Origin of the sequence: Acidiluteibacter ferrifornacis (assembly GCF_009909615.1) — a bacterium.
In the GTDB taxonomy this organism is placed as follows: Bacteria; Bacteroidota; Bacteroidia; order Flavobacteriales_E; family Vicingaceae; genus Acidiluteibacter; species Acidiluteibacter ferrifornacis.
In genome coordinates this window covers 1-57,671 of record NZ_WWNE01000003.1, presented here as the reverse complement: position 1 = coordinate 57,671, position 57,671 = coordinate 1, and the positions used below count along the sequence as shown (strand labels likewise).

The window sequence follows — 57,671 nt, the reverse complement described above, 5'->3', positions numbered from 1 at the left end:
TTAGTTTTATATTTTTATTTTTGGCTAGCCAACCTTGAAATGCTGATATGATATCGATTTCGATTCCTGCTGGCCCATTTTTAACCTGAGAGTAGGCCATTGGAGAATTTTCAAAATAGGCAACCGTTATTTTTCCTTCCTTAGATTTTAAAGCATCCTCATAAGAGGATTGGGCATTGACTCCAAAATAGCTTAAAAGTAGAGCTGCGATTATTGTTTTAAACTTCATAATAAATTAGATTAGTGTAATTATTGTCCTCCAAGATAGTAATTTCTTTTATTGGTTAGAAATGGAATTATTCACTACTTTTCAAATTAATTTATAGTCAAATGGCAGTAGTAGAAGTCAAAAAAAATAGATGTGAATGGGTCACAGAAGATGATATATACATTCGTTACCACGATGAGGAGTGGGGAAGACCTGTGAAGGATAATCAAAAGTTATTTGAACTTTTTATACTTGAAGGATTTCAGGCCGGTTTAAGTTGGATAACCGTTTTGAAGAAACGCCATCACTTTAGGAAAGTTTTTGATGGATTTAATCCCGAAGTTATAGCCAATTACAGTAATGATAAAGTGGAAGAACTTTTGAAGGATCCTGGAATTATTAGAAATAGACTTAAAGTAAATGGAGCCATTATAAATGCTAAACTATTTCTGGAAATGGAACAAGAGTCAGTGAACTTTAGTCAGTTTGTTTGGAGTTTTGTGGGCCATTCTCCGAAGGTCAATCAGTTTAACTCAGTTAAAGAAATTCCTGCTCTAACACCAGAAGCTACCGCAATGAGTAAAGCACTTAAGAAAAGAGGGTTTAAGTTTTGTGGTCCTACCATTTGCTATGCATTTATGCAAGCTTCGGGCATGGTTAATGATCATACTTCTCAGTGCTTCTTATATCCTTACAGTAAAAAATGAATATAAAAATCCACTATTGGGGATAAGATTGATTTAAAAATGTGATTTTTTTCTACATATTCATGAAGTAAAAAAATATTATATAGATACAGTGTGTTGAAAATTAGTGGTTTGCTGTGCGTGTTGGGCTTGGCATAGTTTTCCTTTTATTAGATTAAATTTTTAAAACCTAGAATTATGAAAAAGTATGTATTCGGAGCTATTATTGTTGCTTTCACAATAGCGTGTAATCAAGAAGAAGTAGATAAACTGAACCAAGAAAATGCAAATTTAGAAAGTCAAACAATTTCTAAAGACTCTACAATAAATGAGATGATGGCAACTTTCAACATTATTCAAGAAAACTTAGATGAAATAAAGCGAAGAGAAAATCTAGTTGAGATTAATACCGATGGAGATGCCGAAAGAAGTTTGGGAAGAACAGAAAAAATAAATAGAGACCTTCAGCGAATTAATCAGTTGATGATTGAAAATAAGAATCTAATTGCGTCCTTGAATAAGAAGTCTAAAGCCTCTGGAGCCAAATTAAGTGAATTTGAAAGAATGATTGCCAACTTGAATAAGAGAGTGAAAGATAAGGATGGTGAAATTTCTCGATTGAAAGAAGAATTAGAAGGAATGAATTTTAAAGTGAAAGAATTGAACCAATCCATTGATGAGTTGGCATTGGAAAATATGAGAAAACAAAAAGAGTTGGAAGCAAATATTGATGAATTAAATACAGCTTATTTTGCATACGGTACATACGAAGAGCTAAACAGCAAGAATGTATTGACCAAAGAAGGTGGGTTTTTAGGCCTTGGAAAACAAGAAGCTTTGAAAGATGGCTTTAATACAGAGTATTTTAGTATCATTGATAAAACCAAAACAAAGTCCTTTTTAATTTATAGTAAAAAGGCAGAACTCGTGACTAATCACCCTAAAGGATCATATAAGTTTATTGGGGATGATAAAAGAATTGATAGTTTGGTTATTACAGATCCTGACTCGTTTTGGAAGGCATCAAAATACATGGTGGTATTGGTTGATTAGTCAGATTGTTTAAACTGATTGATTAAGGGCCGAAGTTAGCATTTGCGAGCTTCGGCTTTTTTATTCCGTCTTCAGCTGACAAATGGCCTGATACGCCATAAAGCCCATCCCAATTTCAAGCGCACTCTCGTCTATATCAAACTGTGGATGATGTACTTTTTGGGTAATACCTTTCTCTTTATTGCCAGTCCCTAAGCGATAAAAGCACCCTTTAGTGTGATGTGTATAATAGGAAAAGTCTTCTGCGGTCATCCTTAAGTCTAGATCTATCACATTTTCTGCACCTAAGTATTGTTGAGCTGCTGCGTATGTAATTTTAGTGGTACTTTCATCATTACACAAAAAAGGATATCCCTTATGGATCTCAAATTCGCATAATCCACCCATCCCTTCTGCAATACTTTCAGCTAATTTTTTCATTTTTTGGTGAGCATCTGCCCTCCAATCTTCATTCATTGTCCTGAAAGTTCCTTCAAGAAAAACCTCACTAGGTAAAACATTGGTAGCTCCGTTCCCTATAATTTTACCAAAACTTAATACCGTAGGTACTGTAGGTGGAGCATTTCTACTTACAATTTGTTGCAGGTTCACAATAATTGTAGAAGCCATCAGAACAGCATCAACTGTATGTTGAGGTAAAGCACCATGTCCGCCTTTCCCAATTACCTTGACGTGTAGTTCATCTGCACTTGCCATATACATTCCACTCCTCAAACCAACCTTGCCCACTTCTAACTCGGGGTATACATGTTGCCCAATAATGGACTCTACATTAGGGTTTTTCAAAACTCCAGCACTTATCATTAATGAAGCTCCGCCGGGTAATTTCTCTTCTCCAGGTTGAAAAATAAGCTTGATTGTTCCCTCAAACTCCTTTTGGAGACTATTTAAGATTTTGGCGGCTCCTAAAAGGCAAGCCGTATGAACATCATGTCCACAAGCATGCATCACTCCATTATTTTTTGATTTGTATGGAACTTCGTTTTTTTCTTCTATGGGTAATGCATCTAAATCGGCGCGGAGAGCTATGACCTTTTTACTTGGATTATTACCTTTTATTAGGGCTATTATACCATGTCCGGCAACGTTTTTTTGATAAGAAATACCGTACTCATCCAATTTTTTTTGAACAAATGAGGCAGTGTTTTCCTCTTCAAAAGAGAGTTCAGGGAACTGATGCAAATGATGACGAATGGCTTGTACCTCTCTAAAATTAGCCTTTGCTTTATTTTTAATATCGTTTATTATATCCACCTGATGTTTTATTAAATATCCATGCTCAATGATAAATAGAAAATAGATTTATCGTTAACAACTCCATTTTCGATTCCCCAGGCCCAATCTGCTCGAACAAAATAGCCCAATAACATGGTTCTTAATCCAAACCCGTATCCACCAACTATCGGATCATTGAGATTAAAAACGTCAATTTCAAATGGTTTTTGATAAATGTTTTCGGTATTGGATGGGTTTTTGTCATCAAATGGACTAGAACCAGTCCATGCTGTTCCTGCATCTGCAAATCCAATTAATTGGAAGTTTTTTATAAACTCTGATTGTATAGGCTTTCTTATGAAATAGGAAAATACAGGGAAACGCAGTTCGCTGTTAAAGACCATGAAATTATTTCCATTTCTTATATTTTGAAGGTGACCACGCATATTAGTGGCGATCGTTTGAAAGCGATAATTTTGTGTTTCATCTATTTTAGTATCATCAAAGTTATTGGAGGTTTTCCACCAATCATCAACTCCTCCCATGTAATAAATGAGTTTATCTTTACCAAATGACGAGCTCCCCGCTAGTCGCGTTACAAAAATTAGTTGTCGACTAATTTTTTGATAGTTTCTAATATCAAAACCTACAACATATAGGTTTCCATCCGTATTGTCATTATTTTCATCAAATACCTTTTGGTAATACTCTCCAAAAACTTTTAATCGAGTTCCATACTTAATATTTAGGGCAATGTTTCTGGTATTATCAAAGACATAGGCCATCTTTAAACTTCCCCAGGCCTCGTTTCGGATTGGTGTTTCAAGCGAATTCGCACTAACAGATAAAGGCACAATACGGTCGTTTCTGGCGGTAACAGTACCCCTTAAGCTGGCAACTTCACTGAATGGATAGATAAGAGAGTAAGTTCCTTGTAGGGTGAAAATGTCGGCAGGTGTATTCCCAATTTCTGAATTAGTTTTTATTCGGCTTAAAATGTACTCTTTATCTAATCGTTTTTTTAAATCTTGAAAACCTAATAAATATTCTTGACTATTGCCTGAATATCTGAAGCCTCCGTATACTCTGTAATCCTCCATTAAGTCAACAACTCCTAGTCTCATTGTAGCTCCCAGCCCCGGGTTATTATAAGGTCTTCCAGTGAATACTTGGTATTGACCATTTAAAAAGGTATTGTTCAATTGAATATCAGAATTGTCAATCTTGAAATTCAAGTTGTAATTTCTTTGGTTTGTGAGTGCGAATGCTTTTTCCTCTTGTTTAACAGGAGCGTCCTGATCAATTGTGGTGATGGGTATTACTGTTCTTTTTGCTTTTTTCTGATTTTCAAATTGGTAATTATTAATATCAAAATTTTCATCTCCTTTTAGTGTTGATTTGGGTTTTGATATTAAAACAATGGTTCGTTCATTGTCGTTATCTTTCCTTCTAGCTTCTTCGGATTTAGACGATTTTTTATTGCGAATTTTCTTCGGCTCTTCTTCCGTTTTTGATTTGGAATTAAAGTCTTCAACAGTCAGCAAATACTTGTCATTATCAAATACAATTTCCGAATAATTAGAGCCTGATAGGGAGCTGCTCTGCTCTGAAATGTTTCTACTATAGGTTGTCGAGTTTTCTTTCGTGTAAAAATAATTGTAGTGAATAGTAGTATCTATTCGGCTAACTGCGCTATCAAACTTGGCGATATGTCTTCCATAGGTTGCATCCTCTATACCCAAATAGGCTATTGAACCGTTGAAATTAATGGGCATTTTCTCCGTTAAGTTTGCTGTGCTATTTACCCGAACTAATCTAGGCTCTTTTGATTTGTAATCGATTACAAAAATATCTCGTTTGTAATCCAAGTCTTTAATCAGAATTGATGTGGGGTTTAAACTGTCGGTAATTCTATTACTAGCAAATGCTATAGCATGTCCTCCCTCTACAAAGGAAGGATGTAAATCGTCAAAAATATCATCCGTTATTTTTTTCTGTGTATTTCCGCCTATATTGTAGAGGTATAAGTCGGTTTGTCCATTAAATACAGCTGATAGAACCATTTGTTTACCGTCTGGAGAATAATCAAAACTGAGTATCTTCTCTAGATTAAATATGGGTTTCTGATACAATTGTTCTTCTTCTAGGTTATACGTACATAGTAAAACTTGTCCTTTTTCCTCTCTGAAAAAAGAAAGTAATTTACCCGTTGGATGCCATTTTAAAACTGGATATGAATAATCTACAATTCGATCTAATTTATGTTCATCTTTAAATATTCGAGTGCGTTTATCGGCAACACGGTCATAGATAAATACCTTATATTGTCCTCTTTGATTGGTGCTATATGCTACCTTATTGCCGTCAGATGACACTTTTAGTTGTTGGTAGGCTCTGTTTTTTCGAGTTTTAAAATCCAATTGAGCATTGGTTTTAGTGTATTCTGGAGCACCATTATTCATGTAATTGTTCTGATAAAACTTAATCCAACTATTTTTAAGATCATCAAAGCCAGTACCGATTACATAAATAAACCCATCTTCAACATCACGAGTAACTCTTGTCATGTATAAAATGTTGCTAATGGTAGATGGTCCGTATTTGTCTGCAATGTAGCTCCACATAGCATGACTTGCCACCGTAGCTTCTTTTGGGTTTAAACGATTAAATTTATCATACTTTTCATTCGTGATTCCATCTTTAATTCGATTGATAACTTCTGGATCGTCTCCTTTAGTTAAATAGGAAATTAATCCATTAACATACCACTGAGGCAAAGTAAGTAAAGCTGAGTTTTTGATAACATCTTTCCAGTTTCCACCATACATCATCTGATAAATTAAAACTTCTATTATTCCAGAATTTATCTGTTGATTTAATCGCTCGTAATCACCCTCAAAATACAAAAAGACCTTTGAGCCTACAATTCTGGTCACTCCACCTATGCTGTAGGTCTCATCTGAACTTAGTCCTATGTTGCTTTGTTTGAAATCAGAGTGTTTGTTATAAATGACAAATTGAATTTTCTCATCTAATACGTAATCAAAAAAAGCTTCTTGCTTTTTTATCTGATGATGGGCATATTCAGCAGTATACTCTGCTAATTCTTTTCCACCAGTATAAAAATAGGTCTCATATTTTTCAAAACGATAGAACTTCCATTCAAAGTTCTCATATTGCACCCTATTTTTACCAAAATCCATGTTGCTTCCATTATAAAACTGGGCATCAACAGTTAAGCTAACCAACAGAAGAAGGGTTAGCGTAATACCTCTTCTTAAAAGATGAGATGGAAAAAAGTGAAGGGTTTGTTTCATATTATAGTGGCATAAAATTAATTAAAATCTACGTTAACCATTATATTTGTTGTCGCTAAAAACAATCGCTATATGTTAAAGATTAAAATATTTACATTCAATCCCTTTCAAGAGAATACTTATTTACTATTTGATGACACCAAAAAGGGGGTAATTGTTGATTGCGGTTGTTCCAACTCTTCAGAAGAAAAGGAGATTTCTAATTTTATAGCTGACAATAATATTGAAATCGTTCATATTTTAAACACCCATTGCCATATCGATCACGTTATTGGGTTGGACTTTGCTTGTTCGAAGTATCAATTGCCTGTTCAATTTCATAGAGCTGACTTGCCTGTGTTAGAGGCAGTGCCAAGCTATGCCTCTATGTATGGATTTTCAATTCCAGCTTTTGGAGGAGAAATGAAATTTATTGAAGAAGGTGAGGTTATTCAGTTTGGAAACACTCAGTTGGAGGTTATTTTTGCGCCTGGTCATGCACCGGGTCATGTTGTTTTTGTTGCAAAAAAGGAAAAGTTGATAATTGGTGGCGATGTTTTATTCTACAGCAGTATTGGTAGGACAGATTTGCCTGGTGGTGACTATGATACTTTAATTGAGTCTATTAAAACGAAGTTATTTCCAATAGGAGACGATTTTACAGTATACCCTGGACACGGTCAAAAAACAACAATCGGTTTTGAACGAAAGAATAATCCTTTTTTAACTCAATAGTTTACATTCCGTAATCTGGGCCATTGTAGGTAGGAGAGCTACAGTTGACAGGGTCGTCTCGCAAAAAGTAAAACTGAACACTTACCAATAGTGGACGATAATTGTTATTGAAATAGCTTAAAGTAGACTTCCCGTTTTCAAAAGGTTGTATAGATAAAATTGGAGTTTCTAAACTAGGAACAATTAAAAGTTTCTTGAATGCACGAAAACCGATTCCTATTTTATAATGCAATTGAACGGTTAACTCATCTGGAGTGGTTGGGTTAAGTGAAGGTTGGTCTCCTGAATATTCACGATCTTCTATAAGAATGTAATCTCCATTAAAACCAATAGAATTACTTAAAAACGTGTTTTGACTGAGGTGGGTTGAATGTGTAGCATTAAAGTATAGTCCTAAATTATGGTCACTAAATGAATAAGTGTTCATTAAATCGGGCTGTGCAGTTCCATTTTTTACTGTAGATTGTGTTTCTTCTGTTTCTCCTCTAAAAAGCTTGTAGCTTATCCCAAAGTCAATGAAATGAATCAATGAGGGGTTTTCGAAACTGTGAAACCAGCCTGCATGAATAAAACCTCCAATTTTTCCTTTGGCATTGGCTTCGTAAGTAGTCTTTAGTGTGTCATTTTCAATTAAAGTTCCGTTGGTTTTCGGAGCAAAAGTGTAAGTGAGGCCTGGAGCCACCATAAATCCACCATTTCGCAATTCTCTGTCTAGTGGAAATATGGCGCCGCGTTCTTTTCTCATTTGCGCAATACTTCCTATAGATAGAAAGAATAAAATAATTACAAGAATATTCTTCATACTAGATTAAACTTAAAATCTCCTGTTCTATTTCATTGCTGTCCCAAATAGTTTCAATTTCTGGTTTAGCCATGATTTGATCCATTATTGCTTCTTGCTTTTTACCTTGCTTTAAAGCAGTGGAATAAGGGGTGTGGCTAAATGTAACTTGTGAATATAAAGGCATCCACTTGTCTGGGTATTTAGAATATAATTTTTTTTCAATTTTCTTTCGCAAAAGGAAACTTTCATCAGCAACCTTGTCTCGCATTTCTATAAAATTCTGAATAGCCAAATCTGCGATGGCATCACCATTTGGTTTACGCTCTCTGGCAAAGTCAGCAAATAGTTTTGTCCAGTCTCCATCGAAATCTGCCGACATTTCTTCGAATACTGAACAGTCTTCAAATCCACTATTCATACCTTGTCCGTAAAAAGGAACGATGGCGTGAGAGGCATCTCCCATTAAAATGATTTTGTCTTCATAATTCCATGGTTCACATTTCACAGTGACAAGCGGAGAGGTTGGATTTTCGAAATAATCATTTACTAAATCAGGCATTAAACCTACTGCATCTGGAAATGTTTCATTGAAAAAGTGGAGAACATCTTCTTTCGATTGAAGCGATGCAAAGGAGTTTTTCCCTTCAAATGGAAAAAATAAGGTGCAGGTAAAACTGCCATCCATGTTAGGCAATGCAATCATCATAAATTCGCCTCTTGGCCAAATATGAAGAGCATTCTTATCTATTTTATGTGTTCCATCTTCATTCGGAGGAATACTTAATTCTTTATATCCGTGCTTTAAATAAGTTTGGGAAAAATCAAATCTAGGAGTTTTTTGTAGTCTCAATCTTACAGCGGAAAATGCGCCATCCGTACCAAAAATTCGGTCGGCTTTAAACTTATTCGTTTGGTTTGTTTCAGAGTCTGTGAATTGAAGTTCGTTGGTGTTTAAATCAATGTCTTCACAAGTTTTATTGAAATGAAAATTAACATTTTCATATTGGTCAGCAATGTTCATCAGGGTTTGATTTAATCCACCTCTGCTCACAGAATAAATGGCTTGGGCATCTTTACCATAGGGCTGACTCGTTAAAGTTCCATCCACGGCATGCATTATTCTTCCGTACATAGGAATGGCCGTTTCTTTTATTTTTTCATCTACACCGGCCATCTTTAGAGCTTTCCATCCTCTATCGGAAAGTGCTAAGTTTATTGACCTACCAGCGCTTAATTCTACGAACCGCATATCAGGACGACGTTCAAAAACCTCTACTTGATAACCTTTTTTCGCTAATAAAATGGCCTCTAAAGACCCTACTAATCCTGCTCCGACAATTGCAATCTTTTCCATACTCTTTGTTCTTATTTGTTTAATCCTGCTTCCAATAATTGTCCAAACTGATATACATCTTCGAATGAATTATATAAAGGAACAGGCGCCATTCTTATTACATTGGGCTCTCTCCAATCTGCGATTACTCCTTTTTCTGTGATAAAATCAAATAACTCCTTTCCAGTTCCATGTGTTAAAATAGAAATTTGAGAACCCCGCTCACTGACTTTTTTAGGGGTAATTATTTCAAAATTTGCAGCAGGATTTCGATTAGAAATATCATTAATAATGTATTCTAAATATCCTGTTAACGCATCTCTTTTTGCAAACAAATTCTGCATTCCTGCTTCTTCAAATAGATCCAAAGAAACTTTATGAGCGGCCATAGCTAATACCGGCGCATTGCTTAGTTGCCATCCGTCAGCCCCAACTGCTGGTTCAAATCCTTTCGCCATTTTAAATCTTCCTTCAGATGGTGTTCCCCACCAACCTGCAAAACGTTTGAGCTCTTTGTTTTGTTCATGTCGTTGATGTACGAAAACACCGGAAACGCTTCCTGGCCCCGAATTTAAGTACTTATAGGAGCACCATGCGGCGAAATCAACGCCCCATTCGTGAAGCTTCAATTCAATGTTTCCTGCTCCGTGAGCTAAATCAAATCCGACAATAGCTCCTGCTTGATGACCTTTTTCAGTAATCGATTTCATATCGAATACTTGACCTGTATAGTAATTGACTCCGCCGATCATGACTAATGCAATTTGGTCACCGTGAATTTTTAATGCATCGTAAATGTCATCATGATTGATGGTGTGTTCTCCAATCCTAGGTGGAATTTCTATAATGGCATCTTCTGGATCAAATCCATGAAATTTAACCTGACTTTCTAAAGCGTATTGGTCTGATGGAAAAGCTTTTGCCTCACATAATATTTTATATCTCTTGCCTTTCGGCTGATAGAATGAGGCCATTAAAAGGTGTAAGTTGGTCGTTAGTCCATTCATTACGGTAACTTCACTTTCTTTGGCTCCAGCAATCATAGCTGCTCCTTTTTTAAAGTTTTCGTGATAGGAAAACCAAGGGTTTTTAGCATGAAAGTGTCCTTCAACGCCAAATCTTGCCCAATCATCTAGCTCCTGTTCAATGGCTTCTTTTGCTCTTTTCGGCATCAGCCCTAAGCTGTTTCCAGTGAAATAGTAACAACCGTTTGGATTAAAGTTTGGGAAATGAAATTCAGATCTAAATCGTTTTAACGGATCTTTCTGGTCTTGTTCCTTTGCGAAATCAAGTGAGTTGATATAGTTCATGTGATTTTCTTTTGCTTCAAAGATACAAACCTGAAGAATGTTTTATGCCATTCAAAAAACTTTCGATAAAAAAAGATGAATCAAAAATGGAAAAAGCAGTATGCTTTCAATGACCCCTGAGTAGTAATACTCCTTTTTGTGTGGATTGATTGCAAGAATGAGGGGGATTGCTAAAAGAGAACTTATGGCATAAGATTGGACAATGATTTGGGTAGAAAGTTCATGAAAACTAATGAGGTAAAACGTGATTGATAAAGTGAGGAAGCCAGTTGCAGAAAGGAGTTTGCTTTTTTTAACTCCAAGTCTTTGAGCTAATGTTTTAATCTTTAATTCGGTGTCGTAATCAATGTCTCTAATATCAAAAGGAATGGTTTGGAGTATCACATAAAATGTGATGGAAAGGAATAAAATGGCGTAATTTTTAGAACAATAAAGGGAGTTGGAGATCATAAGTGGCAAACCGAAAGTACTCAAAGACCAAGTTATTCCAATGACAAAAAGTTTTATGAAAGGAATGCTTCTTATAGCGGGAATTGATTTAAGGTCAACAACATACCAAAATGAAATAAATCCAATTGGAATTAGAATGACGAGGACTTTCATTGGAAGCAGAATCAAGCAGTAAAACGCGAGGCCTGACAACAAGAAGTTCATAAGAAGGAGGTGGTTTTTATGTTTTTTAATCCAGTTTAACCTCGCAGAGCTAGGTGTAGAGTTAGTTTTTCTTATTCTAAATAATCGTTGAAAATTATAGGCAACATTTGTTGCGCAAAAAATAAATAGACTAAGATGAAAAGCGAATTGATCGACTCCGAAAAACAAACAATTGAGGTAGGTTAGACTTGCAGCGCATAGAGAAACAAATACATTTCCATAGAATAGAAAATTGCTGAAATGTATGATTGTAGCCTTCAAATTTAGTGGTGGTATATGAGAGATGTAAAGTTAGAACCAGAGCGATATAAAATCAATTTTATTCGAGGTTTATTGAATCATTAAAAACACTTTTTGTAAATGGCTGTTTTGATTTGTAGAAATGTGGAAAGTCAATCTATTTTAACTATTTAATTGTTAGTATTTAAAAGCTTTTTTTATTGTTTTGTTTTAATCAGGTTTGTGCCATTCAAAATAAGCTAAAAATTAGCAAAGAAACATTTCGATATGAGTATATTTGTCCACTAATTTTTTAACTTAAATACCAGATTACAGATGACAACCGCTGAGTTTAAATCAAGACATATTGGTCCACGCGATAGTGAAATCCAACAAATGTTGGACGTGATAGGAGTGAGTTCAATTGAAGAATTAATCAACAAAACCGTTCCTTCAAATATCCGACTTGACAGAGAGTTGAATGTTCCTAAAGCGATGAGTGAGTTCCAATTTATAAAACACCTAAAGGAGCTGGGCGGTAAGAATAAATTATACAAATCATATCTTGGGTTGGGTTATCATGGAACAAAGTTGCCGGGAGTAATTCAAAGGAATATTTTGGAGAATCCAGGCTGGTATACAGCCTATACTCCCTACCAGGCTGAAATTGCTCAAGGTAGATTGGAAGCATTGCTTAATTTTCAAACTATGGTTACTGACTTGACCGGAATGGAAATCGCAAATGCATCGTTGTTGGACGAATCTACTGCAGCAGCAGAAGCTATGGCAATGTTCTACAGCAGCAGGAGTAAGGATGCAAAGAAAAATGAAGCTAACCAGTTTTTTGTCTCTCAGGAAGTACTGCCACAAACTATATCATTGCTGCAGACCAGAGCGGAGCCTTTAGATATAGAATTGGTAATAGGAGACCACCAAACATTTGAGTTTACCAACAAGGTTTTTGGTGCAATTGTTCAGTATCCGGCAATGAATGGTGAGGTATATAATTACAAATCATTTGCTGAAAAAGTAAAGAATAATGATGCATTTTTAGTTGTAGCGGCAGATATCATGAGCTTAGCAATTTTGGAGGCTCCTGGTCAATGGGGAGCAGACGCAGTAGTTGGAACTACTCAGCGGTTTGGTATCCCAATGGGTTACGGTGGTCCTCACGCTGCTTACTTTGCAACAAAAGAAGAATACAAAAGAAATATACCCGGAAGAATTATTGGGGTTTCTGTAGATGCTAGTGGAAATAGAGCATTGAGAATGGCCTTGCAAACTAGAGAACAGCATATTAAACGAGATAGAGCTACTTCAAATATTTGTACAGCACAAGTATTGTTAGCGGTTATGTCAGGTATGTATGCTTGTTATCATGGTGCTGAAGGAATTAAAGCGATCTCAACCAATATTCATAGGTATGCCAATGCCCTTAGTGTAAAGTTGAGCGAGTTGGGGTTTAAAAACCTAAACACTGACTTTTTTGATACCATTCAAGTGGATACTGCAAAATATACTGCAGACCAAATAGTGGCTGCGGCTTTGATTGCAGAAATTAATATTAGAAAAGTTGATGAATCTACAGTTTCTATTAGTTTGGACGAAACAGTAGAGTTGGATGACTTAAATGAACTGTTACATGTTTTTGCTAAGTTAGTAGGGTCTGATATTACAATCAGTAGAGACGAAATTGGTCCTATCTCAATTCATGAATCAATTCAGAGAACCACTCCGTTTTTAACTCATGAGGTATTTAATCAGTATCATTCTGAAACTGATATGATGCGTTACATTAAGAGTTTAGAGAATAAGGATTTGTCGTTGACTCATTCCATGATTGCTTTAGGGTCATGCACAATGAAATTAAATGCAGCTAGTGAGCTGTTTGCACTTAGTTGGCCGGAGTTTAATAATTTGCACCCGTTCGTGCCAGTTGATCAGGCAGAAGGTTATACTATCATGTTGCACAATTTAGAGCGATACTTATCGGAAATTACTGGGTTTGCACAAACCTCTTTGCAACCCAATTCAGGTGCTCAGGGAGAGTATGCAGGGTTGATGGTTATACGTGCTTATCATATGGATAGGGGAGATCATCATAGGAATGTTGCTTTGATTCCTTCCTCTGCTCATGGAACAAATCCTGCTTCAGCAGTTATGGCGGGAATGAAAGTCGTTGTAGTGAAGTGCGATGAAAGAGGGAATATTGATGTTGCAGATTTGAAAGAAAAGGCTGAAAAATATTCTGATGAATTATCATGTTTAATGATTACCTATCCCTCTACTCATGGTGTGTTCGAAAGCTCAGTAAAAGATATTACTAAGATTATTCATGAGAATGGAGGCCAAGTATACATGGATGGTGCTAATATGAACGCTCAAGTTGGACTTACAAATCCAGCTGAGATTGGAGCTGATGTATGTCACTTGAATTTACATAAAACATTCGCTATCCCTCACGGTGGTGGTGGCCCAGGGATGGGGCCAATCGGAGTTGCAGCTCACTTAGCGCCCTTCTTACCAACCAACCCGGTTGTCTCAACAGGCGGAGATAAGGCAATTACAGCAATATCAGCGGCTCCATTTGGAAGTGCTCTAGTTTTGACTATCTCATATGCTTATATTAGAATGTTAGGTGCAGTTGGTTTGAGAAATAGCACTGAGTTTGCGATTTTAAATGCTAATTATATGCGTGTGTTACTTGAGGAAAAGTATGATGTTCTTTATAAAGGAGAGAATGGATTTGTAGCACACGAAATGATCTTGGACTGTAGAGGGTTTAAAGCTAAGTCGGGTATAGAGGTGGTTGATATCGCCAAACGATTAATGGATTATGGATACCATGCGCCTACTGTTTCATTTCCAGTGGGAGGAACATTAATGATAGAGCCTACAGAAAGTGAAAGTAAAAAGGAGTTGGATCAATTTATTAAAGCAATGTTATCTATTTATTCTGAAATAGAGTCTATAGAAAATGGAATTGCAGATAAACAGAATAATGTTTTGAAAAATGCACCTCATACACTAAATGAAGTGGTAAGTGAAAATTGGGATTATCCTTACACTAGAACTAGAGCTGTATTCCCATTGTCTTATATTCAGGTCAATAAATTTTGGCCATCAGTTAAAAGAGTTGATGATGCTTATGGGGATAGAAACTTGATTTGTAGTTGTGCCCCCATTCAAGATTATGAAGAGCCAGTCTTAAGCGAATAGAACCGTTTAAAACGTTAACATAAATTTAAACTTTTTGTAAAAATCTATTGATTTAATAAAAAAGTCTTAACTTTAGGGTTGATAAAAATTGTTTAACTAAAAACACACACAATGAAAAAGAATTACTTTTTAACAGGTGCACTTGTTTTAGCTTCTACCTTCGCTTTTGCTCAGCAAGAGAAAATGGTAGGTAAAGTGATGGATGAGAAATTAGTACCTGTAACTGCAGAAGATTTGAAGAATGCTTCTTCAACTGTAAATTTTAATAAAGCGGAAGGCGATACCTTATTTTATGAAGATTTTGGAACAGGATTTTCTACCAATGGCTGGGTTTCTAATGATATAAGCCAGAATGGTTTTGATTGGATTTATACTACTGCTGCTCCAGGTGGTCAGTATTCTTCAACAGTACCAGCAATCACTTCAACTACAGCAGCCAATGGTTTTGCTTCGTTGAGATCAGATTTTTATAACACTCCAACTCCTGGTGGTGGATTCATTAATATGGATTCTTATTTGACTTCTGGTCCTATTACTATTCCTGCTACAGGAAACGTGTTGTTAAGATGGCAACAAAATTATCGTTACTGCTGTAACCAATCAACCGATTTATTGGAAGTGGAAGTTAGTAGCGATAACGTAAACTGGACAACTTATTCAGCAAAGCCGGGGGTTACTCCAAACACCGTAGTTAATGCTCCAATTCAGGTGAATATTTCGACAGCAGCAGCAAACCAAACTACTATTTACATTAGATTCCATCAAACAGCTAGCCACTATTACTGGATGATTGATGATATCGCAATCGTAGAAGGAGCTTCTAATCAGTTAGAATTGACCAGAGGGTTAAGCTCTTTTGGAAATACGGACAGAGAAGGTTTTTATACTATGGTTCCATTTGCCATGACTCAACCTATTTCTTTCAGAGGAGAAATTAAAAATGATGGAGGTTCTAACGCAACCAACACTAAACTAAAAGTAAATATTACTAAGGGTAGTTCGGTAGTTTACAACGATTCTGTTTCAGCAGCAGCTACTTTAGCTCCTCAAACTTCTGATACAGTAGATATCGTAACGCCTTATGCAAATACAGATGGTACTGGAGATTATACCATCAACTACAGTGCAGTTGCAAGTGCAGCAAGTTCTGACATGGCTCGTACAATGACATCTATCGACTTTACAATTACTGATACTATTTTTGGTAAAGATTATAATGTTGCCAACGGTACTGTTGGGCCTGGTTCATATGTTGATGGAGATGCAGCTGGTTCAAGAGTAGCTGTTCGATACAACTTAAAGCAAGCGGCTAAATTAACTTCAGTTTCCTACTTTATTTCAACTTCTACATTGAATATTGGTGCTGAAATTAAATCTAAAGTATGGGGGTTTGATTCCTCTCAAGCTTCATTGAATGATGCAATGAATGTTCCTGGAGTTGTAGCTCAGAACCCAATTCCTTATATCATTCAATCAACTGATGTAGGAGCTTGGGTAACTTTCCCAATGATCCCAGCTGTTACATTACCTGCAGGAAATTATGCTGCTGCTGTAGAGCAAAGTAATGCAAATACTGCTACCGTTGATTTTACTTTAGGTAGAGCATTGAATTCTGAAGCCTTGCAGCCGAATAACGAAACACCAAACTACACAACCTATTTATATCCTGCGGGTGCTGCTGCACCATCATGGGGATGGATTACTCGTCAACCGATGATCAGAATGAACTTCGGTGAATTATTACCAATTGGTATTAATGAAACTAAAGAAGCAATTAACCGTTTCAACGTTTCTCCAAATCCAAGTAATGGACAGTTTAAAGTTCAAATCGATGCTGAGAACGCGAGATTTAACCTTTCTGTAAGAAATATGATTGGTCAAGTAGTTTACAACGAAGATATTTCTGTAAACAATACTTTGACTAAGAATATTGATTTATCAAACTTAGATAAAGGTATTTACTTTGTTTCTTTAGAGAATGGAGTGAATAGAGAAGTACAAAAAGTGATCATCAAGTAATTGATAAGATAACTAAAATTTATAGGAGCCTCCTTGAGTAATCAAGGAGGCTTTTTTTTGTTTATAGAAATTGGTTGCTGGAATTGAAATTAATTTTGGATTTGGATTGATGAATGCTAAAATGCTTATATTTAGGGAAACAAAAACTAAAACCTATGAAAGGATTCTCTCTTTTAATCGGACTCCAGCTGCTATTTATGACTGTAAGCTATGGCCAACAAGATAGCGTTAGGGACAATCTTTTGGATCTAATGCCAGCTGCTATTTCAGTAGATGAACTGAAGTATAAAATTTTGGCAACGCCCAACAAAGCACAGGGTGATACTTTATTTTATGAGGATTTCGGAAATGGATTTTCCACGAATAATTGGAGGACAACAGACACTTCAAATAAGGGATTTGATTGGATTTATACAACCTTGGCTCCAGGTGGCCAGTATTCTATTATTGCTACTCCAATTGCCTCTACTACTTCCGCTAACGGCTTTGCGTCATTACGATCAGACTTTTACAATACCCCGACTCCCACAAGCGGATTCATCAATATGGATAATTATTTGACTTCAGGTCCCATTGTCATTACTCCAACTAAAGTTGTAATACTTCAATGGCAGCAGTCCTTCCGTTATTGTTGTAATGCAGCTACTGAGCGTATGGAAGTTCAAGTAAGTACAGATAGCATAAATTGGATTACTTATGACGTAAAAGGAGGCAATACTCCCAATACCTTTGTTGATGAAAAGAAACAATTAAACATTACTTCAATTGCAAGCTATGAAGATACTATATATGTCCGATTTTATCAAAGTGCGAGTCATTATTTTTGGATGATAGATGATATAGTTATTCTAGAAGGAATTGATAACCAATTGGAGTTAGTAAAAGGATTGAGCTCTTTTGGTACTGTTGATAGAGAAGGATTTTATACCAAAATACCACTTCATTTATTACAACCATTACAATTTAGTGGCGAAATTAAGAATGTGGGGGCTGCTGTTTCCACTAATCCAAAGCTGAAGGTTAATGTTAAAAAAGGAGGGGTTATGGTATACAGTGATTCTGCTTCTAATAAAAACTCATTAAATCTTAATGAATCAGACACAGTTCGTTTATTACTGCCCTATTCCAATCATGATGGATTTGGAGATTACAGTATTAATTATTTTGCAGCTGCTGACTCAGTGAATACGATAGACTCTCTAACTTCACAGTCTATTTCTTTTTCAGTCACAGATACTGTGTTTGCGAAAGATTACGGAGTTTCTGGCGGTGCAATTGGACCAGGCGCCTACTTAGGAGGAGATGATGCTGGTTCAAGCATTGGAACTCGATATAGTTTTAGGTTTGGCACTATTGTTTCAACTATGTCTTTTTATGTATCTCCCTCTACTTTAAATGTTGGAGCAGTTGTCAGCGCAAAGATTTGGGGTTTTGATCCTTCACAGTCAACATTAAATGGAGCGTTTAGTGTTGGTGGGTTGAAGCAAAGTTCATTACCTTATACCATACAAGCGAGTGACCTAGGAACTTGGGTGACATTGAATGTTTGTAATAATAATATTCTTCCAGCAGGTATGTATGTGGCTGCGATTGAGCAGTTAAATAATAATACAACTTCAGTGGAATTGAGATTAGGACGTTCAATTAATTCAGAGTATTTACAGCCAAATGACCAAACCGTTGGCTATAGTAGTTTTGTATATACTGCTGGGTCAACCACACCAGAATGGAACTGGATAACAGCTTTACCAATGATAAGAATTAACACCACAATATATAATAGCTGTCGATTGGTATCAGTTAATAATGATGAGTTGGTTGGTAGTTATACAATTAATCCCAATCCAAGCGATGGTCATTTTAGATTGAAATTTAATGATCTTAACTTTAGAATCAATTTATCCATTAGAAATGTGATTGGTCAAGTAGTATACAACGAAGATATTTCTGTAAACAATACTTTGACTAAGAATATCGATCTTTCTAACTTAGATAAAGGTGTTTATTTTGTTTCTTTAGACAATGGAGTGAATAGAGAGGTGCAAAAAGTGATCATCAAGTAATTGATAAGATAAATAATGTTTATAGGAGCCTCCTTGAGTAATCAAGGAGGCTTTTTTTTGTTGTTATGAGCTTTTTTTAATTTTCCATTATGAACAATTATAACTGTTGTATGAAATGGAGAATAAGTATTAATTACAAAATCTGTAGAATTGATTAAATTTAAATATTGTACTTACTCAATGCATTTTGTTATGAAAAAGAAATATACTTTAGCTGTTGTATTTTTTATCATTTCCATTTTATCATTTGCTCAACAAGAGCAATTGATTGGAAATTGGGTTGATGAAATTCCAAGGCCAATATCAGGGAATGAGTTAAAAAATACTTTTACCACAAATTTTGCCAAATCCCCTGGAGATACTTTGTGGTACGAGGACTTTGGAAATGGATTTTCTAATAATGGGTGGATTGCGAGTAATAATGCGTCCAATGGATTTAATTGGATTTATACTACAATGGCTCCTGGTGGGCAATATTCTACTGTAATACCTCCTATAGCATCGACAACAGGAGCAAATGGTTTCGCATGCTTACCTTCAGATTTTTATAATACTCCAACTCCTGCTGGAGGATTTCTCAACATGGATTCATATTTAACCTCTGGACCTATTTCTATAGTTCCTAAATCGAGTATTAAGTTAAGGTGGCAGCAGTCTTATCGATATTGTTGTAATCAGGTAATTGACGAAATGTTAGTGCAAGTGAGTTCCGATGGTATTAATTGGACTTCATTTAATGCTAAGCCTGGAGTAAGCGCTAGTACCTCATTCATGGGTGATTTCGAAGTGGATATCTCTCAGGTTGCAAGAAATCAAAGCACAATTTATATTCGATTTTATCAAAATGCGAGTCATTATTATTGGATGATAGATGATATTGCTGTTGTAGAAGGGGTAACTGAGCAATTAGAATTGGAAAAATCATACCATTCGTTTGGCTCTATTTTTAGAGAAGGTTTTTTCTCAATTGTACCCGAGTCATTATCTCAGCCATTAGCATTTGGGGGAGAAATTAGAAATAGCGGGGGATTAACTGCAAATAATGTAAAATTAAAAGTTAGCGTATATAAAAACTCAACAATAGTATATGAAGATTCTTCCGGAATGGTTACTAGTCTAGCTCCTTTGTCCAAAGACACTTTTTATTTGAACAATTCATATCAGAATACAGATGGAGTTGGAGATTATACGATTAATTATTTGGCAGAAGGACTTTTGCCTAGCTATAACCCTTCATTGGAAAAAGATGCCATAACCTATAAAATAAGTGATACGATCTTTGCTAAAGATTACAATATTGCAAATGGTATCATCGGTCCTGGTTCATATGTTGATGGAGATGCTGCTGGTTCAATGATTGGTACTAGATTTAACATTGATAACACGGTTAACTTAACTTCTGTTTCTTATTTTATTGCTTCTTCCAATTTAAATGTTGGTGCTCAATTTAAGGTCAAGATCTACAAATTTGATACTTCTCAGAGTACCATTAATGGAGCCTTGGTATTAGCGGCGCAAAGTCAGAATGCCTACACTATTCAGGCTTCAGATTTGGGAACTTGGGTTACTATCCGAGTTGATACAATACTTGCTCCAGGGTTGTATGTTGCTGCGGCAGAGCAATCTTTAGCAAGTAGTGCTGCTATTAGTTTTTCACTAGGCAGGTCTAGAGCTACTGAGGATTTACAGCCAAATAATCAAACTTTGTTTTTAAGCAATTTTGTGTACACTGCAGGTTCTTTACAGCCCAATTGGGGATGGATAACCGCACAGCCTATGATTAGGATGAACTTTGGAGATTTATTACCTGTAGGTATTAAAGATTCGAAAGAAAGTGGTAACAATTTTAGAATTTCTCCAAATCCGAGTAATGGACAATTTAAATTAGATATTACAGCGGATCAAGGGAATTACGTTTTATCAGTGGCTAATGTTTTAGGACAAGAAGTATACGCTGAGAATGTTACCATTACTCATAGATACTCAAAAAGTATTGAGTTAACATCGTTAGATAAAGGTGTCTATTTTATTTCATTAAATAATGGCATCACCAGAAAAGTTGAAAAGATAATTATTCAATAATCTATTAATTCGAGTTAAAGCGTCCTTAAGAAAATTGAGGACGCTTTTTCTATTCTATAAGTCCTCTTTGGGTTGAAATAAATTTGTCTATAAATTATTAAACTTTTTTATCTAACTTTAGTAGATTGATTATCTTGACTTAATAAAATTAAACAACATGAAAACAGTTGCCTTTTTTTTGACAGTATTGTCGCTGTCACTATCCCCCCTGATGAGTCAAGTAAACTTAAAGCAATTCGAAGTTGCAACACATCAATTGGTAGCTGTTTCGGTGGATGAAATACGGAATAAGCCGATCATAAATTCTATCAATAAAGCACCCGGTGACACTTTATGGTATGAAGATTTTGGGAGTGGTTTCTCTACTAATCAATGGACTTCCACAGGTAATACTCCATGGATTTTTACAACACAGGGGCCAGGTGGTCAATACTCTACTAATGTAGGGCCGTTGACTTCAACTACCAATAACAATGGCTTTGCATCTCTTCCTTCCGATTTTTACAATACCCCAACACCTCCTGGAGCAAATTTTCAAACTATTAATTCATCTATAAGTTCCGGTTCAATTGGCATACCAGCTAAATCGTCCGTGCTAGTTCGGTTCCAACAAACTTTCAGGTATTGTTGTAATTCTAATACAGATATTTTTGAGTTTCAAGTGAGTACAGATAATATTAACTGGACAAGTTTTGATACAAAATTATCGGTATCGGCTAATAGTCATACATTCAATTTAATGGAAATCGACATTTCTTCAGTAGCTGCAAATCAAACAAGCATATACCTTAGGTTTTATCAACTGGCTACACATTATTATTGGATGGTTGATGATATTGCTATTGTTGAAGGGCAAGGAATTTCAAATAACGGAATTACTATGCCTGACACCTATTTATACAACTACCCTAGTCAAGGAGGGTCGTATAGTATGATGCCTTGTGGAGCGACTAACTCACTATATCCTGCTGCACGAGTGAAAAATGAAAGTGGTATAAATTCCAATAATGTTCAGTTGAAAGCTGCTGTTGTTTCAGGAGCAAATGTGTATTACTCTGGAATTTCTACCAGTTTGACTCAATTGCTTCCAAATTCTGACAGTGTTTTGATGATGCAAGGTGCTGTAAACAAACAATTGCCCCAAGGAGTCTATAACGTAGTCTATAAAACAAACTCATCCATACTTAGTCAAAATACAAATGCCGCCAACTATAGTTTTACAGTTACAGATTCAGTTTATGCACGTGATTACAATCAACCTACTGCGGAAGTAGGGCCTGGAAGCTTTGTTGGTGGGAATGTGAACGGTTCTTGTCTTGCATTAAGTTATGATTTGTTTCGTTCAGAGGCTTTAAGTTCTATTTCATTTTATGTCACTAACAATCCTTTAAATGTTGGTGCGGGTGTAAAAGTCAGTGTCAGGAGTTTTGATACTACTGCTGGCTCTTTGAATGCTGCTTTGAATACTGTCATTGCTCAAAGTGCGAATACTTACGTGGTCCAAACTTCTGACTTAGGGCAGTGGATTAGTATTCCTTTTATGAATCTAGTGACAGCTGCTCCTGGAAGGTATGTTGCAGTTGTAGAGCAGTCTGATGGGTTTCAAAATGGACGTGAGTTATACATGGGAAGAGATGTGAATGCAGAGAACTATCAGTCATTTGACAAGGATTTTATATCATTTCTTTATGCAAATGGTGGCTTTGTACCTAATTGGGGAGTTATTAATACCATGCCTATGATTCGGCTAAATGTAGCGACCCCTTTGACTGGAGTTTGTGCGCCAGTTAGTTTGAAGGAAGAACAAGAAAATTCTGAGGCTTTTCAAATTCAACCGAATCCTACAAAAGGGGTTTTTAACCTCATTTTACCTTTGTCTTCAGAGGTAAGCGAGATTATTATATACGGAATAGAAGGTAGGGTGGTTAAGCGTTTATCCATTTCAAATGGAAACTCTCCTTTCAGAATCGATATGACTGACCAACCTAAAGGACTGTACTTTATTCAATCCATTGCTCACGGAAGAATGATCACGCAAAAGGTGGTTGTTTACTAAATGATACCTATGAATTTTATCAGAAGTGGCTTATTTTTTTTGTTCATTAGTTTTAATCTTGGAATGATTGCCCAAGAAGCATTGCTAATTAAAGCTGAAGAAGTAATTGATGCAAAAATTAATCACAATACTAGATGGAATAAATCTGCGGGAGACACTTTGTGGTATGAAGATTTTGCGAATGGTTTCGTTCCAAATGGATGGATATCTACTGATCTAACAGGGAACGCTTTTGATTGGATTTATACGACAGTAGCGCCGGGAGGTCAATATTCTTCTAATGTACAAGCAATACACTCTACTACATCTCTAAATGGATTTGCATCTCTTCCATCTGATTATTACAATACTCCTACACCCGCAAATGGATTTCTATCAATGGACGCCTATTTAACCTCGGGCCCTATTGTAATTTCACCAAAAAGAAGTGTAAAAGTACGATGGCAACAGAGTTATAGGTATTGTTGTAATAGTGCGACGGATTCTATGGAGTTACAAGTGAGTAGCGACAAAGTAAATTGGGTGAGTTTTAATGCGAAATTAAGTTCAAGTCCTAATACTGTGGTAAATTCTGCTATAGAATTAGACATCACCTCAGTTGCCGCCAACCAGGATACAATTTATATCCGATTTTATCAGAACGCCTCACATTACTACTGGATGATAGACGATATTGCGATTGTTGAAGGGTATAATAATGCTGTGGTAATTGATAAGGTTGCTATTTCAAATGGTGATGGAAGGTTGGAGTATTATACTAAAGTGCCAGTAGGTATGGCTAGCCCAATTCAGCTAAAGACGCATGTTAGAAATGTTGGTGGAGAGCCTGCTAGCAATTTAAAGCTAGATATGAGGGTTCTAAAGGATAATGCTGTTGTTTATTCTACACCTTCTACTCGTATAGATACACTAAAAAGAGATTCATCATCTGTGCTATCAAGTGCTATTTATGCTAATCAAGATGGTATTGGAAAATACCAATTGATTTATTCACTTTCTTCAGATTCTGTCAATGAATTGTTTGATGAGGATACGATTCATTATGAAATTACGGATTCTATTTACGCTAAAGATTTGGATCAAAGCTTTGGGTCAGTAAGTTCAGGGTCATTTGGTTTTCCTTCAAACGATGGTGGAATTGTAGGGACTCGCTTTCACATTGATTCAACCAATTTATTAACGTCCATTTCATATCTGATTGGAGCGAGTACATGGAACGTAGGAGTTGGTGTTAAAGCTCAAGTTTGGGGTTTTGACACCTCTTATAATTCCATTACAGATATGATTATGATTCCCGGATTAAAGTACGAGGGTTTTGAATATTTTTTGGATAGTAATAATGTAGGGAGTTGGTTAGATTTTAAAGTTGATCCACCAATTCTTTTAGATTCGGGACAATATATTTTAGCATTGAAACAAACCTTTGGCGATTCGATTAACCGTGAGTTAACAGTTGGTCGTGCATTGAATGTTGAGAAGTTTCATCCTAATAACTATGAATTTGGGACTTACATCAATATAAATGGCTCTAATCCTTCATGGGGTTGGACTCCAAAACAACCAATGATGCGTATGCACTTTGGACAAAGTAATGTAGGGATAAAGAAACAGATTGACCATGATTTTCATTTAGAAGTTTTTCCGAATCCTACGAATGGGATAATTCAAGTGAATTTTATGGGGAATTCTCAGCCGAAACAACTAGAAGTAATGAATACGCTTGGTCAAACTGTATTTGTTGGCCATATCCCGTCTAATATATCCACAACTAATGTCGATTTGTCGCATTTAGATAAAGGGATTTATTTTATTGCCCTTAAAGGCGGACAGAAAAAAGGAGTGGAGAAGATAGTATTAAAGTAGTTAATTTTATTTGCTAGATCTAGCTAGTCGTTTCATTACACTAGAAGCGAATACGAAATCAGATAATTCTTGATTGTCAGTGGTTAGAATGGTTTCGCTATCACCTTCCCACCATTTTTTGCCTTTATGTATGAATATCACTTTTTCACCTATTTCCATAACTGAATTCATGTCATGGGTGACGATAATTGTAGTCATGTCATTTTCCTTCGTAATTTCACTAATCAATTGATCAATTACAATGGAAGTTTGAGGATCTAAGCCTGAGTTAGGCTCATCGCAAAAAAGGTATTTTGGCTTCATAGCTATGGCTCTAGCTAACGCTACTCTTTTCTGCATACCACCGCTTATTTCTGCAGGGTATTTGTGGTTTACTCCTTCAAGTTGAACTCGCTTTAAACAAAAGTCTACACGCTCTTTCATCTCTTCTGCATTCATTGAGGAGTGCATCTGAAGTGGAAACATTACATTCTGCTCAATGGTAAGTGAATCAAAAAGCGCATTGCCTTGAAACAACATTCCAATTTCAGTGCGAACTTCTTGGCGCTCTTGCGTATTTAATGAGGTAAATTCACGATCATCAAAAAAAACTTTTCCTGAATCGGGCTTTATTAGTCCAACCGTGCATTTGGTTAAAACAGACTTTCCTGAACCACTAGCTCCTATGATTAAGTTGGTTTTTCCTCTCTCATAGGTGATATTAATATTAGAAAGAATTTGTTCGCCATTAAAGGCCTTGCTGACATTTTCTATTTTTATCATTTATACCAGTAACAATTGAGTTAATATATAATTGATAATTAGAATGATGATGCTACTTGCAACAACGGCTTTAGTACTTGCTGCACCTACAGCTAATGAGCCACCTTTCGTAAAATATCCATAGTAGGAAGGCACTGCAGTAATTATAAATGCGAAAAATATCGTTTTTATAACTGCATAGTAGACGCTAAATACTTTAAAATCATATTCTAATCCGTAAATGTATTCAGAAGTAGGAATCATTCCTGTGCCCCATGAAACTAGGTATCCGCCTGCCATTCCGATAAACATACTAATGATGACTAAAAACGGATTAATCAACATTGCTGCGGTAATCTTGGGAAGAATCAAATAAGAGGCAGAATTGATACCCATGATTTCTAGAGCATCAATTTGCTCAGATACACGCATAGTGCCAATTTCTGAAGCGATGTTTGAACCTACTTTTCCAGCTAATATTAGTGCGATGATCGTCGGAGCAAACTCCAAAATCATAGACTGACGGACAGTAAATCCTACGGTGTATGCCGGGATTAATGCACTGTCAATATTAGATGCGGTTTGAATGGTAATTACTGCGCCCATAAAAAAGGAGATAATTGCAATAATACCCAAAGAACCAATACCCAATGAGTCAATTTCAAACATCAATTGCCGATAAAAAATTTTCATTTTTTCCGGTTTTTTAAATGTTCTAGCCATTAGGATAGAAAATTGCCCCATGTGAGAAAGTAAGTTCATTCTCTTTTTTTTACGAAAGTAGTGAATTGCTTTAGAAGTCTTGGTCTCAAAAGCATGCTAATATACCTGCTAAATTAACTAAAACTCTACCAAGCTATATCTAATTTATACTTTAAATTCCTATAATGCTCCTTTGATAATATCATCTACCACCTCAGGATTGAGTAGTGTACTGGTGTCACCTAAATTATTTATGTCGTTTCCAGCAATTTTTCTGAGTATTCGTCGCATTATTTTCCCTGATCTAGTTTTAGGAAGACCAGTTACAAATTGAATTTTGTCGAGCTTAGCTATAGGGCCAATGTGTTCGGTTATGATTTGATTGATCTCCTTTCTTAAGTTCTCGTGTACTCTGGATTCACCGGTTTCCTTTAGTGTAACAAAACCGTATAATGCATTACCTTTCACGTCGTGAGGGAATCCAACGATAGCTGATTCAGCAACTGCTGGATGCTCGTTAATTGAATCTTCAATTGGGGCAGTTCCTAAATTATGGCCGGAAACTATAATTACATCGTCAACTCGACCAGTAATTCTATAGTATCCAACTTCATCACGTAAAGCACCATCACCTGTAAAGTACATGTCCTTATAGGCAGTGAAATACGTTTCTTTATAACGCTGATGATCTCCCCAAATGGTTCTTGCTATCGAAGGCCATGGAAATTTAATACATAATCGACCATCTACTTGGTTGCCCTTTATTTCTACTCCATGTTCATCCATCAATGCGGGTTGAATTCCCGGAAATGGGAGGGTGGCGTAGGTCGGTTTTGTGGGGGTACAATAGGGGATTGGAGAAATCATAATTCCGCCTGTTTCTGTTTGCCACCAAGTGTCTACAATCGGGCTTTTCTTTTTCCCAACATTGTCATTGTACCAGTGCCATGCTTCTTCATTGATTGGTTCACCTACAGATCCCAATACTTTTAATGAAGACAGATCGTGGTTCTCAATGAAAGAAATATTTTCCTTTGCCAATGCACGAATCGCAGTTGGAGCGGTGTACAATTGATTGACTTTATGTTTTTCTACAATTTCCCAAAATCGACCAAAATCAGGATAAGAAGGTACGCCTTCAAACATAAGAGTAGTTGCTCCATTAGCTAATGGTCCATAAACGATATAGCTATGACCAGTAATCCATCCAATGTCAGCAGTACACCAATACACATCAGGGTCTTTATAGTTGAAAATATTTTTAAACGTATAGGCTGAGTAAATCATATAGCCTGCAGTACTATGAACCATACCTTTTGGTTTTCCTGTAGAACCTGAAGTATACAGAATAAATAAAGGGTCTTCTGCTTCCATAATTTCTGGTTCACAATGAGGTATTGCTTGATCCAGTAGCGGTTGTAGCCATAAGTCACGTCCCTTTTTCATTGTAATCTCACTGTTGATTCGCTTTACCACTAAAGCCGTTTCCACACACGGACATTTTTCTAATGCATCATCTACTATTCCTTTTAGGTCAATTGTTTTACTACCTCTATATGAACCATCAGAAGTAATGATAACCTTACATTCACTGTCGTTAATTCTTGATGATAATGCAGTTGAGGAAAAACCTGCAAAAACAACTGAATGAATCGCTCCGATTCTAGCACAAGCTAATAATGCTACGGCTAACTCAGGAATCATCGGTAAATAGATACAAACTCGATCTCCTTTTTTGACGCCTTTATCTTTAAGAACGTTACTCATTCGAGTCACTCTATCATGTAACTCTTTATATGAAATGTGTAAAGCTTCTTCATTGGGATTGTTCGGTTCAAAAATGATTGCTGTTTTGTCACCTTTCGTTCTTAAGTGCCTATCAATACAGTTTTCGGTGATGTTCAATTGTGCCCCACCAAACCACTTTATCTCTGGTTTTTTAAAATCCCATTTAAGTACTGAATTCCATCTTTTTCGCCATACAAAATGCTCTTCTGCAATTTCTTCCCAAAACAATTCAGGGTCTCTGATTGACTTGCGATATACTTGAAAATATTCCTCGAAATGCTTGATGCTATAGTTACTCATAGTAGATAATCTTAATAATAGAATCCTAAAAGTACTTTTTTAGGATTCTATTTGAAAATAAATTCAATGCTTATTTATCAATAATAAACTTTACTCCTCCTGCAATTAAGTTGGCTTTAAAACCGGAGTTCCGCTCGTAATAATTGTATTTTAAATGAATAGATTTTAACGCAAGTTTTCCAATCTTTTTTGAAGTGAGAATATCAGTGTATTCAATTCCGAAGCCATACTGATTAGCATTGTATTCGGATAAATCATAATCTGATGTATAGTATTTTTCTGTTGAAAGGTGTTGTTCATATCCAGCAAAATAATCGGCTGAACTTTGGAAGTAATAACGATAAGAAGGGTAAAGTGTAAATTTTTGACTGATTTTGACAGGCACTTCCAAGCTCGTAGTATGTGAATTTATTCCCCAATCATCTCTATAATATCTATAAAATGATCGAAGTACAATTCGTTCATTAACATAATAGTTTAATCGACCACCAATGGCTAATTTGAAACGTTGATCAGGTAATTGTTCATTGTTGTCGGCGAGTTGAAAGCCATCGATGTAACTATTGGCAACATCAGCAAAGTAAACACGCTGAAAGGGAGTGGACAATAATCCACTCTGGTAAACTACATCAGTGACAATTAATCCTTGAAGGCGTTTGGACAGAATCTGGGAAAAACTCGCACCGAAAGAATATGAGTTTCTATTTTCGCTATCAAAGGCTTTAAAGTCTGGTGCATAATTGACATTTCCTGAGATCTGATTTACAAGAAATAAGCTGCTATTTAATCCTGGACCTCCTGAGTCGAATGGTCTTAATTCATATGGGTAGATGGCGTTCCATTTATCAATGTATACGTTGCCGCTTAAGCTTAACTCTGTATTCTTTTGATTAAATAGTTGAGTATATGTTCCACCTAAACCTACTGAGAAATAGTCATACTCCGAGGCTACTGAGAGCTTTCCTGAATAGATTTTATTCCGATCATCGCTGCTGTGTGAATATGAGAGGACAACATTTGCCCATACATCTCCACTTGAGGCACCTGTTGAAGCTTGAAATGCATCAGGATTCTTGGAATCAAACGGATTAATGTTACTAGAAGAAGCGGATGTATAGGCAGAGATTCCTGCGTCTACAGTCAGCACATCGTCATCATTCAGCGGCATAGATACTATAATTGTGGGTGTGATATCTTGTAATTCTTCGGTGCCGATACCACCGGAAACAGCCGCATTTTTACCATCTTGGGTGTAATAACTCATCAAGAAATCTAATTCAGTGGTTTCCAATACTCGTTTTTTATAAACGACTAAAGAATCGGCTTGAGGAGGGTCTTGAGCAAAAAGGGTAAAGCTCAAGAATAAGGTGAAGATGAATAGTATATTTTTCATGATTTTTATTTTTAATTGCAACCGCATCCTCCACCAGTTTTGCCACCGTTTGCACCAGTAGCAGCTTCTCTGTAGGACTGGAAATTTGTTTCAAATCGATCCGACTTTTTGGTTGTTAATGCCATGTCTGGATCGTTTAAGTTGACTTTCTCATATTCCTTTACTACAGTACAACTGCTTAATAATGCGATTGCTATAATGAGTCCTAACCAATGTTTTTTCATTTGTTTTTAATTTTTATGTTAGTGGAAGTGAAAATTTTACCTTCGTCGTTGATAATAATGCATTCAATATTTGGTAGTTGATTTATTCGATCAATGCCGGCATTAACTCCCATTACAAAAATAGAAGTGGCTAATGCATCAGCTAATTCAGCTTTTGGGGCAAAAACTGTAGCACTAATAATTCCTGAAGTAGGATATCCTGTTCGAGGGTCGATAATGTGGGCGAATTTCTTTCCTTCTAGTTTGATGTACTTTTCATAATCTCCAGAAGTAACTACTGCACTATTGTTTAGCGGAAATATTGCTATTGCTTTATCTTTATTTAATGGATTGGTAATGGCTACTTTCCAATCTTCTCCATTGGTTTGTTTTCCCCAAGTATTCATATCTCCCGAAGCATTGATGATTCCGCCTTTTACTCCTTTCTCTATCAAAAGTGCTTTTGCTTTATCGGCGGCATACCCTTTTCCGATAGCCCCAAAGCCAATTTTCATTCCTTTTTCAGTTAAAAATACCGTCGTATCCGATGCATTGAGTTTTATTTTTTGGTATCCAACTTTTGAGACAGAATGTTTAATTTCTTCTGCAGATGGGATTATTGTCATGCTTCCGTCGAATTTCCAAATGCGGTCCATGGAGGCATAGCTAATATCAAAAGCGCCATCTGTCAAGTTGGAGATACCATTTGCACGCTCAATAAGTTGATACAATTCAAGATCTACTTTAACAGGCATTATCCCAGCTTGCCGATTGATTTCACTTGTTTGTGATTCTGGGTTCCAAGAAGAAATTAATCGTTCAATTCGAGTAATTTCTGCTACCGCTTCTTCAATGTATTGGTCGCCTAATTTTGTATTTTCAGCAATTACAGTAATTTCAAATCGACTACCCATTAATTTTAATGTCCGCTTAAAAGTGCTTTCAGCATTGACTGCTTGAAACACAAAAAATGTGCAGATGAATAGAATAGGTTTCATTTTCTTGACGTGAATTGATTGATTAGCTCGATATATTCCTGAGGAGTTATTTTTTTATAACCGGTTTCTCCCACTTTTTTCCCGCTTGCATCTATGATCACAACAAAAGGGAAATATCCGTTGAGGTTGTATTTTTCAGCAAGTTGGTTGTTTTGCTTCTGCACATCCTCAGATAAGGCATTTGCCTTTCTCCGTGGAAAGTCGGCTTTTACCATTACGTAATGTTTTTTAGCATAGGCTTTGAAGGTTTCTGAGCTCCATATTTCTTTGTCTAGCTTGATGCATGGAGCGCACCAATCTGATCCCTGAAAAACTAGAATTATAGGTTTGTTTTCTGCTTTTGCAATCGATTTCGCTTTTTCGAAATCGGTATTCCAGTCTTGTGCATTTACTCCACCAATTAGGCATAGTAATACGATTAATGTTGTGAGTGTTTTCATTCTGATTGATTTAAATTATTCTTTGTCTTTTATGATGGAATAAGCACCATCAATTAAATATTGATTTTCATTTTGCTCTAGTTGAATGAATGTGTAGGTAGCGTTAGACTCTATAACTTTAACTTCGGTTTTCTTGAAGGTAAATTGATCTTCATTTTTGTTGATTAACTCCAATACATAATAATGATCGTTTACTTCAGTGACCGCCGAAGCGGGTAAAGCTAATGCCTCCTTTTCTACAATATGGATTTGGGCATTGACATACATTCCCACCGCAAATAATTGATGCAGGCTGTCATTGATATGTGCATGAACTCTTACTGTTCGTTTATTGGCATCAATGGTATTAGACACCAAATGAACTTCTGCAGGAAATGCTGTATTTCCACTTTCAGGAATCGTGAAAGAAAGGTGTTGCCCTTTTTTGATTTTTAACGCATCTTTTTCAAATACCTCAAGCTCCAAATGCATGTGATCAGAGTTTGTGATTTCCAAAATAGGGTCAGTAGCTGAAACATAACTTCCTGTGGTGATATTTAATGCTGAAATGGTTCCACTGATGGGTGCAGTTATTCGAGCGGAAGAGCTGATGTTGTCCTCGGTCAGTGATGCAGTAGAAATTCCAATTAGTCCCAATGTTTTTTCCAACCCTTTCACAGTGGCCAAAGTGCTTTTGTAATCACTTTCTGCTTTTAAAAAGTTCTTTTCAGAACTGATTTGCTCTGTATTCAATGTCTTTTGACGATTGTATTCGGATTCTAAATAAGATAATTGTTGTTTGTGCTCTAGGTATTGCTGCTGAATCTTTATGAATTCAGGGTTTTCTATAATGACTAATGTAGCTCCCTTCTCAACATAATTTCCCAATAGGAGTGGAGTAGATTGAACGAAACCACCCATCTTAGCATTTACAATTACTTTATTCTGTGGCGGCACATCTATGGTTCCGGTTGTTTGCACAGTGGTAGCAAACGATTGCATTTCTAGTTTTCCCAATTCCATTTGGTTGTAGTCAAATTGAGCTTTGGTGACCACTATTTCAGTGGATTCTTCACTTGTGTCTTCAGAAGTTGATTCACCTGTTGAAGAATTACATGCGGTTAAAAATGTTATGCAAATAAAAAGGGCAGTGAGCGATATATATTGTTTCATGTGTGTAAGATTATAGCGTTAAATAACTGATTGCGATAGCGGTTTGGTTGTAGTTATTCAGGTTTTCTAAAAAGGTTAATTTGATTTGATAGGCATTTTCTATACTTTGTATGTATTGAAAAAAATCAATTTCACCAGTTTTGTAACTGATTTCAGCTGCTTTGGTAATTTCTGTTGCAAGTGCATTGCCTTCAGATTGGTAATAATCGATGGCTTCTTGGTATTTAGCCAATTGATGAATCAATTGATTGTATTTTGATTTTAGTTGAAATTGATAATCAATCGCTTCTTGTTCTGTGGCCTGAAATGCTAATTGGGATGCTTTTATTTTGGCCTGTTGTCCTGTAAATAACAATGGAATTTTCAATCCCAATTGGTATCCATAAAGTGATTCATTCAACCCACTATTTTTGCCTTGAAAATAGTTGACTGTGATATCGGGGAGTAGCTGTTGTTTGACCAATGTATTCTGTTGGTAAAGAACAGCTGATTTATCCTCGAAATATTGATTGGTTACATTATCCTCTATGGAGCTAATTTGTGGTTGAAGCGCAGTTAACTGCTCCTTTTTGATACGAAATGAATCAGGAGCCTGAACAATATTTATAAGCTGTGTTTTAGCACTTTTTACATCTTCTTTTGCTTGTTCAAATAAGGTGTTTACTTGGCGTTGTTTGGACTGAGCTGTAGCTTTTTCCAAGTAAGTGGTTTCGCCAAGTTCAAACCGTCGATTGGCCAATTGTGAAAAATTTTGATATAAACTATCTAAGTTTTCAATGACTTGTAGTTGATTAATTTCAAATTGATACTGATAGTAACTGCTCCATAATTCTTTCTTCAATTGATTCTGTTGAATTGCATAAGCGCTTTTTTCTAACTGTAAATTGGCTTTATTTGCTTTGCGCTCTGCTGCATATATGGTAGGAAAGGCAAAGTTTTGTTGTACACCAATCACGTCAAGTGGTAAATTATTTACTGCTAAATTATTCTGATCATAACCGTAATAGATTTCTGTTTTTTCAAACTGAAAGGCACCATTTATTTGAGCATTTTTTTCTTCCATTCTATACGATCCAGCTTTTAATTGGCTGTTGTGCTCCAACATCAATTGTTCTAGCTGTGCGATGTTATAGGTGTTTTCCTGTGCTGTAGCAGACGAAGCACCTATTAATAGAGCGACTAATAAAGTAAGGGTTCCATTTTTCATAGTTTTGGTTGATTTAGCTTTAAATATGGAATATAAAATGGGCAAGACGATTAAAGTCAGTAAAGTAGCAGAAATCAAACCACCTACTACTACAGTTGCTAATGGTCGTTGAACTTCTGCTCCGGCATTAGTAGAAATAGCCATGGGTAAAAATCCCAAAGCAGCAGCTGAGGCAGTTAATAACACAGCTCTTAGTCGATCCTTAGATCCTAAAATGATAATATCCTTGTTAGATAATTCGCCTTCTTTTTGGAGTTCTTTAAAATGCTCGATCATTACAATTCCATTGAGGACTGCGATTCCAAAAAGTGCAATAAATCCAACGCCTGCAGAAATGCTAAATGGCATGTCTCGAATCCAAAGCAATAAAATTCCACCTACTGCTGATAACGGAATAGCAGAGTAAATAATCAATGCATCTTTTACCGATTTGAAAGCAAAAAACAAGAAGATAAAGATGAGTATCAAAGCAATAGGAACTGCGATTAATAATCGATTCTTGGCAGACGTTAAGTTCTCAAACTGTCCTCCATAAGTGATGGTGTAGCCAACAGGAAGTTTCACATTTTCAGTAATTAGTTTTTGTACATCATCTACCACTGATTGTAAGTCTCGGTTTCTAACATTAATTCCAACAACTGTTCTTCTCTTCGTATCGTCTCTAGAAATTTTTGCAGCACCTTTTTTGTAGCTAATTTCAGCGACCTCACTCAGTGGAATTTTTCCACCATTAGGAAGATCTACATACAGGTTTTGTACGTCATCAATGTCAGTTCTTTTTGACTGGTCCAATCGCAATACCAAATCGAAACGTTTTTCGCCTTCGAAAACACTGCCTAATGATTGGCCTCCAAAAGCCATAGAAACAACTTGATTAATAGCAGCAATAGATAAACCATATCTCGCAATTTTATCGCGTTTGTAATCAATACTCATTTGTGGCAACCCAGTTATTTTTTCTACCGTAATGTCTGCGGCTCCTTCTACATTGCTGATGAGTGTTTTGATTTCATTTGCTTTCTGACTAAGAAATTCCAAGTCTTCGCCCACAATTTTAATGGCAATGTCAGCTCGAACTCCAGTGATCAGTTCATTAAATCGCATCTCAATTGGCTGAGTAAATTCTACTTCCAAACCAGGAATGATCGTTAATGCTTCTTTGAATAAATCGGCCAATTCATCTTTAGATTTTGCCGAAGTCCACTCGCTTTTAGGTTTCAAGGTGATCATGACATCGCTTTCCTCCATTGACATAGGGTCGGTAGGGACTTCTGCCGCACCTATTCTCGTCACAATTTGATCCACTTCAGGGAATTTATCGATTAGAATTTGCTCAATTTTAGTGGTCGTTGCGATGGTACTACTCAAGGATGTTCCTGTTTTTAAAACCGGTTGTATCACAAAGTCGCCTTCGTCTAATGTAGGTACAAACTCTCCACCCATAGAATTGAAGAGTATTACTGATCCAATTAACAAAGCTGAAGCAACGGTTAGAATGGCTTTTTTGTGAGAAAGTGCTCGAGTTAAAAAATGCTCATATTGGTTAGCCAGCCAATTGTTCAATCGTTTGGAAAAATTGGGCTTATCTACAACATCTGGTTTTATCAGAATTGAAGATATGGCTGGAACATAGGTGAAACAAAGAACCATTGTGCCAATGAGTGCAAAGCTAAAAGTCAGCGCCATTGGCTGAAACATTTTGCCTTCAACGCCGGCCAATGAAAAAATAGGAATAAATACTATTAGAATAATAATCTGTCCGAATACTGCCGAGCTCATCATTTTATTGGCACTCATTAAGGTAATCGCATCTTTCTCGGTTTGCAACTCTTCTTTGGACAATCCGTTCAGTTTGTTTACACTTTTGGTCATTTGAAAAGCAATAAACTCAACAATAATTACGGCACCGTCTATGATGATTCCGAAATCAATAGCTCCTAAACTCATTAAGTTGGCATCCACACCAAAGATATTCATCAGTGAAATCGCGAAAAGCAAACTCAATGGAATTACAGAAGCGACTACTAATCCTGATCGAATGTTTCCAAGCAATAAAACCACTACAAAAATTACAATCAAGCAACCCAAAATGAGGTTCTCCCCGATGGTAAATGTTGTTTTGTCAATCAATGTACTTCTATCTAAAAAGCCATTGATGAACACCCCTTCTGGTAAAGTCGACTGAATCTCTTCTACTCTTTTTTGTACAGCATTGATCACTTTGTTGGAGTTGGCATCTTTCAGCATCATCACCTGTCCCAACACTTTTTCGCCTTGTCCATTGGCTGTAGTTGCACCAAAACGGTTGGCACTACCGAAACCCACTTTTGCGATGTCGCGAATAAAAATAGGTGTTCCATTTCTGTTTTCTACTACGATATTTTCGATGTCTTCAAGATTGCTCACCAAACCATCTCCACGAATAAAGTACGATTGATTTGCTTTTTCAATGTAACCGCCACCGGCCACACTATTGTTGTTTTCAAGTGCATCCATTACTTGGGTAATGGTGATTTTCTTTGCAGCTAGCTGTTCTGATTTTATGGCTACTTCATATTGTTTCAATAGTCCGCCCCAGCTATTTACTTCCACTACTCCTGGTATTCCTGATAACTGTCGGCGAACAATCCAATCTTGGATGGTTCGCAATTCCATTAAGGTGTAGCGGTCTTCAAATCCTGGTTTTACATCAATGATGTATTGATAAATTTCTCCCAACCCTGTGGTGATAGGTCCCATTTCCGGGCGTCCAAACTCTTGTGGAATCTTTTCTGCGGCAGCGTTTATTTTCTCCGCTAATAATTGACGAGGCAAATATGTTCCCATATCGTCTTCAAAAACTACGGTTACCACTGAAAGTCCGAACTTGGATACAGAACGAATTTCCTTTACTCCTGGTAGGTTCGACATTTCTAACTCTACAGGATAAGTGATAAACTGCTCAATGTCTTGTGTAGATAAACTGGTGCTAGTGGTAATTACCTGCACTTGATTATTGGTAATGTCTGGCACCACACCAAAAGGAATTTGGCTGATAGAAAAAAGTCCAACTACAGCTATTGCTGTGGTAAACAAAAAGATGATTAGCTTATTAGCTAGGCTAAATTGAATTATTCTAGAAAGCATAAACGAAAGTTGTTTATAAAAAATAACGGATTGACTTACTAAAAATCATAGCAAGCAAGAATTCATAAAGTATGAATGGAAAAATCGGTTATGCTATCTTAGGGGGCTGAAAAATATCAGCAGCGGCTGCAGAAATAGCCGGAAGCAAGTAGAAAAAATTAGGAGATAAAATTTGAGCGAACGGAGTTGAAAGGTTCTCGTTCTCAATAAAATCAGCTAGGAAAATAGTAGAGGTATGAGACCCTAAGTTATGGTTGAATGGAAGTTGCTCGTGTTGCGATTTCTCGTGTTGTTGATTTTTTTGGTGTTCTTCTTTTTGGTCACCATAGTGTTTAGAGATAAATGCGAATAGGTCGTCTCCATATTCCTCATAATGAAATTGGGCATGCTCAATAAATTCATCCATCTGAATAATGTCTTTAGCAGACACATTCATACTTTGAAAAAGTATAATCATGGATAATATAAATGGCAGTATTCTTTTCATTTTGGGGTATAAAGTTAATCTTTTTAATAATATTTATTGTATCAAAAGTTACATAGGCATCTTTTGCATTTGCTTAATTTTGATTTATTGGATTAATTGATAGATTTTTACAACTATTTTGAACTGAAATGATTGAAGTACTACGAGAGAATTACGGGCATTTATTTGAAGAGGCGTTATTGCAAGAGATTAATCAAGTAGGAACATATAAAGAAGTAGCTGAGGGTGGCTATCTAATAGAGATTGGAGATTATGTAAAATCGATGCCCTTACTCGTTTCTGGTGCTGTGAAAATTTTGCGGGAAGATGAGGAAGGCGATGAATTGTTACTTTATTTTTTAGAGCGAGGAGAAACTTGTGCCATGACGATGCAATGCTGCATGGGGATGACCAAAAGTGAAATTAGGGCAGTCGCAGAATTGGATACCACTTTGATTATGATTCCTGTTCAGAAAATGAGCGAATGGATTGCAAAATATAGTACTTGGCGTGATTTTGTATTTGCGAGCTACCACAATCGGTTAAATGAAATGTTAGAAACAATTGATCGAATAGCTTTCAAGAAAATGGATGAGCGACTATTAGCCTATTTAAAAGAAAAAGTGCGTATTTCTAATGATAATACCATTCATTCGACTCACCAACAAATTGCTTATGACCTTCATACCTCACGTGTTGTCATTTCTCGCCTATTAAAAACTCTTGAGAATATGGGAAAAATTGAGTTGCATCGTAATCATATCAAAGTAAAGAATATCGATTAATGTAACAGCTGTTACCTTTAGGTTTCGGATAAAGCACTAGCTTTGAAGCATATTATTTATACATGGACGGATTAACATTTTTTGGATACTTAGGCGCATTACTTATAGGTTTGGTATTGGGTTTAATAGGCGGCGGAGGCTCTATACTTACAGTACCTGTTCTCGTATATTTATTGGGGGTAAATCCCGTCTTGGCTACTGCATATTCACTTTTTGTAGTCGGTTCGGCGTCTTTAGTGGGGGCTATCAGAAATATGCAGAAAGGGTTGGTTGATTTTAGAACAGCCATAGTTTTTGCAATTCCAGCCTTTATATCGGTTTATATCAGCAGAAAATACTTGATTCCAGCCATTCCCGAACAAATTACGCAAATCGGAGATGTTGTTTTATCGAAGAACGTCGCTATTATGATTTTCTTCGCCGTTATTATGTTACTAGCATCTATTTCTATGATTCGAAACAAACGAAAAGAAACAGATGAGGAACAAGAAATCAAATATAACTATCCCTTGATTATTGTGGAAGGCCTTTTGGTGGGTATGGTCACAGGAATCGTAGGTGCAGGAGGTGGATTTTTAATTATCCCAGCTTTGGTGCTTTTGGCTCGTTTGCCCATGAAAAAGGCCGTGGCGACGTCCTTGCTTATCATCGCGATTAAATCTTTGATTGGATTTATGGGCGATGTGCAGAACCTTGAAATAGACTGGAGTTTCTTGGCTGTTTTTACTTCCTTATCCATCGTCGGTATTTTTGTAGGAATATGGCTCAACCAATTTATTGATGGCAAAAAACTCAAAAAGGGATTTGGGTGGTTCGTTTTAGTAATGGGGATTTACATTATCATCAAAGAGTTGGGCTAGTTTTTTTCTGGGCGTTACCTTCGGTCGGGCTTTTCACTATATCTTTTATTTCGTTTCACTCCATAAAAGGATGCCGTTTCTATCCCTAACGCAAATAATATCATCACTATTTTTTCGAATAAATTTGATGGGAAAGCTAGTCGCAATTCTCTTTATTTTCGATTCATCTTTAATAGTTGGAAAAAATGCCATAATGTAACAAATGTCACTTTTTTTGATATTTACGTCGTTTAACTTTGTGGTATAATTAGATATTAATCAGAAAAACATATACTATGAAATTAGAGCAAATTTATACCGGATGTCTAGCACACGCAGCATACTACTTAGAAAGCGATGGCGAAGTAGCTATTTTTGATCCATTGAGAGAAGTGCAACCATACATCGATAGAGCAAAAGAAAATAATGCGTCGATTAAATATGTATTCGAAACTCATTTTCACGCTGATTTTGTGAGTGGACATTTGGATTTGAAAAAGAAAACTGGAGCAGAGATTGTTTTTGGACCATCAGCCAAGCCAGGATATGAAGCCATAGTAGCTGAGGATGAACAAATATTCAACGTTGGAAAATGTCGCGTAAAAGTATTGCACACCCCGGGTCATACCATGGAAAGCTCGACTTATTTAATCATCGATGAAAATGGAAAAGAGCACGGAATAATCACAGGAGATACATTGTTCATTGGCGATGTTGGTCGTCCTGATTTGGCCCAGCATGTAGTTTCTGACCTTACAGAAGATAAATTGGCAGGTCATTTATATGATTCTTTACGAAATAAAATAATGCCTCTGAGCGACGATTTGATTGTTTATCCGAACCACGGAGCGGGCTCTGCTTGTGGTAAAAATATGAGTAAAGAAACGACTGATACTTTGGGGAACCAAAAGAAAACGAACTATGCGTTACGTCCAGATATGACCAAAGAAGAGTTTAAAAAAGAGTTGTTGGAAGGTTTAGTGCCACCTCCAGGTTATTTCCCACAAAATGTGTTGATGAACATCAAAGGATATGAGAGCCTGGATGAAGTGATGAAAAAATCTGAACGACCATTATCTCCTGAAGCTTTTGAAGCGGCTGCAAACGAGACGGGAGCCTTGGTATTGGATGTTCGTTCACAACAAGATTTTGCAAAAGGACATATTCCTAAATCTATTTTTATAGGAATCGATGGAAGTTTTGCGCAGTGGGTAGGAGCTATGATTGTAGATACTAAACAACCCATATTAATAGTTGCCGATTCAGGTAGAGAGGAAGAAACCATCACAAGACTTTCACGCGTTGGTTTCGATAATGCTATAGGGTTTTTGAAAGGTGGATTTGTGGCTTGGAAGAAATCAGGTAAAGAATATGATACGGTAGATACTATCACCCCATCTCAGCTAAAAGAAGCAATTTCTAAAGAAAATCACTATCCAATATTTGATGTTAGAAAAGAAAGTGAATTTCAATCAGAGCATATTGAAATTGCCAACAACACACCATTGGATTTTATAAACAATCACTTAGCAGAATTTCCATCGGATGAGCCTTTTTATCTGCATTGTGCAGGGGGTTATAGAAGTATGATTGCAGCTTCAATTTTAAAAAGCAGAGGGATTCACAACCTTATTGACGTAGAAGGAGGTTTCGCAGCCATAAAAGAAGAAGGAATTAAAACGACAGACTATGTTTGTCCAACGACTTTATTATAAGATTTTATGAGGGGTGGTTTCCTCATTAATTTTTCATGTTTTTAGGTTTGAAAAGGAGCAGCTTATTTTAAGTTGCTCCTTTTTTTGTTTACTATTTGAATATATATCGACTCTTTAAGTTGCTGATATTTATCAATTTGTAGTTTTTTAATTAAAGTTATTATAATAACAGAAACTATTTAGGTACATTTGTTAACCATATGGTTAAACTAATTGGTTGATGAAAAGTAAAGATCAAAATACCGAGCAAGCTATAATGAATGCAGCTGTCGAAATATTCCAGTCGAAAGGAATGGCTGGGGCACGCATGCAAGAAATTGCTGATAAAGCTGGAATCAATAAAGCATTGTTGCATTATTATTTTAGGAACAAGCAAATGTTGTTTGAAGCTGTTTTTAAATCGGCCTTAGGTCAATTAGCACCTGAGATTAGTAAGATATTTAATGCTGATTTATCGATTGAAGAAAAGATAACCGCCTTCGTTTCATATTACATTCCATTTGTGAATCAAAATCGGTTTTTACCGGTTTTTGTAATCCAAGAATTAAACAATAATCCAGTTTTTGCTGAACAGTTTTTTAGTGCTAATGCACTTCCAAAAACTGAAAAATTTAGATATCAACTTATAGAAGCATCAAAGATAGGTGAAATTCGAAATGTAGATCCAGATCAATTTGTCTTGGATTTATTCGCAGTCGTGGTATTTCCTTTTGTAGGTCGTCCGTTGATGAAAAATTTGCTACAAAAAGATGATCAAGGTTTTGATGATTTGATTCAAGGTCGAATTGAACATGTGACTACGATGCTATTAAATTCTATAAAGAAATGAAAAAGCTAATCTTCATCCTTTTAATTAGTCCGCTGCTGCTTATTAGTCAGCAAACGGTAACGCTGTCGGATTGTTATGGATTATTAAATCAGAATTATCCGCTGATTAAAAAGCAGGCACTTTTAGAAGCTCAATCAGAAGTGCAAAATGACGTAATAAAAACTTCTAATCTGCCTCGAATTGAGCTGAACGGACAAGCGACTTATCAATCGGAAGTAATCCAGTTTCCATTGGAGATTCCCGGAATGTCTGTAGAGCCGTTAAATAATGACCAATACAGAGCCACAATTGATATTTTTCAGCCCATTTATAATGGTGGTGCTGTTAATTCATCAGTAGCATTGTCAACTGCAGAATCTGCTGTAAGACAACAAGAAGCGGCAGTGAGTTTATATCAATTAAAAGCAAGAATCAATTATTATTACATCTCCATACTACTTCTTCAAGAAAAAGAAAGCTTATTTGGTGACAAGCTAAAGCAATTGAACTTGAAGTTGAAAGAGTTGGAAGTAGCTGTCACAAATGGAATGGCTTTAGCGAAAGTGGAGAAAGGTTTAAAAGCTGAGCGAATTCAAATCCAACAAGAGATAATTGCAGTTCGAGCTAGTCGTGCACAACTTTTAAAACAATTAAGCCAATTGACTTATAACGAAATAAGTGAAAGTGCTGTTTTAAAACGTCCTACTTTTTTTAACACTGAATTGGCGCCACGTCCTGAATTGAAATTATTTGAGCTACAAAGCCAGAAACTATCGCTTTCTCAGGAATTAAATTCTAGTACGCGTAAACCGACATTAAATGCTTTTGGCCAATTAGGGTACGGTAATCCTGGGTTGAATATGCTAGAAAATGCCTTCACTGAGTACTACATAGTAGGAGTAAAGCTTAAATGGACCATTTTAGATTGGAATAAAGTTAAAAAGACCAATGAATCTTTATCATTTGCAAGAGAAATGGTGGCTGTTGAGCAATCTATTTTTGAAGTAAATAATGAAATTCAATTAACAGAAGCAACCGCTGAAATGGAGAAAATAAAGCAATTGATCCAGTCAGACATAACCTTGATTGAACTTCGAGATGACATTGTAAAAATTTCAGATAGCGAGTTAGAAAATGGAGCAATTACGGCTTCGGTTTATTTAGATGACTTGACGGATTTATACGAAGCCAAAAGCAAGAAAGCTACTCATGAAATGCAGCTGACATTGGCTGAAGCAAATTATTATTTATTGAAAGGAGTAACTCCTTAAATTAGTTGGAAATGAAAAAAATAGGATATAAATTATTAGTTGGAATTGCTTTAGTAGGAACGATTACTTCCTGTAATTCCTCTTCCGACCGTGCAGATGCATATGGAAACTTTGAAGCGAAAGAAGTAATTATTTCAGCCGAAGCCATGGGGAAAGTACTTTCTTTCACGCTAGAGGAAGGAGAGAAATTGGCAAAAGGTAATATGGTAGGGTTGATAGATACCATTGATTTGCATTTGAATAAGCAGCAGTTGTTGGCCAATAAATCAGGAATTACTGCCAAATCGGCTAACGTATTATCTCAAATTACCGTATTGCGAACTCAATTAAAAACAGCTCAATCAGAGCAAGATAGAGTTTCCAATATGTTTAAAAATGAAGCCGCTACTCAGCGACAACTCGATGAGGTAAATGGTAAAGTAGATGTGCTGAAAGCTCAAATCAAAAGCGTAGAAACTCAAAACGCACCGATTATTAGTGAATTGGCAGTTATTGATGCACAATTGAATCGATTGGATGAGCAGCTTTCTAAAAGCATTATCACCAACCCGATCGATGGAACGGTATTGGTAAAATATACAGAAGAACAAGAGGTAGTCAGTTTTGGGAAACCCTTGTACAAGATTGCAAATCTAGATGAATTGGAGTTAAAAGTTTACATCAGCGAAACACAATTGGCAGAGGTTAAGATTGGCCAAACGGTGCGAGTTTCTATCGATGGAAAAGAAGGGTTGACTGCTTATGATGGAACCATTAGTTGGATATCAGCGGAAGCTGAGTTTACACCAAAAATTATCCAAACTAAAGAAGAACGGGTAAATCTGGTGTACGCCATGAAAATAATCGTAAAAAATGACGGCGCATTAAAAATTGGAATGCCTGCCGAAGTAAGTTTTCAAACTATAAATTAATCAATTATGAAAAGAGTATTAATCATTGCATCGCTACTAACAATAATGGTAGGTTGCAAAACAACTGAATGTACGATGAGTAAATGTGATAAAGGAGAAAAAAGCGGAATAGAGAGTTATTTTAAAGAACAAAAGGCGGTGCAAACCAGCGTGTTGTTTAGTGGAGAACAAGGTAAAACCATTGCCTTAAAAATCGAAGCTGGTGAAAAGTTAAAAGAACACACCAGCCCTGTTGATGCATTTTTAATTTGTGTAAAAGGAGAAGGTTTTTATGCGACTGAAAAAGGCGATACCACTGCTATGAAATCTGGTGATTATGTATTTATTGAAGCAGATTTAAAGCATGAAGTTGTTGCTGAGAAAGAAAGTCATTTCTTATTAATTAAGTAAGGTAGAAATAGTGAGCATTTCCGTTCGGAACATATCAAAATCGTTTAAAAAAGTACAAGCGTTAGATCAAATTAGTTTTGAAGTAGCACAAGGCGAGCTATTTGGATTAATTGGGCCTGACGGTGCAGGAAAAACGACGCTTTTCAGAATCCTAACCACTTTATTGGTGGCAGATGAAGGAAGTGCTTCCGTTTTTGGTTTTGATGTGATTGACGGAATGAACGATATTCGGAACAGTGTCGGATATATGCCCGGTAAGTTTTCGCTTTATCAGGATTTAACCGTGGAAGAGAATTTGACCTTTTTTGCGACCATATTTGATACTACGGTTGCAGAGAATTACCATTTAATTGAAGATATCTACGTTCAGATAGAGCCGTTTAAAAATAGAAGGGCAGGCGCACTTTCCGGTGGAATGAAACAGAAATTAGCCTTGTGCTGTGCGTTAATTCATCAGCCTAAAGTGTTGTTTTTGGATGAACCAACCACTGGTGTCGATCCTGTTTCTCGGAAAGAGTTTTGGGAAATGTTAAAACGATTGCAGCAAAAAGGAATTACGATTTTAGTTTCTACGCCTTATATGGATGAAGCGGCATTGTGTGATCGGATTGCGCTGATTCAAGATGGTAAAATTCTAGATATTAATAGTCCTGAGGAAATTGTAGCCAAGCACCAGCATGTAATTTATGATGTAAAAGCTTCTAATCCGCACCAACTTATTTCATTATTAAAGGCGTATCCAACTGCACATAGTGTGTATCCTTTCGGAGAATATGTGCATTATACAGATCAATCTGGAGAGTTTAAACAAGAAGATTTACATGCTTATTTAGCACACAATGGGTTGAAGGAAATTGTAATTCAGCCTACGCCTGCAACCATAGAAGATGCTTTTATGGAATTAGCGAATTAGAGAAATGAGCGTTAGAGACGAAAATATAATTGAAGTAGAAGGACTAACGAAAGCGTTTGGTGACTTTAAGGCGGTGAATGAAATTTCATTCGTTGTAAAGCGTGGCGAAATATTTGGCTTTTTAGGAGCGAATGGAGCAGGAAAAACCACGGCAATGAAAATGTTGATCGGAATTTCTACACCAACTTCTGGAAAGGCAAAAGTCGCCGGTTTTGATGTGTTTACCTCTGCTGAAGACATCAAGAAAAACATCGGTTATATGAGTCAAAAATTCGCGCTGTATGATGACTTAACTGTTCGTGAAAACATCACCTTCTTTGGAGGTATTTATGGATTAAAGCGTCAGCAGATAAAAAATAAATCCAATCAACTTATCGAAGAGTTAGGATTAGAAGATGTTAAAAATCAACTCGTAGGTTCCTTGCCATTAGGTTGGAAGCAAAAAATATCGTTTTCTGTGGCCATGCTACATGAACCAAAAATTGTATTTCTGGATGAACCAACTGGTGGCGTAGATCCAATCACACGCAGGCAGTTTTGGGAGATGATTTACAAAGCAGCTGATGAAGGAACGACCATATTTGTAACCACGCATTACATGGATGAAGCGGAATATTGTAACCGAGTTTCCATTATGGTAAATGGCAAAATAGAAGCGCTAGACACACCGCAGAAATTGAAAGAACAGTTTAAAGCGGACAATATGAACGATGTATTTTTAAAACTCGCGAGAGGGTGAAAAAGTTTATCGGATTTATAAAGAAGGAATTCTACCACATTTTCAGAGATCGGCGATCGTTGTTCATTCTGTTTGGGATGCCTATTGCCCAAATTATGTTATTTGGATTTGCCATTACCAACGAAATTAATAATGTAAATGTGGTCGTTTTAGATTTGTCAAAAGACGTTTCGACCAACACCATCGTCAATAAAATTAGTGCATCTAGCTACTTTACCGTAACTCAATTATTGGAGTCGCAAAACGAGGTGGAATCCATTTTTAAAAAGGGAAAAGTAAAAGCGGTCATTGTTTTCGAAAAGGATTTTGATCAGCAAATGAGAAACGCGGGCATCGCTAAAATCCAATTATTAACTGACGCAACCGACCCCAACACGGCTAATACCATTAACAATTATATCACCTCCATTACACAGAATTACGCCAAAGAAATCAATCAAGACATTCAACTACCTTTTCAAATTGTACCGGAAAGTAGAATGGTATTTAATCCAGAGATCAAGAGTGTATTTATGTTCGTTCCCGGTGTGATGACGATCATTTTAATGCTCGTTTCAGCCATGATGACCTCCATTTCCATCACCAAAGAAAAAGAATTGGGAACTATGGAGATTCTATTAGTATCTCCACTTAAACCTTACCAAGTAATTATTGGAAAAGTCATTCCTTACGTGTTCTTGTCGATCATTAATGCCTTGGTAATTATTCTGCTCAGCATATTTATATTTAAAATGCCAGTTCAGGGGAGTTTCTTTTTATTGGGCTTAGAAAGTGTATTATTTATCATTACTTCACTCTCATTGGGAATTCTAATTTCTACGATGTCTAAAACGCAACAAACTGCCATGATGATTTCCTTAATGGGGTTAATGTTGCCAGTAATTCTTCTGTCCGGTTTTATTTTTCCAATTAACAGTATGCCGCTTCCGCTGCAAGTGATTAGTAATATCATTCCTGCCAAGTGGTTTATTATCATCATAAAGGGTGTAATGCTAAAAGGCGTAGGTCTACTCTACCTTTGGAAAGAAACACTGATTTTATTGGGCATGACTGTATTTTTCATCCTATTAAGTATTCGTAAATATAAAATAAGACTAGAGTAATGAATACGATACGATATATTATTCAGAAGGAGTTTAAGCAAATCTTTAGAAACAAAGGAATGTTACCTTTGATTTTTGTGTTGCCGTTAATTCAGTTAATCATACTTTCAAATGCGGCTACTTTTGAGATTAAAAATATAAAAGTAGGCTACGTTGATTTTGATCATTCTTCCACTTCTGATGGCTTGATGGATAAGTTTACAGCTTCCACATATTTTCAAGTGAAGGATCAATTCCCATCACAACAGTTAGCGAATTCGGCGATGCTCAATGGCGATATCGATGTTATTATAACCATCCCTTCTCATTTTGAGCGGGATTTATTGAAAGAGCAAAAGGTCAATTTAGGGTTACAAATTAATGCCATAGATGGAGCGGCAGCAGGTGTGACTAATTTTTACATTCAGCAAGTAGTTTCAACCTATAATAATGCGATTCGAGCAGAATTGATTCAAGGAAACTTGCCTTCAGAAATGCTTCCTAAAAATTTATTGACCATTCCATCTTTTTGGTACAATGAAACCTTGAATTACAAAACCTTTATGGTTCCAGGAATCTTAGTTTTAATTGTGACCATGATTACCCTTTTCTTATCTGGGATGAATATCGTGCGTGAAAAAGAAATTGGAACTTTAGAGCAGATCAATGTGACACCCATTAAAAAACATCAATTTATTATTGGTAAACTATTTCCTTTTGTGTTGATAGGCTTGTTGTTATTGACGATTGGACTGGTCATTTCAAAGGTGATTTTTTCAATTCCAATTAATGGAAGTATACTGTTAATGTATGGCTATACAATTATTTATATTTTGGTAATTTTGGGCATTGGTTTATTTATTTCTAACTTCACTGATACGCAACAGCAAGCCATGTTTATCTCTTGGTTTTTTGTGGTGATTTTTATTTTAATGAGTGGTTTATTTACTCCGATAGAAAGCATGCCAAAATGGGCTCAAGTCTTGACTGATTTTAATCCAATTAAGTATTTTGTAGAGGTGATGAGAATGGTAATGCTAAAAGGTTCTTCTTTTCAAGATATACTTCCTCAGATTATAAAAACAAGTATCTATGCCATTTTAATGAATGGATTAGCGGTGTGGAGTTATAAGAAAACAGTTTAGTACATTCTTTTTTAAGATTTATCTTGTGTAACCAATGTTACTTTTTGTGATTAACTTAACACTTACTTTTATTGTCTAATTTCAAACCTGAACCAATGAAAAAGTACATCATCGCTACATTAGGAATCGCAGCTTTTATGGCGTGTATCAATACCACGAATAATACCGAGCAATTAGCAGATAACCAAGAGCAGGAAACGGTTCATGAAGGGGCGATTCTATTGAAAAAGAACTGTTACGTTTGTCATCACCCTACTATGGAAACAGGAAGAATAGCACCACCGATGCAATATGTAAAGGAGCATTACATTAAAGAAGGGACTACTGAAGAAGAGTTCACTGAAGCCTTCATTTCGTTTATAAAACATCCCACCATAGAGAAAGCAAAAATGCCAGGAGCCATTGCTAATTTTGGCTTAATGCCACAACAAGCTTTCCCTGAAGAAACGTTGAAGAAGATTGCCGACTACATTTATAACAATGAAATAGAAGGGCCAGGAGATTTTAGAGGACATAAAAAGAAGCATGGAAAAGGCAACCAAATGCATAAAGGCGGTGAACAAAAGTCAGAAATGACTAAAGCTGAACGTGGTTTAGAATATGCGCTGAGCACGAAGGCCGTTTTAGGTAAAAATTTAATGGGAAAGATTCAATCTGAAGGAACAATTGGCGCATTGGAGTTTTGTAATATTCAAGCTATCCCGCTTACTGATAGTATGGCTAAAGTTCATCATGCTTTGATTAGTCGAGTGACGGATAAGCCAAGGAATCAAGATAATTTAGCGAATGAAAATGAGTTATCAACCCTTAGTTTATTTAAGCAAAGAGCAAATGATGGAGTAGAACAAGAACCAGTGTTAAGAGAAGAAAATGGCAAAACGTTTTTCTATTTCCCAATTATGACGAACTCCATGTGCATGCAGTGTCATGGTAAGCCAGAGATAGATATTGAGCGTTCTACTTTAGCTGCGATCAAAGCCAAATATCCAGAAGATAAAGCTACAGGCTATTCAGTAGATGAAGTGCGTGGTATGTGGAAAGTGGTGTTTGATTGATTTTATTAATGAATTAATTAATCTAGCAATTGATCGATATAACAATTATTATTGACTGCGTTATCCATTCTTTGTGTCCTTTGCGCCTTTTTCTTTGTGTCCCTTTGCGGTTAAAAGTTTGGAAATTTGAGTAATAATTACTTGGATGTATCCTCTACCAATTACCTTCATCAAACTTCTTAGAAGAAGGTTTTCCGTCTTTTAGAATTTTATAGACCAAATAGACAAATACTCCATTCCCCGCAATGAATAACAAGTAAATCAGGTTAAAACTAATGTTTAATGTTGGCGTCATTACGATGAAAAGTAATACCGTTAATGATAGGCTTGTTATTATGGCTAAATTTCTCATAGTATTGTAACAGATTTAAGGTAAAAATGTTGAGCGGGTCTGTTTGGGATTATATTTTATTATTTTATCTCTTATCTTCGGAAATGAAATTAGAACTAATAAAGTGAGAAGATTTATTAAGTATTTTTCTGAAAGAGGGTTAATTATTTCATTTTTTGGTGTGCTCTTATACTTTAGTTTTATTGGAATTAATGGAGAGTTTAAGAACTATATTTTGAACTATTATTCTGAATCGGAAAAGGGATTGATAATCAATAAGAAAAACTACAAAGGAAATAACACAAGACTATTTTCATATTCATATAAGTTTATGGTAAAGGAAAAGTCTTATTTAGGAGATTCTAGAGATATTAAGTATGAGGTTGGAAATAGTGTTTTGATCGAGTTTTGGCCAAGATTTCCCGATTTTAATAGACTTAAAGAATAATAAAGTAAATATGGATATTCTTAAAATTACTAGACCAGATAGGAAATGGTACGAGGTGATATTGTGGTGGGAGATCTTGTTTATTTAGTTATCGGATTTGGCATGAATGTGGTTTATACTTTGGGCTGGGTAATAGAACTCATTTTAAAACCATATATGAGTGAGCAGTTAAAAATAAGTTTTCCTAAAAAGGCCTTTATCGTATATGTTATAATTTCAACTTGTTTCATATTTGGAATCGCAACCTATTTACTATTTAGGTACCCATAAAGATAATCTAATCCCCATTCCCAACAAATCTTCCTCCACGGTAACAAAGGTTACTGACTTCCCCCTGCACTTCGTCGCAACTTTGCATCATAATTTATTTTATGATGAAAAAACACATATTGTTATGGTCATTTGGAATTGCTTCGATAGGGCTCTTTGCTCAGTCGGCAGAGCGAATTCCAATCACGAAAGCTGAAGTGCTCACAAAAGTAGATGCACAAAACAGTTCCATCAAAATAGCAGAACAGAATTACAACAGTTCAAAGGCAGGTTTTAGCCAAGCCAATGCGGTGGTTCTTCCTACTATTTCAGTTTCTCACACTGCAATGGTAACTACCAACCCCTTAATGGCATTTGGTTCTAAGCTGAATCAAGAGGTTCTGACTGCTGCAGATTTTAATCCAGCATTATTAAATGATCCTGATCAAACAGAGAATTACGCAACCAACATTGCTTTTGAACAACCACTCATCAATGTAGATGGTTTTTATCAGCGCCAAGCGGCAAAAATGCAAATGCAAGCCACCAAATTGCAGTGGGATCGATCAATTGATCACATACACCTAGAGGTGGATAAGGCTTATATGCAACTACAATTGGCACACAAAGCTGTCGCAGTAATGCAGCAAGCAGTCGCTACAGCAGAAGCCAATAAAAAAGTAGCCAAAGATAATTTAGAGGCTGGCTACATGCAGCAAGCCGATTTTTTATCAGTTGAAATTCAAGTCAACCAATTAAAAAATCAATTGAGTCTGGCAGAATCGCAATTGCAAAATGCTTCCGACTATTTGGGTTTTATCATGAATGAACCAATTGAAGCGGTTTACCTACCGTCGGATTCTTTAACCATACAGTTGACAGAATCTTCAGGGTTGCAATTGTCTGAAAGTCGGGCAGATATTCAAGCGATGAGTTTAGCGTCAGAAGCCTATAAAAAAATGTACCTGTCGGATAAAATGAGCTTTTTACCAAGATTGAATGCTTTTGGTAGTTACCAATTATACGACGATCAATTGTTTAATGCGAGTGCAAATGGCTATTTATTAGGGGCGCAATTGAGTTGGACTGTTTTTGAAGGTGCTAAGCGATTCGGAAAAACGAAACAAAGTGGGGCGAATAGTCAAAAAGCGGACCTAGAGTTTGAGCAATATGTGGCTAAAAGTGAATTGGAAATTAATCAAGCGAAGCGACAATTAGCAGATGCTAAACGACAGTTTGAAACAGCCCAATTGGCAGAGCAACAAGCTAAGGAGGTATTGAGAATTCGAACCAACAGATTTAAGGAAGGGTTGGAGAAAACAACCGACTTGTTAATGGCAGAAACACAATATGCACAAATGCAATTGGCCTATTATCAGTCCATATTTTCCTACAATATGGCTCAATCAACACTTGCATTCTTAACTGATACCAACTAACCGTTAAGGAAGCCAATATATAATTTTAATAACAATAGTCTTAACGTTTTAATCGGTATAAGAAATAATTGAATCAAAATATGAAAACGAAGATAACAATAGCTGCCATTGCATTGACTGGAATTTCAATTTATGGCTGTGGAACAAAGGAAGAAACAACCACTGTAGTAGCACAAGACCCGGTGAAGGTAGAAGTGTTAAGTGTAGCTAATCCTGATGGAATAGCAACAATCAATTTTAATGGAAAAGTAACTGCTGCCAACAGTGCGAACATCAGCACCCGAATGATGGGATTTGTGGATAAAGTAAACGTGAAGGTAGGCGATGAAGTTAAAAAAGGGCAATTGTTGATGGTAATCAATAATGCTGATTTACAAGCTAAAAGTGCGCAAGTGAAAGCTGCTATTGCTGCTGCGAAAGCGGGGTTTGAAAATGCAGAGAAAGATTACAAAAGATTTCAAAGTTTGATGAAGTCGAACAGTATTTCTCAAAAGGAAATGGACGACATGACGACACGATATGAAATGATGAAATCGCAATTGGAAGGTGCAAAGCAACAGCAAAGTGAAGTGAATGCACAATTGCAATATGTGAATTTAACGGCACCTTTTGATGGTGTAATTACTAACCGATTTATCGAAGCAGGTGATATGGCCAATCCGGGAATGCCTTTGTTAGCGATTGAACAACCAGGTAAAATGGAAGTTTCGGCAATGGTTCCTGAAAATCAGATTCAACTAGTGAAGCAAGGTGCTGAGGTAGTGGTGCACATTAATTCCATCAATTCGGCCTTAAAAGGAATAGTAACCGAAGTGAGTAGTTCTTCAAAAAATACAGGTGGACAATACGCTATACGCGTCTCAATTACAGAGGAAAGTAGAGCACTACGATCAGGAATGTTTGCAACAGTGGGTGTTGGAGTTAAAAGTGAGGTTACGACTAATTCGGTGGTAATGATTCCTCAATCAGCTATAGTGTCGAGAGGTCAGTTGTCTGGAGTTTATACTGTAAGCCAAAGTAATACGGCTATTTTAAGGTGGTTGAAGTTGGGGCAAAAGACAGGTGACCATGTAGAGGTTTTATCAGGACTTTCGGCTGGAGAGCAATTGATTTTGTCAGCGGAAAGTAAATTATACAACGGAGCACCTGTTGTTTATTAATAATCAGAAAAGAACGAAAAGATGAAAGAAGGATTAGCAGGTAGAATCGCCAAGGTATTCATCAACTCTAAGTTAACAGTGTTGTTGATGGTCGTATTTATGGTGGTTGGGGTTTACAGTTCCTTTCTGATACCAAGAGAGGAAGAGCCACAGATTGATGTGGCCATGGCCGATATTTTTATTGGTTACCCAGGGGCAAGCCCTGAGGAAGTAGAATCGAGGGTGGCTCAACCATTAGAAAAAATGATTTCTAATATCAAAGGTGTTGAGTATGTGTACTCCACTTCTATGAAAGAGCAAGCCATGATCATTGTGCAGTTTTATGTGGGAGAAGACATTGAGCGATCTTTCGTGAAGTTGTATACCGAGATGAACAAGCACATGAATGAGCTGCCAAAAGGTGTCACCATGCCATTAGTGAAAGCGAGATCTATTGATGATGTGCCGATGTTGAGCTTAACGCTTTGGAGCGAAAACTATGACGATTATCAAATCAAACAGATCGCACAGGAGCTGAACGATGAAATCAAAAAGGTGAATGATGTTTCTGCGACGCATTTAATTGGTGGAAGAAACCGAGAAATGAGAGTAGTGTTGAATCCGGCTAAATTGGCTGCTTCAGGTTTAGATTTTTTGGGTGTAGCAGAAATGCTAAAAGCAAACAATCAGCAATTGAGTAGCGGAAACATCACTAAAAATGATCGGGAATTCACTGTGGAAACTGGATTATTCTTATCGACAGTAGAAGATGTAGAAAATTTGGTCATAGGTGTTCAGCAAAATCAGCCGATTTACTTAAAGCAAGTAGCTGAGGTGGTTGATGGCCCTGAAATTCCGGTTAACTATGTACAGTTAGGATTTGGTCAAGCAAGTGCAAAAACGGCTGATTTTCCATCGGAGTATCCAGCGGTTACGCTTTCTATCGCTAAGCGAAAAGGAGCTGATGCCATGAAAATTGCAGATGTTATTTTAGATAAAGTAGAAGGATTAAAGGCGACGTTGATTCCAAATGACGTATTTGTGGAGGTCACTCGAAATTACGGAGAAACAGCTTCTCAGAAAGTGTCGGAATTGCTAATGCACTTAATAGGCGCCATTGTGGCTGTAACCATTGTAGTAATGTTGGCCATGGGCTGGAGAGGTGGATTGGTGGTGTTTTTATCCGTTCCCGTAACGTTTGCATTGACATTATTGAGTTACTATTTATTGGATTACACCTTAAATAGAATTACGCTTTTTGCCTTGGTGTTTGTGACTGGTATTGTTGTGGATGATTCCATTATTATTGCGGAGAACATGCACCGTCACTTTAAAATGAAGCGATTGCCGTTTAAGCAAGCAGCATTGTATGCCATTAATGAAGTAGGAAACCCTACTATTTTGGCTACGTTTACCGTGATTGCGTCTGTATTGCCGATGGCTTTTGTTTCTGGATTGATGGGGCCATATATGTCGCCTATGCCAATTGGGGCTTCTATCGCCATGATTCTATCTTTGTTTGTCGCATTGACTATTACGCCTTATTTGGGTTACATTTTCTTACAAGAAAAGGAGCCGAAAGATGGCAAGGAAAAAGCACCAGAAAAAGAAATATCTGACACATTTATTTACAGAATTTACGAACGCTTTGAAAAACCATTGATTGAAAATAAAGCCAAACGTTGGGGTTTCTTAGGATTTACGGCTTTGCTATTGTTAGGTTCAGTAGCCTTATTCTTTACTAAGACGGTTGCTGTAAAAATGTTGCCATTTGATAATAAGAATGAATTTCAAGTGGTGATTGATATGCCAGAGGGCACAACTTTAGAGCGAACTGATTTAGTAGCGAAGGAAATTGCACAATTTTTATCTACACGACCAGAGGTTGTGAATTACCAAAGCTATGTTGGAACTTCGGCGCCTATTACGTTCAACGGTTTGGTTCGTCATTATGATGTGCGTAGAGGAAGTAATGTTGCTGATATTCAGGTGAACTTGACGGATAAACACGATCGGTCAGCTCAGAGTCATGAAATAGCAAGTGCGTTTAGGCCTTATATTCAAGAAATTGCTAAGAAATATAATGCAAATGTAAAGGTAGTAGAAGTTCCGCCAGGGCCTCCCGTATTGTCTACGATTGTAGCTGAGATTTATGGTCCTGATTATGGGGAGCAGATAAAAGTAGCCAACCAAGTGAAAGCAATTTTGGAAAACACCACCGATGTGGTGGATGTGGATTGGATGGTAGAAGCCGATCAAACAGCCTACGAATTAATAGTGAACAGAGAAAAGGCAATGCTTTATGGTGTAGCTCCTCAGCAAGTGGTATACACCATGAATATGGCGCTTTCAAACCGAGCAGTGTCTATGCTATACGATGAGAATGCTGCGGATCAAGTTGGAATTATCTTGGCCTTAGCACCTAAGGAAAAGTCTACCATACAGGAAGTGACTCAGTTGGAGGTGAAGTCTAATCAAGGAGCCATGGTAAGTATTGGTGATTTGGTAGAAATAAAGGAGAAAATTGCGGACAAGGCGATTTATAGAAAGAATCAACAAAGAGTGGTGTATGTTTTGGCCGATATGGCGGGAGAGTTAGAAAGTCCAGTTTATGCGATTCTTGGGATGGAGGAAAAATTAAAAGAAATGGATCTGCCTGCAGGCTATGGGATCAATGAACTATACATTTCTCAGCCTGGAAGTAATGAGGATTTTACAGTAAAATGGGATGGAGAATGGCAGATTACTTTGGAAGTATTTCGCGATTTGGGAATTGCATTCTTAGGAGTTATTGTTATGATTTACATTTTAATTGTAGGATGGTTCCAAAACTTTAAAGCACCAATTGTAATGATGGTGGCGATTCCATTATCGTTAGTTGGGATAGTTTTAGGGCACTGGATGATGGATGCATTTTTTACTGCTACTTCATTCATCGGAATGATTGCTCTCGCCGGAATTATGGTTCGAAACTCCGTTCTGTTGATCGATTTTATCAATATCCGATTGGAAGATGGGGTGGGTTTGAAGCAAGCAGTAATTGAAGCAGGAGCGGTAAGGACGACACCGATTTTGTTAACTGCTGGAACAGTAGTTATTGGTGCATTCGTTATCCTATTTGATCCCATATTCCAAGGTTTGGCGATTTCTCTAATGGGTGGAACCATTGTTTCTACTGTATTGACATTGTTAGTAGTGCCATTGGTTTACTATATGATAGAACGTAAAAATCACATCAATTAAAAAAGGAGGTAAAGATGAAATTATTAATCGTGACAGTGGTAGAAGATTACCACGAAAAAGTGATGAAATTATTCAAGCAAGCTAAGATTGAAAATTACAGCGAATCAGATATTGACGGCTATAAAAACGCGCCTTCTACGATGATGTCTTCTAGTTGGTTTCCTAGTGAAAAGTCGGGAGCAGAGTCGAATTTGTTTTTCTCCTTTACAGATGATATAAAGATTAATCATTTGTTTGAACTGATTGCAGAATTTAATCAAAATATTGAAACGAATAATCCAATAAAAGCGGTAGTAGTGCCGATAGAACGTAGTATATAAAATTCAAAAAAATGGTAAATAGAGTAGTTAGAGGTATAGCAGGTACATTTATATTGATCAGTTTGTTGCTGGCTGTTTATGTCGATCAATCTTGGTTGTGGTTTACAGCCTTTGTGGGAGTTAATTTATTGCAATCATCTTTTACTAAATGGTGCTTGATGGATAAGATTGTAGCAAAATTAGGAGTGAAAGATTAATGTGATAAGTAAAGATGTATTATAAGCCCATTTTACTAAGGTAGAATGGGCTCTTTTTTTAGTAATCAATCAACAATTGAATCGGATTATGTTAATCTGAACATTTATAAATACATTACTTTTGTTTGTAGAATAGATTTAGAAAATTAATTGATTTGAATTGAAACAAGAGCGATTAGGGTATTTAGATAGTGCTAGAGGATTGGCTGCAATAGGAGTGCTGTTTGCGCATGCTATCGCATCCTTTAGTGAAAAAAGCTTAGATCTCATTACTTTGGCCAGTTTTACAGAATCGTATTTAGATTTAGGCAAAATCTTTTTAATCCTTTTTTTTCTAACTAGTGGTTTCGTTATTCCTTACAGTATAAGGGGCGAAGGAAGGAATGCTATAAAAAGTTTTGTTCTCTCACGCTTTTTTCGTCTTTATCCGGTTTACTGGTTGTCAGCAATCTTGGGATTTATTCTAATGGGTACATTTACTCTTAAAGAACTGTTAGTAAACTTAACTATGTTACAGCAGTTCTTTGGGGTGGAGAATATTATCGGTCTTTATTGGACTTTGCAGCTGGAGTTAATATTTTACTTTCTTATTGCCCTCACTTTTGTTTTTAATAGGCTTAATAATATGAAGTTCTTGTTTCAAACATCGGTGTTTTTTTTACTAATTTCTTTGGTGATGGCTGTAGTTAGAAATGCATTAATCGTTAAGTTGCCCTTAGCTCTTCCTCTTAGCTTATCTCTTATGTATTTTAGCTCTTATTACAGATATTATGTAATTAGTAATAGTTTTTATGCTAGTAAGTTATCGAATTATTATTTTATATTCTTTGGCATTTTGATTCCTATCATAAGTTATTTAGGTTATAATTATGATTTTGGGTTTAATGAAAGTTGGTTGAAGTATACACTGTCTTACTTTATAGGACTATCACTATTTATAGGAATTTGTCACTTTAAGCATTCATCTCTAATAATGGAGTACCTGGGGAAAGTCAGCTATTCGATTTATGTGTTTCATCCATTAGCGATATTTATAATACAAAGAGTGACTATTTTGGATAGTTTTAGTGGTTTTGCTAAAGTGATATTAGTTTTAGGTTCTACAATTTTATTTTCGCATTTTACCTATTCACTTATTGAACAACCCTCAATCAATTTTGGTCGAAAGCTTCGGAAACGAATTGTGAAGGGATAGTGGGGACAAATTCACCCTTTTTATTATGATTTTGTGGCTTGTTCATCAGTTCTGAAATGTATTCATTCTATTTTAAATGCAGTCAGTACTTTCCATTTAAAAAATTAGAACAAAAAAAAGGAGCAATCATTTTTGATTACTCCTTG

Annotated in this window: 46 protein-coding genes (1 of these 46 running past the window's edge); 28 read left to right on the top strand and 18 right to left on the bottom strand. The window is 36.3% G+C overall.

Translation table 11 applies throughout. The features are described 5' to 3' along the window. Nucleotides 1-229 carry the start of a substrate-binding periplasmic protein gene (locus tag GQN54_RS00570; protein WP_160630910.1) on the bottom strand. Its footprint begins 611 nt before the window's first position, so the window shows 229 of its 840 coding nt (coding positions 1-229); it begins with the start codon at nucleotides 227-229; the stop codon falls past the left edge of the window. Nucleotides 230-330: 101 nt separating this feature from the next. Between GQN54_RS00570 and GQN54_RS00565 the strand changes: the two genes are divergently transcribed. After that, nucleotides 331-915 carry a DNA-3-methyladenine glycosylase I gene (locus tag GQN54_RS00565; protein ID WP_160630908.1) on the top strand — a complete coding sequence of 195 codons (585 nt, stop codon included), beginning with the start codon at nucleotides 331-333 and terminating at the stop codon, nucleotides 913-915. 177 nt (nucleotides 916-1,092) lie between these two features. After that, nucleotides 1,093-1,947 carry a Cbp1 family collagen-binding glycoprotein adhesin gene (locus GQN54_RS00560; protein ID WP_160630906.1) on the top strand — a complete coding sequence of 285 codons (855 nt, stop codon included), beginning with the start codon at nucleotides 1,093-1,095 and terminating at the stop codon, nucleotides 1,945-1,947. Nucleotides 1,948-2,007: 60 nt separating this feature from the next. Here GQN54_RS00560 and GQN54_RS00555 read toward each other — a convergent pair whose 3' ends face one another. Together GQN54_RS00555 and GQN54_RS00550 are read right to left on the bottom strand one after the other, a co-directional pair. Next, nucleotides 2,008-3,201, bottom strand: coding sequence for a M20 metallopeptidase family protein (locus GQN54_RS00555; protein ID WP_160630904.1), 1,194 nt, complete (start codon nucleotides 3,199-3,201; stop codon nucleotides 2,008-2,010). Between the two features lie 11 nt (nucleotides 3,202-3,212). Further along, nucleotides 3,213-6,479: a hypothetical protein gene (locus tag GQN54_RS00550; protein ID WP_160630902.1), complete on the bottom strand. Its 3,267-nt coding sequence runs from the start codon at nucleotides 6,477-6,479 to the stop codon at nucleotides 3,213-3,215. 72 nt (nucleotides 6,480-6,551) lie between these two features. Between GQN54_RS00550 and GQN54_RS00545 the strand changes: the two genes are divergently transcribed. Further along, the gene (locus tag GQN54_RS00545; protein ID WP_160630900.1) at nucleotides 6,552-7,193 is read left to right on the top strand and encodes an MBL fold metallo-hydrolase; all 642 of its coding nucleotides are present in this window, start codon (nucleotides 6,552-6,554) and stop codon (nucleotides 7,191-7,193) included. Nucleotide 7,194: 1 nt separating this feature from the next. On the opposite strand, the gene GQN54_RS00540 is transcribed toward GQN54_RS00545, so the two are convergent. Genes GQN54_RS00540 through GQN54_RS00525 form a run of 4 tightly spaced genes read right to left on the bottom strand, consistent with a single transcriptional unit; the run spans nucleotide 7,195 to nucleotide 11,223 of the window. Next, a complete protein-coding gene (locus GQN54_RS00540) occupies nucleotides 7,195-7,995 on the bottom strand; it encodes a hypothetical protein (protein WP_160630898.1) in 801 nt (266 codons plus the stop codon). 1 nt (nucleotide 7,996) lies between these two features. Further along, on the bottom strand, nucleotides 7,997-9,331 hold the full coding sequence (locus GQN54_RS00535; protein WP_160630896.1) for an FAD-dependent oxidoreductase: 1,335 nt from the start codon (nucleotides 9,329-9,331) through the stop codon (nucleotides 7,997-7,999). An 11-nt stretch (nucleotides 9,332-9,342) separates the two neighbouring features. Next, nucleotides 9,343-10,620: a kynureninase gene (kynU, locus tag GQN54_RS00530; protein ID WP_160630894.1), complete on the bottom strand. Its 1,278-nt coding sequence runs from the start codon at nucleotides 10,618-10,620 to the stop codon at nucleotides 9,343-9,345. 51 nt (nucleotides 10,621-10,671) lie between these two features. Then, nucleotides 10,672-11,223 carry a UbiA prenyltransferase family protein gene (locus GQN54_RS00525; protein WP_160630892.1) on the bottom strand — a complete coding sequence of 184 codons (552 nt, stop codon included), beginning with the start codon at nucleotides 11,221-11,223 and terminating at the stop codon, nucleotides 10,672-10,674. Nucleotides 11,224-11,829: 606 nt separating this feature from the next. Between GQN54_RS00525 and gcvP the strand changes: the two genes are divergently transcribed. From gcvP to GQN54_RS00495, 6 genes are all read left to right on the top strand, one after another. Further along, complete coding sequence (gene gcvP, locus GQN54_RS00520; RefSeq protein ID WP_160630890.1) at nucleotides 11,830-14,712, top strand: aminomethyl-transferring glycine dehydrogenase; 2,883 nt, start codon at nucleotides 11,830-11,832, stop codon at nucleotides 14,710-14,712. Between the two features lie 111 nt (nucleotides 14,713-14,823). Beyond that, nucleotides 14,824-16,731, top strand: a complete 1,908-nt coding sequence (locus GQN54_RS00515) for a T9SS type A sorting domain-containing protein (RefSeq protein ID WP_160630888.1) — start codon at nucleotides 14,824-14,826, stop codon at nucleotides 16,729-16,731. A 155-nt stretch (nucleotides 16,732-16,886) separates the two neighbouring features. Then, nucleotides 16,887-18,794 carry a T9SS type A sorting domain-containing protein gene (locus GQN54_RS00510; RefSeq protein WP_160630886.1) on the top strand — a complete coding sequence of 636 codons (1,908 nt, stop codon included), beginning with the start codon at nucleotides 16,887-16,889 and terminating at the stop codon, nucleotides 18,792-18,794. 192 nt (nucleotides 18,795-18,986) lie between these two features. Then, on the top strand, nucleotides 18,987-20,876 hold the full coding sequence (locus GQN54_RS00505) for a T9SS type A sorting domain-containing protein (RefSeq protein ID WP_160630884.1): 1,890 nt from the start codon (nucleotides 18,987-18,989) through the stop codon (nucleotides 20,874-20,876). A gap of 157 nt (nucleotides 20,877-21,033) precedes the next feature. Continuing rightward, the gene (locus GQN54_RS00500; RefSeq protein ID WP_160630882.1) at nucleotides 21,034-22,932 is read left to right on the top strand and encodes a T9SS type A sorting domain-containing protein; all 1,899 of its coding nucleotides are present in this window, start codon (nucleotides 21,034-21,036) and stop codon (nucleotides 22,930-22,932) included. 9 nt (nucleotides 22,933-22,941) lie between these two features. After that, nucleotides 22,942-24,795, top strand: coding sequence for a T9SS type A sorting domain-containing protein (locus GQN54_RS00495; protein ID WP_160630880.1), 1,854 nt, complete (start codon nucleotides 22,942-22,944; stop codon nucleotides 24,793-24,795). A 6-nt stretch (nucleotides 24,796-24,801) separates the two neighbouring features. Here the strand turns inward: GQN54_RS00495 and GQN54_RS00490 are convergent, their stop codons facing one another. The 10 genes from GQN54_RS00490 to GQN54_RS00445 form a co-directional block, all read right to left on the bottom strand. Next, nucleotides 24,802-25,557 carry an ABC transporter ATP-binding protein gene (locus GQN54_RS00490; RefSeq protein ID WP_160630879.1) on the bottom strand — a complete coding sequence of 252 codons (756 nt, stop codon included), beginning with the start codon at nucleotides 25,555-25,557 and terminating at the stop codon, nucleotides 24,802-24,804. Then, nucleotides 25,558-26,298: an MlaE family ABC transporter permease gene (locus GQN54_RS00485; RefSeq protein ID WP_160630877.1), complete on the bottom strand. Its 741-nt coding sequence runs from the start codon at nucleotides 26,296-26,298 to the stop codon at nucleotides 25,558-25,560. Nucleotides 26,299-26,418: 120 nt separating this feature from the next. Further along, nucleotides 26,419-28,326 (bottom strand): acetate--CoA ligase, encoded by a 1,908-nt coding sequence (acs, locus tag GQN54_RS00480; RefSeq protein WP_160630876.1) that lies wholly within the window; start codon nucleotides 28,324-28,326, stop codon nucleotides 26,419-26,421. 70 nt (nucleotides 28,327-28,396) lie between these two features. Then, on the bottom strand, nucleotides 28,397-29,719 hold the full coding sequence (locus GQN54_RS00475) for a DUF3570 domain-containing protein (RefSeq protein ID WP_160630873.1): 1,323 nt from the start codon (nucleotides 29,717-29,719) through the stop codon (nucleotides 28,397-28,399). Between the two features lie 11 nt (nucleotides 29,720-29,730). Further along, nucleotides 29,731-29,943, bottom strand: coding sequence for a DUF4266 domain-containing protein (locus GQN54_RS00470; RefSeq protein ID WP_160630871.1), 213 nt, complete (start codon nucleotides 29,941-29,943; stop codon nucleotides 29,731-29,733). After that, nucleotides 29,940-30,920 (bottom strand): FAD:protein FMN transferase, encoded by a 981-nt coding sequence (locus tag GQN54_RS00465; RefSeq protein WP_160630869.1) that lies wholly within the window; start codon nucleotides 30,918-30,920, stop codon nucleotides 29,940-29,942. Before GQN54_RS00465 ends, GQN54_RS00470 begins: the two co-directional genes overlap by 4 nt. Next, nucleotides 30,917-31,360 carry a thioredoxin family protein gene (locus GQN54_RS00460; RefSeq protein ID WP_160630867.1) on the bottom strand — a complete coding sequence of 148 codons (444 nt, stop codon included), beginning with the start codon at nucleotides 31,358-31,360 and terminating at the stop codon, nucleotides 30,917-30,919. The genes GQN54_RS00465 and GQN54_RS00460 overlap by 4 nt, the downstream gene beginning before the upstream one ends. 15 nt (nucleotides 31,361-31,375) lie before the next feature. Beyond that, the gene (locus tag GQN54_RS00455; protein WP_160630865.1) at nucleotides 31,376-32,512 is read right to left on the bottom strand and encodes an efflux RND transporter periplasmic adaptor subunit; all 1,137 of its coding nucleotides are present in this window, start codon (nucleotides 32,510-32,512) and stop codon (nucleotides 31,376-31,378) included. A gap of 10 nt (nucleotides 32,513-32,522) precedes the next feature. Next, nucleotides 32,523-36,845, bottom strand: coding sequence for a CusA/CzcA family heavy metal efflux RND transporter (locus GQN54_RS00450; protein WP_160630863.1), 4,323 nt, complete (start codon nucleotides 36,843-36,845; stop codon nucleotides 32,523-32,525). 88 nt (nucleotides 36,846-36,933) lie between these two features. After that, nucleotides 36,934-37,332, bottom strand: a complete 399-nt coding sequence (locus GQN54_RS00445) for a hypothetical protein (protein ID WP_160630861.1) — start codon at nucleotides 37,330-37,332, stop codon at nucleotides 36,934-36,936. A 128-nt stretch (nucleotides 37,333-37,460) separates the two neighbouring features. Between GQN54_RS00445 and GQN54_RS00440 the strand changes: the two genes are divergently transcribed. The 12 genes from GQN54_RS00440 to GQN54_RS00385 all read left to right on the top strand — a co-directional run bounded on the left by GQN54_RS00440 (nucleotide 37,461) and on the right by GQN54_RS00385 (nucleotide 48,964). Next, nucleotides 37,461-38,096, top strand: a complete 636-nt coding sequence (locus tag GQN54_RS00440) for a Crp/Fnr family transcriptional regulator (protein ID WP_160630859.1) — start codon at nucleotides 37,461-37,463, stop codon at nucleotides 38,094-38,096. 62 nt (nucleotides 38,097-38,158) lie between these two features. Beyond that, nucleotides 38,159-38,956, top strand: coding sequence for a sulfite exporter TauE/SafE family protein (locus tag GQN54_RS00435; protein WP_160630857.1), 798 nt, complete (start codon nucleotides 38,159-38,161; stop codon nucleotides 38,954-38,956). A 275-nt stretch (nucleotides 38,957-39,231) separates the two neighbouring features. Further along, nucleotides 39,232-40,650: an MBL fold metallo-hydrolase gene (locus GQN54_RS00430; RefSeq protein WP_160630855.1), complete on the top strand. Its 1,419-nt coding sequence runs from the start codon at nucleotides 39,232-39,234 to the stop codon at nucleotides 40,648-40,650. Nucleotides 40,651-40,870: 220 nt separating this feature from the next. Continuing rightward, a complete protein-coding gene (locus GQN54_RS00425; RefSeq protein WP_160630853.1) occupies nucleotides 40,871-41,479 on the top strand; it encodes a TetR/AcrR family transcriptional regulator in 609 nt (202 codons plus the stop codon). After that, nucleotides 41,476-42,729: a TolC family protein gene (locus tag GQN54_RS00420; protein ID WP_160630851.1), complete on the top strand. Its 1,254-nt coding sequence runs from the start codon at nucleotides 41,476-41,478 to the stop codon at nucleotides 42,727-42,729. The genes GQN54_RS00425 and GQN54_RS00420 overlap by 4 nt, the downstream gene beginning before the upstream one ends. Nucleotides 42,730-42,740: 11 nt before the next feature. Continuing rightward, the gene (locus tag GQN54_RS00415) at nucleotides 42,741-43,640 is read left to right on the top strand and encodes an HlyD family secretion protein (RefSeq protein WP_160630849.1); all 900 of its coding nucleotides are present in this window, start codon (nucleotides 42,741-42,743) and stop codon (nucleotides 43,638-43,640) included. Between the two features lie 6 nt (nucleotides 43,641-43,646). Next, nucleotides 43,647-44,030, top strand: coding sequence for a cupin domain-containing protein (locus GQN54_RS00410; RefSeq protein ID WP_235932932.1), 384 nt, complete (start codon nucleotides 43,647-43,649; stop codon nucleotides 44,028-44,030). 10 nt (nucleotides 44,031-44,040) lie between these two features. After that, the gene (locus GQN54_RS00405) at nucleotides 44,041-44,943 is read left to right on the top strand and encodes an ABC transporter ATP-binding protein (RefSeq protein WP_317163916.1); all 903 of its coding nucleotides are present in this window, start codon (nucleotides 44,041-44,043) and stop codon (nucleotides 44,941-44,943) included. Nucleotides 44,944-44,947: 4 nt separating this feature from the next. Next, nucleotides 44,948-45,682 carry an ABC transporter ATP-binding protein gene (locus GQN54_RS00400; protein ID WP_160630847.1) on the top strand — a complete coding sequence of 245 codons (735 nt, stop codon included), beginning with the start codon at nucleotides 44,948-44,950 and terminating at the stop codon, nucleotides 45,680-45,682. Then, on the top strand, nucleotides 45,679-46,785 hold the full coding sequence (locus GQN54_RS00395; protein ID WP_160630845.1) for an ABC transporter permease: 1,107 nt from the start codon (nucleotides 45,679-45,681) through the stop codon (nucleotides 46,783-46,785). Before GQN54_RS00400 ends, GQN54_RS00395 begins: the two co-directional genes overlap by 4 nt. Next, the gene (locus tag GQN54_RS00390) at nucleotides 46,785-47,909 is read left to right on the top strand and encodes an ABC transporter permease (RefSeq protein ID WP_160630843.1); all 1,125 of its coding nucleotides are present in this window, start codon (nucleotides 46,785-46,787) and stop codon (nucleotides 47,907-47,909) included. Before GQN54_RS00395 ends, GQN54_RS00390 begins: the two co-directional genes overlap by 1 nt. 95 nt (nucleotides 47,910-48,004) lie before the next feature. After that, nucleotides 48,005-48,964: a Tll0287-like domain-containing protein gene (locus GQN54_RS00385; protein ID WP_160630841.1), complete on the top strand. Its 960-nt coding sequence runs from the start codon at nucleotides 48,005-48,007 to the stop codon at nucleotides 48,962-48,964. A gap of 154 nt (nucleotides 48,965-49,118) precedes the next feature. On the opposite strand, the gene GQN54_RS00380 is transcribed toward GQN54_RS00385, so the two are convergent. Continuing rightward, on the bottom strand, nucleotides 49,119-49,316 hold the full coding sequence (locus GQN54_RS00380; protein WP_160630839.1) for a hypothetical protein: 198 nt from the start codon (nucleotides 49,314-49,316) through the stop codon (nucleotides 49,119-49,121). 103 nt (nucleotides 49,317-49,419) lie between these two features. Here GQN54_RS00380 and GQN54_RS00375 point away from each other — a divergent pair, with 103 nt between their 5' ends. The 7 genes from GQN54_RS00375 (at nucleotide 49,420) to GQN54_RS00345 (ending at nucleotide 57,525) form a co-directional block, all read left to right on the top strand. Next, nucleotides 49,420-49,743 carry a hypothetical protein gene (locus tag GQN54_RS00375; RefSeq protein ID WP_160630837.1) on the top strand — a complete coding sequence of 108 codons (324 nt, stop codon included), beginning with the start codon at nucleotides 49,420-49,422 and terminating at the stop codon, nucleotides 49,741-49,743. Nucleotides 49,744-50,117: 374 nt separating this feature from the next. Continuing rightward, nucleotides 50,118-51,431 carry a TolC family protein gene (locus GQN54_RS00370; RefSeq protein WP_160630835.1) on the top strand — a complete coding sequence of 438 codons (1,314 nt, stop codon included), beginning with the start codon at nucleotides 50,118-50,120 and terminating at the stop codon, nucleotides 51,429-51,431. 80 nt (nucleotides 51,432-51,511) lie between these two features. Next, entirely contained in the window at nucleotides 51,512-52,591 is a 1,080-nt protein-coding gene (locus GQN54_RS00365) for an efflux RND transporter periplasmic adaptor subunit (protein ID WP_160630833.1), read from the top strand. Nucleotides 52,592-52,612: 21 nt separating this feature from the next. Beyond that, complete coding sequence (locus GQN54_RS00360; RefSeq protein WP_160630831.1) at nucleotides 52,613-55,813, top strand: efflux RND transporter permease subunit; 3,201 nt, start codon at nucleotides 52,613-52,615, stop codon at nucleotides 55,811-55,813. A 14-nt stretch (nucleotides 55,814-55,827) separates the two neighbouring features. After that, nucleotides 55,828-56,133: a hypothetical protein gene (locus GQN54_RS00355; RefSeq protein WP_160630829.1), complete on the top strand. Its 306-nt coding sequence runs from the start codon at nucleotides 55,828-55,830 to the stop codon at nucleotides 56,131-56,133. 11 nt (nucleotides 56,134-56,144) lie between these two features. Beyond that, nucleotides 56,145-56,330 carry a YgaP family membrane protein gene (locus GQN54_RS00350; RefSeq protein WP_160630827.1) on the top strand — a complete coding sequence of 62 codons (186 nt, stop codon included), beginning with the start codon at nucleotides 56,145-56,147 and terminating at the stop codon, nucleotides 56,328-56,330. 160 nt (nucleotides 56,331-56,490) lie between these two features. Further along, nucleotides 56,491-57,525, top strand: a complete 1,035-nt coding sequence (locus tag GQN54_RS00345; RefSeq protein WP_160630825.1) for an acyltransferase family protein — start codon at nucleotides 56,491-56,493, stop codon at nucleotides 57,523-57,525. The last annotated feature ends 146 nt before the right edge of the window (nucleotides 57,526-57,671 follow it).

Coding starts and splice junctions, on each gene's coding strand:
- GQN54_RS00565 (WP_160630908.1), top strand. CDS start 331: ATGGCAGTAGTAGAAGTCAAAAAAAATAGATGTGAATGGGTCACAGAA.
- GQN54_RS00560 (WP_160630906.1), top strand. CDS start 1,093: ATGAAAAAGTATGTATTCGGAGCTATTATTGTTGCTTTCACAATAGCG.
- GQN54_RS00550 (WP_160630902.1), bottom strand. CDS start 6,479: ATGAAACAAACCCTTCACTTTTTTCCATCTCATCTTTTAAGAAGAGGT.
- GQN54_RS00545 (WP_160630900.1), top strand. CDS start 6,552: ATGTTAAAGATTAAAATATTTACATTCAATCCCTTTCAAGAGAATACT.
- GQN54_RS00540 (WP_160630898.1), bottom strand. CDS start 7,995: ATGAAGAATATTCTTGTAATTATTTTATTCTTTCTATCTATAGGAAGT.
- GQN54_RS00535 (WP_160630896.1), bottom strand. CDS start 9,331: ATGGAAAAGATTGCAATTGTCGGAGCAGGATTAGTAGGGTCTTTAGAG.
- kynU (WP_160630894.1), bottom strand. CDS start 10,620: ATGAACTATATCAACTCACTTGATTTCGCAAAGGAACAAGACCAGAAA.
- GQN54_RS00525 (WP_160630892.1), bottom strand. CDS start 11,223: ATGAAAGTCCTCGTCATTCTAATTCCAATTGGATTTATTTCATTTTGG.
- gcvP (WP_160630890.1), top strand. CDS start 11,830: ATGACAACCGCTGAGTTTAAATCAAGACATATTGGTCCACGCGATAGT.
- GQN54_RS00515 (WP_160630888.1), top strand. CDS start 14,824: ATGAAAAAGAATTACTTTTTAACAGGTGCACTTGTTTTAGCTTCTACC.
- GQN54_RS00510 (WP_160630886.1), top strand. CDS start 16,887: ATGAAAGGATTCTCTCTTTTAATCGGACTCCAGCTGCTATTTATGACT.
- GQN54_RS00505 (WP_160630884.1), top strand. CDS start 18,987: ATGAAAAAGAAATATACTTTAGCTGTTGTATTTTTTATCATTTCCATT.
- GQN54_RS00500 (WP_160630882.1), top strand. CDS start 21,034: ATGAAAACAGTTGCCTTTTTTTTGACAGTATTGTCGCTGTCACTATCC.
- GQN54_RS00495 (WP_160630880.1), top strand. CDS start 22,942: ATGAATTTTATCAGAAGTGGCTTATTTTTTTTGTTCATTAGTTTTAAT.
- GQN54_RS00490 (WP_160630879.1), bottom strand. CDS start 25,557: ATGATAAAAATAGAAAATGTCAGCAAGGCCTTTAATGGCGAACAAATT.
- GQN54_RS00485 (WP_160630877.1), bottom strand. CDS start 26,298: ATGAACTTACTTTCTCACATGGGGCAATTTTCTATCCTAATGGCTAGA.
- acs (WP_160630876.1), bottom strand. CDS start 28,326: ATGAGTAACTATAGCATCAAGCATTTCGAGGAATATTTTCAAGTATAT.
- GQN54_RS00475 (WP_160630873.1), bottom strand. CDS start 29,719: ATGAAAAATATACTATTCATCTTCACCTTATTCTTGAGCTTTACCCTT.
- GQN54_RS00470 (WP_160630871.1), bottom strand. CDS start 29,943: ATGAAAAAACATTGGTTAGGACTCATTATAGCAATCGCATTATTAAGC.
- GQN54_RS00465 (WP_160630869.1), bottom strand. CDS start 30,920: ATGAAACCTATTCTATTCATCTGCACATTTTTTGTGTTTCAAGCAGTC.
- GQN54_RS00460 (WP_160630867.1), bottom strand. CDS start 31,360: ATGAAAACACTCACAACATTAATCGTATTACTATGCCTAATTGGTGGA.
- GQN54_RS00455 (WP_160630865.1), bottom strand. CDS start 32,512: ATGAAACAATATATATCGCTCACTGCCCTTTTTATTTGCATAACATTT.
- GQN54_RS00450 (WP_160630863.1), bottom strand. CDS start 36,845: ATGCTTTCTAGAATAATTCAATTTAGCCTAGCTAATAAGCTAATCATC.
- GQN54_RS00445 (WP_160630861.1), bottom strand. CDS start 37,332: ATGAAAAGAATACTGCCATTTATATTATCCATGATTATACTTTTTCAA.
- GQN54_RS00440 (WP_160630859.1), top strand. CDS start 37,461: ATGATTGAAGTACTACGAGAGAATTACGGGCATTTATTTGAAGAGGCG.
- GQN54_RS00435 (WP_160630857.1), top strand. CDS start 38,159: ATGGACGGATTAACATTTTTTGGATACTTAGGCGCATTACTTATAGGT.
- GQN54_RS00430 (WP_160630855.1), top strand. CDS start 39,232: ATGAAATTAGAGCAAATTTATACCGGATGTCTAGCACACGCAGCATAC.
- GQN54_RS00425 (WP_160630853.1), top strand. CDS start 40,871: ATGAAAAGTAAAGATCAAAATACCGAGCAAGCTATAATGAATGCAGCT.
- GQN54_RS00420 (WP_160630851.1), top strand. CDS start 41,476: ATGAAAAAGCTAATCTTCATCCTTTTAATTAGTCCGCTGCTGCTTATT.
- GQN54_RS00415 (WP_160630849.1), top strand. CDS start 42,741: ATGAAAAAAATAGGATATAAATTATTAGTTGGAATTGCTTTAGTAGGA.
- GQN54_RS00410 (WP_235932932.1), top strand. CDS start 43,647: ATGAAAAGAGTATTAATCATTGCATCGCTACTAACAATAATGGTAGGT.
- GQN54_RS00400 (WP_160630847.1), top strand. CDS start 44,948: ATGAGCGTTAGAGACGAAAATATAATTGAAGTAGAAGGACTAACGAAA.
- GQN54_RS00390 (WP_160630843.1), top strand. CDS start 46,785: ATGAATACGATACGATATATTATTCAGAAGGAGTTTAAGCAAATCTTT.
- GQN54_RS00385 (WP_160630841.1), top strand. CDS start 48,005: ATGAAAAAGTACATCATCGCTACATTAGGAATCGCAGCTTTTATGGCG.
- GQN54_RS00380 (WP_160630839.1), bottom strand. CDS start 49,316: ATGAGAAATTTAGCCATAATAACAAGCCTATCATTAACGGTATTACTT.
- GQN54_RS00370 (WP_160630835.1), top strand. CDS start 50,118: ATGAAAAAACACATATTGTTATGGTCATTTGGAATTGCTTCGATAGGG.
- GQN54_RS00365 (WP_160630833.1), top strand. CDS start 51,512: ATGAAAACGAAGATAACAATAGCTGCCATTGCATTGACTGGAATTTCA.
- GQN54_RS00360 (WP_160630831.1), top strand. CDS start 52,613: ATGAAAGAAGGATTAGCAGGTAGAATCGCCAAGGTATTCATCAACTCT.
- GQN54_RS00355 (WP_160630829.1), top strand. CDS start 55,828: ATGAAATTATTAATCGTGACAGTGGTAGAAGATTACCACGAAAAAGTG.
- GQN54_RS00350 (WP_160630827.1), top strand. CDS start 56,145: ATGGTAAATAGAGTAGTTAGAGGTATAGCAGGTACATTTATATTGATC.